General features: G+C 66.4%; 55 protein-coding genes and 2 pseudogenes (1 of these 57 cut by a window edge). 8 read left to right on the forward strand and 49 right to left on the reverse strand.

The window, feature by feature from the left end; translation table 11 throughout:
• Positions 1–23: 23 nt before the first annotated feature.
• The 7 genes from ABFX54_RS09820 to ABFX54_RS09850 form a co-directional block, all read right to left on the reverse strand.
• Positions 24–980: a hypothetical protein gene (locus tag ABFX54_RS09820; protein WP_346103381.1), complete on the reverse strand. Its 957-nt coding sequence runs from the start codon at positions 978–980 to the stop codon at positions 24–26.
• A gap of 122 nt (positions 981–1,102) precedes the next feature.
• Positions 1,103–1,291 (reverse strand): hypothetical protein, encoded by a 189-nt coding sequence (locus ABFX54_RS09825; protein ID WP_346103383.1) that lies wholly within the window; start codon positions 1,289–1,291, stop codon positions 1,103–1,105.
• 192 nt (positions 1,292–1,483) lie between these two features.
• Positions 1,484–2,053, reverse strand: a complete 570-nt coding sequence (locus ABFX54_RS09830) for a hypothetical protein (protein ID WP_346103385.1) — start codon at positions 2,051–2,053, stop codon at positions 1,484–1,486.
• A 72-nt stretch (positions 2,054–2,125) separates the two neighbouring features.
• Positions 2,126–5,362: a Helicase associated domain protein gene (locus ABFX54_RS09835; protein WP_346103387.1), complete on the reverse strand. Its 3,237-nt coding sequence runs from the start codon at positions 5,360–5,362 to the stop codon at positions 2,126–2,128.
• A gap of 555 nt (positions 5,363–5,917) precedes the next feature.
• The gene (locus ABFX54_RS09840) at positions 5,918–6,682 is read right to left on the reverse strand and encodes a hypothetical protein (RefSeq protein WP_346103389.1); all 765 of its coding nucleotides are present in this window, start codon (positions 6,680–6,682) and stop codon (positions 5,918–5,920) included.
• Positions 6,683–6,986: 304 nt separating this feature from the next.
• Complete coding sequence (locus tag ABFX54_RS09845) at positions 6,987–9,500, reverse strand: relaxase/mobilization nuclease domain-containing protein (protein ID WP_346103391.1); 2,514 nt, start codon at positions 9,498–9,500, stop codon at positions 6,987–6,989.
• Positions 9,497–9,739 carry a hypothetical protein gene (locus ABFX54_RS09850; RefSeq protein WP_346103393.1) on the reverse strand — a complete coding sequence of 81 codons (243 nt, stop codon included), beginning with the start codon at positions 9,737–9,739 and terminating at the stop codon, positions 9,497–9,499. Before ABFX54_RS09850 ends, ABFX54_RS09845 begins: the two co-directional genes overlap by 4 nt.
• A gap of 425 nt (positions 9,740–10,164) precedes the next feature.
• Between ABFX54_RS09850 and ABFX54_RS09855 the strand changes: the two genes are divergently transcribed.
• The 4 genes from ABFX54_RS09855 to ABFX54_RS09870 are packed head-to-tail and all read left to right on the forward strand — an operon-like array spanning position 10,165 to position 15,672.
• Entirely contained in the window at positions 10,165–10,914 is a 750-nt protein-coding gene (locus tag ABFX54_RS09855; RefSeq protein WP_346103395.1) for a TnsA-like heteromeric transposase endonuclease subunit, read from the forward strand.
• 2 nt (positions 10,915–10,916) lie between these two features.
• Positions 10,917–12,941 carry an integrase gene (locus tag ABFX54_RS09860; RefSeq protein ID WP_346103397.1) on the forward strand — a complete coding sequence of 675 codons (2,025 nt, stop codon included), beginning with the start codon at positions 10,917–10,919 and terminating at the stop codon, positions 12,939–12,941.
• A complete protein-coding gene (locus tag ABFX54_RS09865) occupies positions 12,938–14,011 on the forward strand; it encodes a TniB family NTP-binding protein (RefSeq protein WP_346103399.1) in 1,074 nt (357 codons plus the stop codon). The genes ABFX54_RS09860 and ABFX54_RS09865 overlap by 4 nt, the downstream gene beginning before the upstream one ends.
• Positions 14,008–15,672, forward strand: coding sequence for a YrhB domain-containing protein (locus tag ABFX54_RS09870; protein ID WP_346103401.1), 1,665 nt, complete (start codon positions 14,008–14,010; stop codon positions 15,670–15,672). Before ABFX54_RS09865 ends, ABFX54_RS09870 begins: the two co-directional genes overlap by 4 nt.
• Before the next feature lie 606 nt (positions 15,673–16,278).
• On the opposite strand, the gene ABFX54_RS09875 is transcribed toward ABFX54_RS09870, so the two are convergent.
• The 26 genes from ABFX54_RS09875 to ABFX54_RS10000 all read right to left on the reverse strand — a co-directional run bounded on the left by ABFX54_RS09875 (position 16,279) and on the right by ABFX54_RS10000 (position 41,089).
• On the reverse strand, positions 16,279–16,725 hold the full coding sequence (locus ABFX54_RS09875) for a hypothetical protein (RefSeq protein ID WP_346103403.1): 447 nt from the start codon (positions 16,723–16,725) through the stop codon (positions 16,279–16,281).
• Positions 16,726–16,814: 89 nt separating this feature from the next.
• Positions 16,815–17,639, reverse strand: coding sequence for a hypothetical protein (locus ABFX54_RS09880; protein WP_346103404.1), 825 nt, complete (start codon positions 17,637–17,639; stop codon positions 16,815–16,817).
• A gap of 282 nt (positions 17,640–17,921) precedes the next feature.
• Positions 17,922–18,158: a DUF397 domain-containing protein gene (locus ABFX54_RS09885; RefSeq protein WP_346103406.1), complete on the reverse strand. Its 237-nt coding sequence runs from the start codon at positions 18,156–18,158 to the stop codon at positions 17,922–17,924.
• Positions 18,159–18,410: 252 nt separating this feature from the next.
• Entirely contained in the window at positions 18,411–19,268 is an 858-nt protein-coding gene (locus ABFX54_RS09890; protein WP_346103408.1) for a hypothetical protein, read from the reverse strand.
• 515 nt (positions 19,269–19,783) lie between these two features.
• Positions 19,784–20,452 (reverse strand): hypothetical protein, encoded by a 669-nt coding sequence (locus tag ABFX54_RS09895; protein ID WP_346103410.1) that lies wholly within the window; start codon positions 20,450–20,452, stop codon positions 19,784–19,786.
• 388 nt (positions 20,453–20,840) lie between these two features.
• A complete protein-coding gene (locus ABFX54_RS09900; RefSeq protein ID WP_346103412.1) occupies positions 20,841–21,668 on the reverse strand; it encodes a hypothetical protein in 828 nt (275 codons plus the stop codon).
• A 150-nt stretch (positions 21,669–21,818) separates the two neighbouring features.
• Positions 21,819–22,796 carry a hypothetical protein gene (locus ABFX54_RS09905; RefSeq protein WP_346103413.1) on the reverse strand — a complete coding sequence of 326 codons (978 nt, stop codon included), beginning with the start codon at positions 22,794–22,796 and terminating at the stop codon, positions 21,819–21,821.
• A 258-nt stretch (positions 22,797–23,054) separates the two neighbouring features.
• A complete protein-coding gene (locus tag ABFX54_RS09910) occupies positions 23,055–23,357 on the reverse strand; it encodes a hypothetical protein (protein WP_346103415.1) in 303 nt (100 codons plus the stop codon).
• Positions 23,354–23,671 (reverse strand): hypothetical protein, encoded by a 318-nt coding sequence (locus ABFX54_RS09915; protein WP_346103416.1) that lies wholly within the window; start codon positions 23,669–23,671, stop codon positions 23,354–23,356. The genes ABFX54_RS09910 and ABFX54_RS09915 overlap by 4 nt, the downstream gene beginning before the upstream one ends.
• A 249-nt stretch (positions 23,672–23,920) precedes the next feature.
• Positions 23,921–24,880 (reverse strand): hypothetical protein, encoded by a 960-nt coding sequence (locus ABFX54_RS09920; RefSeq protein ID WP_346103418.1) that lies wholly within the window; start codon positions 24,878–24,880, stop codon positions 23,921–23,923.
• Between the two features lie 211 nt (positions 24,881–25,091).
• Positions 25,092–26,327: a hypothetical protein gene (locus ABFX54_RS09925; RefSeq protein WP_346103419.1), complete on the reverse strand. Its 1,236-nt coding sequence runs from the start codon at positions 26,325–26,327 to the stop codon at positions 25,092–25,094.
• A gap of 659 nt (positions 26,328–26,986) precedes the next feature.
• On the reverse strand, positions 26,987–27,349 hold the full coding sequence (locus ABFX54_RS09930) for a hypothetical protein (protein WP_346103421.1): 363 nt from the start codon (positions 27,347–27,349) through the stop codon (positions 26,987–26,989).
• Between the two features lie 271 nt (positions 27,350–27,620).
• The gene (locus ABFX54_RS09935) at positions 27,621–28,391 is read right to left on the reverse strand and encodes a hypothetical protein (RefSeq protein ID WP_346103423.1); all 771 of its coding nucleotides are present in this window, start codon (positions 28,389–28,391) and stop codon (positions 27,621–27,623) included.
• Positions 28,392–29,209: 818 nt separating this feature from the next.
• Positions 29,210–30,052 carry a YgjP-like metallopeptidase domain-containing protein gene (locus ABFX54_RS09940; RefSeq protein ID WP_346103425.1) on the reverse strand — a complete coding sequence of 281 codons (843 nt, stop codon included), beginning with the start codon at positions 30,050–30,052 and terminating at the stop codon, positions 29,210–29,212.
• Between the two features lie 171 nt (positions 30,053–30,223).
• Complete coding sequence (locus ABFX54_RS09945) at positions 30,224–30,442, reverse strand: hypothetical protein (protein WP_346103427.1); 219 nt, start codon at positions 30,440–30,442, stop codon at positions 30,224–30,226.
• A gap of 532 nt (positions 30,443–30,974) precedes the next feature.
• Positions 30,975–33,092, reverse strand: coding sequence for a TerD family protein (locus tag ABFX54_RS09950; RefSeq protein ID WP_346103429.1), 2,118 nt, complete (start codon positions 33,090–33,092; stop codon positions 30,975–30,977).
• A 57-nt stretch (positions 33,093–33,149) separates the two neighbouring features.
• Positions 33,150–33,701, reverse strand: a complete 552-nt coding sequence (locus tag ABFX54_RS09955) for a hypothetical protein (RefSeq protein ID WP_346103431.1) — start codon at positions 33,699–33,701, stop codon at positions 33,150–33,152.
• A 111-nt stretch (positions 33,702–33,812) separates the two neighbouring features.
• On the reverse strand, positions 33,813–35,372 hold the full coding sequence (locus tag ABFX54_RS09960; RefSeq protein WP_346103433.1) for a DUF3560 domain-containing protein: 1,560 nt from the start codon (positions 35,370–35,372) through the stop codon (positions 33,813–33,815).
• 196 nt (positions 35,373–35,568) lie between these two features.
• A complete protein-coding gene (locus ABFX54_RS09965) occupies positions 35,569–36,294 on the reverse strand; it encodes a DUF6927 domain-containing protein (RefSeq protein ID WP_346103435.1) in 726 nt (241 codons plus the stop codon).
• Positions 36,295–36,614: 320 nt separating this feature from the next.
• Positions 36,615–36,749, reverse strand: coding sequence for a hypothetical protein (locus tag ABFX54_RS09970; protein ID WP_346103437.1), 135 nt, complete (start codon positions 36,747–36,749; stop codon positions 36,615–36,617).
• Positions 36,746–37,162, reverse strand: coding sequence for a hypothetical protein (locus ABFX54_RS09975; protein ID WP_346103439.1), 417 nt, complete (start codon positions 37,160–37,162; stop codon positions 36,746–36,748). Before ABFX54_RS09975 ends, ABFX54_RS09970 begins: the two co-directional genes overlap by 4 nt.
• 81 nt (positions 37,163–37,243) lie before the next feature.
• Positions 37,244–37,717, reverse strand: a complete 474-nt coding sequence (locus ABFX54_RS09980) for a C40 family peptidase (RefSeq protein WP_346103441.1) — start codon at positions 37,715–37,717, stop codon at positions 37,244–37,246.
• Between the two features lie 298 nt (positions 37,718–38,015).
• Positions 38,016–38,267, reverse strand: a complete 252-nt coding sequence (locus ABFX54_RS09985) for a hypothetical protein (RefSeq protein ID WP_346103442.1) — start codon at positions 38,265–38,267, stop codon at positions 38,016–38,018.
• 252 nt (positions 38,268–38,519) lie between these two features.
• Positions 38,520–38,780 (reverse strand): hypothetical protein, encoded by a 261-nt coding sequence (locus tag ABFX54_RS09990; RefSeq protein WP_346103444.1) that lies wholly within the window; start codon positions 38,778–38,780, stop codon positions 38,520–38,522.
• A 367-nt stretch (positions 38,781–39,147) separates the two neighbouring features.
• The gene (locus ABFX54_RS09995) at positions 39,148–39,510 is read right to left on the reverse strand and encodes a hypothetical protein (protein WP_346103446.1); all 363 of its coding nucleotides are present in this window, start codon (positions 39,508–39,510) and stop codon (positions 39,148–39,150) included.
• Between the two features lie 13 nt (positions 39,511–39,523).
• Positions 39,524–41,089 carry a YifB family Mg chelatase-like AAA ATPase gene (locus ABFX54_RS10000; RefSeq protein ID WP_346103448.1) on the reverse strand — a complete coding sequence of 522 codons (1,566 nt, stop codon included), beginning with the start codon at positions 41,087–41,089 and terminating at the stop codon, positions 39,524–39,526.
• A gap of 118 nt (positions 41,090–41,207) precedes the next feature.
• Here ABFX54_RS10000 and ABFX54_RS10005 point away from each other — a divergent pair, with 118 nt between their 5' ends.
• On the forward strand, positions 41,208–41,627 hold the full coding sequence (locus tag ABFX54_RS10005; RefSeq protein WP_346103450.1) for a hypothetical protein: 420 nt from the start codon (positions 41,208–41,210) through the stop codon (positions 41,625–41,627).
• A 217-nt stretch (positions 41,628–41,844) separates the two neighbouring features.
• Here the strand turns inward: ABFX54_RS10005 and ABFX54_RS10010 are convergent, their stop codons facing one another.
• The 5 genes from ABFX54_RS10010 to ABFX54_RS10030 all read right to left on the reverse strand — a co-directional run bounded on the left by ABFX54_RS10010 (position 41,845) and on the right by ABFX54_RS10030 (position 44,632).
• Positions 41,845–42,129, reverse strand: coding sequence for a hypothetical protein (locus ABFX54_RS10010; RefSeq protein ID WP_346103452.1), 285 nt, complete (start codon positions 42,127–42,129; stop codon positions 41,845–41,847).
• Positions 42,130–42,319: 190 nt separating this feature from the next.
• A complete protein-coding gene (locus tag ABFX54_RS10015) occupies positions 42,320–42,667 on the reverse strand; it encodes a DUF4326 domain-containing protein (RefSeq protein WP_346103454.1) in 348 nt (115 codons plus the stop codon).
• A gap of 148 nt (positions 42,668–42,815) precedes the next feature.
• Complete coding sequence (locus ABFX54_RS10020; RefSeq protein ID WP_346103456.1) at positions 42,816–43,202, reverse strand: hypothetical protein; 387 nt, start codon at positions 43,200–43,202, stop codon at positions 42,816–42,818.
• Between the two features lie 128 nt (positions 43,203–43,330).
• A complete protein-coding gene (locus tag ABFX54_RS10025) occupies positions 43,331–43,546 on the reverse strand; it encodes a hypothetical protein (protein WP_346103458.1) in 216 nt (71 codons plus the stop codon).
• A gap of 240 nt (positions 43,547–43,786) precedes the next feature.
• Positions 43,787–44,632, reverse strand: coding sequence for a class I SAM-dependent methyltransferase (locus ABFX54_RS10030; RefSeq protein WP_346103460.1), 846 nt, complete (start codon positions 44,630–44,632; stop codon positions 43,787–43,789).
• Between the two features lie 371 nt (positions 44,633–45,003).
• Between ABFX54_RS10030 and ABFX54_RS10035 the strand changes: the two genes are divergently transcribed.
• Positions 45,004–45,213, forward strand: a complete 210-nt coding sequence (locus ABFX54_RS10035) for a hypothetical protein (protein WP_346103462.1) — start codon at positions 45,004–45,006, stop codon at positions 45,211–45,213.
• 157 nt (positions 45,214–45,370) lie between these two features.
• Here the strand turns inward: ABFX54_RS10035 and ABFX54_RS10040 are convergent, their stop codons facing one another.
• On the reverse strand, positions 45,371–45,646 hold the full coding sequence (locus tag ABFX54_RS10040; RefSeq protein WP_346103464.1) for a hypothetical protein: 276 nt from the start codon (positions 45,644–45,646) through the stop codon (positions 45,371–45,373).
• A 440-nt stretch (positions 45,647–46,086) separates the two neighbouring features.
• Between ABFX54_RS10040 and ABFX54_RS10045 the strand changes: the two are divergent.
• A pseudogene (locus ABFX54_RS10045) lies at positions 46,087–46,671 on the forward strand (IS1634 family transposase); the annotation flags it as partial.
• 50 nt (positions 46,672–46,721) lie between these two features.
• Here ABFX54_RS10045 and ABFX54_RS10050 read toward each other — a convergent pair.
• Genes ABFX54_RS10050 through ABFX54_RS10060 form a run of 3 tightly spaced genes read right to left on the reverse strand, consistent with a single transcriptional unit; the run spans position 46,722 to position 49,955 of the window.
• Entirely contained in the window at positions 46,722–47,033 is a 312-nt protein-coding gene (locus ABFX54_RS10050) for a DUF6262 family protein (RefSeq protein WP_346103467.1), read from the reverse strand.
• Positions 47,030–48,913: a tyrosine-type recombinase/integrase gene (locus ABFX54_RS10055; protein ID WP_346103469.1), complete on the reverse strand. Its 1,884-nt coding sequence runs from the start codon at positions 48,911–48,913 to the stop codon at positions 47,030–47,032. The genes ABFX54_RS10050 and ABFX54_RS10055 overlap by 4 nt, the downstream gene beginning before the upstream one ends.
• Positions 48,861–49,955 (reverse strand): tyrosine-type recombinase/integrase, encoded by a 1,095-nt coding sequence (locus tag ABFX54_RS10060; RefSeq protein ID WP_346103471.1) that lies wholly within the window; start codon positions 49,953–49,955, stop codon positions 48,861–48,863. Before ABFX54_RS10060 ends, ABFX54_RS10055 begins: the two co-directional genes overlap by 53 nt.
• A gap of 99 nt (positions 49,956–50,054) precedes the next feature.
• On the opposite strand from ABFX54_RS10060, the pseudogene ABFX54_RS10065 reads away from it, so the two are divergent.
• Positions 50,055–51,197, forward strand: a pseudogene (locus ABFX54_RS10065) (IS1634 family transposase); the annotation flags it as partial.
• A 219-nt stretch (positions 51,198–51,416) separates the two neighbouring features.
• Here the strand turns inward: ABFX54_RS10065 and ABFX54_RS10070 are convergent.
• The 7 genes from ABFX54_RS10070 to ABFX54_RS10100 all read right to left on the reverse strand — a co-directional run.
• The gene (locus tag ABFX54_RS10070; protein WP_346103475.1) at positions 51,417–51,683 is read right to left on the reverse strand and encodes a hypothetical protein; all 267 of its coding nucleotides are present in this window, start codon (positions 51,681–51,683) and stop codon (positions 51,417–51,419) included.
• Positions 51,684–51,988: 305 nt separating this feature from the next.
• Entirely contained in the window at positions 51,989–52,732 is a 744-nt protein-coding gene (locus ABFX54_RS10075; RefSeq protein WP_346103477.1) for a hypothetical protein, read from the reverse strand.
• A 200-nt stretch (positions 52,733–52,932) separates the two neighbouring features.
• On the reverse strand, positions 52,933–53,385 hold the full coding sequence (locus tag ABFX54_RS10080; RefSeq protein ID WP_346103479.1) for an AAA family ATPase: 453 nt from the start codon (positions 53,383–53,385) through the stop codon (positions 52,933–52,935).
• A complete protein-coding gene (locus ABFX54_RS10085) occupies positions 53,382–54,563 on the reverse strand; it encodes an RNA ligase (RefSeq protein ID WP_346103480.1) in 1,182 nt (393 codons plus the stop codon). Before ABFX54_RS10085 ends, ABFX54_RS10080 begins: the two co-directional genes overlap by 4 nt.
• Before the next feature lie 314 nt (positions 54,564–54,877).
• Complete coding sequence (locus tag ABFX54_RS10090) at positions 54,878–55,396, reverse strand: hypothetical protein (RefSeq protein WP_346103482.1); 519 nt, start codon at positions 55,394–55,396, stop codon at positions 54,878–54,880.
• A gap of 30 nt (positions 55,397–55,426) precedes the next feature.
• The gene (locus tag ABFX54_RS10095) at positions 55,427–55,927 is read right to left on the reverse strand and encodes a hypothetical protein (RefSeq protein WP_346103484.1); all 501 of its coding nucleotides are present in this window, start codon (positions 55,925–55,927) and stop codon (positions 55,427–55,429) included.
• Between the two features lie 200 nt (positions 55,928–56,127).
• On the reverse strand, positions 56,128–56,335 hold the 3' portion of the coding sequence (locus ABFX54_RS10100; RefSeq protein WP_346103486.1) for a hypothetical protein. Its footprint extends 77 nt past the window's final position; only the last 208 of its 285 coding nucleotides appear in the window; its start codon lies beyond the right edge, outside the window; it ends in the stop codon at positions 56,128–56,130.

Here is a 56,335-nt window from a genome sequence, read left to right on the forward strand (position 1 = left end):
GCCCAGGACAGCGAACGCCCAGCTCAGCCAGTCACTGCAAACGAGCTACACCCATCGGCTTTAGCCTTGTTCAGCTCCGTCGCGATGAGTTCGACGGCGTCCTCGGTGCTGACCACGTCGCCGAGGACGACCTCCGGCCCGTCCTCGCCCGCGTCGCATCTCCAGAGGTGCCACCGCAGGTCCTCCAGGCCGGTGTCGGACCTGTTCCCGGCACCGATGACCCGGATGTAGGCCGGGGCCTTGAGGGAGATATGGATGACCGTGTTGCAGTAAGTGGGCTTCCCGACCGTGAAGTCGATACCCTCCAGGGCCAGGCGCAGCGTCATCGGCGCGAGGCCCTCGTCGAAAGCGTCGCGGAAGCACTCTTCGGTGGTCGGGATGGGCTCGATAATGTGCACCGTGGCAGCTTCCCGGCGCTCGGACGCTTCGATGGCGCCGCACAGCGCGCGGTAAATGATCGGCCGCACCTGGTCGAGCGTCAGGCCGTCGCCGAGGGGCACGTGCTCCTCGCCGGGGACAGCTTGTGCGCGTTCCACTTCGCAGTGGCCGCGCTGGTCGACGCTGATGGTCACGTACTCGTGCACGTCGGTAGTGATCGTCGCCACGCTGCCCTCGTCGTCGAATTCGACGTTGGGGCCAACCAGCATGCGCCGCAGCTCCGCCATGGTGGTCGCCTGGGCCGGAGTGGGAATACCGACGTCGTGCATGAAGTCCTCCAGTAGCTCGTCAGCGACGCGCTTGGCATCGTCCGCGTCGTTGGCGCCGTGGTGGGTCTGCAGCGCGTGGCCCTTGGTGGACGGCAGGTAGCAGATCACCTTGTACGGCTTGGCCGTAACCGGGGGCGCGGCGAGGCTGCCGTCCAGGTTGACGAGCTGGGCGACCGTTCCTCCGTCTGGGTGGATGCTGAACGGGTGACGGCCCCCGATGAGGCCGTACTCCCAGTTGCGCTCGCCGGGGCGCCAGGAGATGTGGAAGGGCATAGTCAGGTCCTCGGGTAGATACTTAGGCGGCAGGCGTCGATGGCGTCGACGCCGGCTGGCAGCAGGTCGTCGATGTCGGGGCGGTCGATGAACTCGCGCGGCCAGTTGAAGTCGCCGTGCGGTCAGGTGATCTGCTGCCGGTCGTAACCCTCGCCCAGGGTCGGCTCGTAGGCGGTCTTGATGGAACGCTCTGGCGAGCGCGCCAGCACCTGCTGGCCCTCCTCCTGGGCGAGCGTGCGCGGGTCGGTCACGCGCAGCCGCTCGACGTGGTCGATGACTGTGCGGTGGACCGCGTCGCGGAGGGCCTGCATGGCGGGGGCCTGCGCGGCGCCGGTGGTGGCGATCTCGACCTTGCTGATCAGGTCCTGCAGGTGCTAGCAGGTTCGTTGTCAGGGAGGAATACCGCCGTACGCGCAGGCCGATGGTGATCGTTGCGTCGGGAGTTTAGATGTCGGTGCCGGCGGCGGGTTTCTCGCGGGTTTCTGCACGCTGCCGCGCACCGTTCAGGCGATCACGGTGAGCTCAGCCGGGTTGACGTGCGCATCCAGCACAACGCCTGAGGCGGTCTGCCAGCAGGGCGCCCCTCCCGAGGTAGTGGAGCGGATCAGCTTCTGTCCATCGGTGGTGCGCACGACAACGCATCCCAGTGGGAATCGGCTGAACGCCTCGACGCGGGTGGCCCGCAGCCGCCTTGCCTCGCTCATATGCTCAGCAAACGCGGCCTCGACCTGCTGACGGTCCCAGCCCGTAGCGCTGACGTCCCATCCATACGGGGGATACTCAGATAGCTTGGTGACGACTTGGTCGATAGGGGCCAGGGCACCATCTCCGAGTCCGGGGAACTCAGTCCGTTCGTCCTCTTGCCTGCTGGGCTGACTGGCCGGGTCGTAGCGAAGCCGACCGGAGATCTCGTATAGGGTCCGCGGCTCGGGCAGGTCCACGATGACGGTGACCGTCTTGATCGAGTAGCCCTCGTCGGACCAGCGGCTGGCGATGTACTTCTGGGCGAGCTCTGGCGTCATGGCGATCACTTCTACCTGGTCATGCTTGTCCCATTGCATGACGGCGCTCATGTTGATCAGCTTCGCGAACCGGGGGTCGTGGTTGTCGCCGGTGTTCAGCAGTTTCTCCTTCTGTTGGCTGGATCAGGCCGGCTTGAAGCCGACGTCGTTGTGGCAGGGCTTGCACCACGGGCTCAAGCCGTCGTGGGTGGAGGGATTGCGGTAGAAGTCCGCCTTGGTGCGCGTCGTACGGCACCGCGGGCAGTAGCGCTCCGCGGTCGCTGGGCCGACGTCCGCAGAGCGGACATTGCCGCCAAAGTCGCGTCGCCCGGGGAAGGCCTGTCGGCGCTTGCGAGGTCTCCGCTTTGGCGTGCCTGCTCCGCAGGAGAGCTCGGCGAGCCGGGGAACGTGCTTGTTGTAGCCGGTCACGGGGGAGCGCAGCAAGCCGACCCGTGCGTGGAGATCAGCGATCGCCTCGGCCAGTCGCCGGCTGATGCGCGTCGGGTGCAACTGGAGCCCACCGGCGTAGCCGAGTTCGCGCGAGACCCACATGCGTCCAAAGCCCCGGGAGCGCAGATCCTCCAGGAGAGCCAGGGTGGGGCCGATGTCAACGCGTTCGTTGTCGGCGCTGGTGGTCCGTCCCCGGCTGCCGACCCGGGTGGCGCGAGACCGACACTCTTCCACGGTGACCGTGTGCAGTGCTTCGGCGTGGACGCGTTCGATCTCATCGCAGTCGCCCTTGAGAAGCGTGCGCACCACGCCGAGGGGGACGCCCGCGGTGACGGCGATGGCGGTTCGCTTGGCACCGGCTGCCTCGATCGTCTGGAGCCGCCGCGCGATCGGACCGGCGGGCACGGGGTCCTTCATCTGACGCTTTTGTGCCAGGTAGTCGCGGTCTTTGGCTCGCCGCGCGTCCAGGCACTGGGGACAGGGGCAGTGTGCGGCGATACCCTTGGCAGTACCGTGAGCGTGCCCGCCGAGGTCGATCGGCTCGCCGTACTCCACGCGCGTCAACGGCACTGTCCAGCGCCAGCCGGGCAGGGCCTGCAGCCACTTCTGCAGCCGCGGATCAAGGCGGTCTCGGTGGTAACGGTGGCGCTGCAGGGAAGCCCACTGGCCCAGATGGATCGTGCCGTCGGGCAGTTCCTCTACGTGGCTTGTCGGGGGCACGGCGTGTCCTTCGCGCCGCGTGTAGGCCACCAGCGCCGAATACGCGAGCCGCCACTGGGTTTCGAGCACCTCCCATCGGAAAGTCGGCTCGCCCTTGCGGCCCCGTGGCGTGGCGGCCACGATTTCTTCGGCAAGGGTGGGGTGCAGGCGGCCGGTCAGTTTCCGGCGCCGGATCGCCCACACCCAGCGGCCCAGCGGAAGGTCGCCTTCCTGATGGTCCTCGGGAACATCAGCGTGGTGCTCGAACTCGCAGAACAGGCGCAGCGCCTGGATCATCGCCACGTCGTCGGCCGGCAGATCGGCTTCCCACGACCAGCCCGGCAGCGCGGCGAGCTGGTGGGCGCGCTCTTGGCCGAGCATGTCGTCGCGGTACAGCTGACGCTGCAGAGCGACCCACGGTCCCAGATGATGCCGTTGGCTTGTTCTCCAGCCGGTGTAGATGGACGGCTCGGCGGGATCCTGGCGAAGCGATCCTCGTTCGTCGGCCAGATTGGCCAAAATCTTGAACGTCTCTTGCCAGTAGCCGTCGGTGCGCTCCCAGGTCCAGCCGGGGACCTGTTCGAGCAGCTGCGCTCGTTCGATTGGCAGCCGCCCGGCGCGGTGAGCGGCGCGCTGTTGCTCACACCAGGGCCCGAGCGGGGCGCCCATCCACTTGCCGTTCCACGGCAGCAGGCAGCTGTGGTGCTCGTCGGCGAAGTTCTGCAGTAGTCCGTAGAAGTGGGCCCAGCGTGAGCCCACCTCCTGCACCAGCCGCAGGTGGATGGGCCGCTCGTCCACGCCGTCGGGCAGGACGAAGTTGATACGGCTTAGGGACAGTTTGCCGCCGAGGCCGGAGCGAGCTTGCCGGCTTCGAGCCTGGTCCAGTTCCTGCGCCAGTCGTTCATCATGCGCGCGCAGTGCTCGCACGACGGTCCAGACGTGTGCGAAGGAGGAAGCCATCAGGGCGCTGTCGTCATCGCCGTCGGCTGGCAGCGCGACCGGGATGACGATTGTGCCGACCTGCTTGCCGGGCGCCGGCCGCAGCACCCGGCCAACGGCCTGGATGATGCCGGAGCTGCGGCTGCGGGGATCGGCGGAGGCGAAGACCACCGCGTCGATGGCGGGGACGTCAATGCCTTCGGCCAGGCAGCGAGCGTTGGAGACCACGCGGACGTCGTCGCCACCGTCTCCAAGCCAGGCGAGGGTTCGCGCGCGCTCGTCGCTGGGCATTGAACTGTCCAGGTGCCGAGCGCCCACCCGACGGTCGTCAGAGGTTCGCTGCCCCTCCAGCGCTTTGGCGAACGCTGAGGACTTGGCCACCCGCCCGTGAAAGGTGACCAGGCGGCGCAAGCTGTGTTGCTGAACAGCCGCCAGGACCGTGGCGGGCAATCGACCAGCGCTGATTTCGCCCTGGCTGTGGACACCGGCTCGTTCGCCCAGGACCACGACCTGGTAGTCGCATAGAAGGCGGCGCTCGATGGCCTCAGCGAAGGTGAGCCGGTGCGCCACAGGCCCGAACAGCCGCCGGTCGCTCATGGACAGCACCTGCTCCTGCGAGGTGATGTACGGGGTGGCGGTCATGCTCAGCCGCTGACGGGCGTGGATGGCGTGCGGGTTGAGCGCCAGACGAAAAGATTCCCGGGGGTTGCCAGCCAGATGATGGGCTTCGTCCGCGACAAGCAGGTCAAAACCGGCATCGCGCTCCTGGATTTCGGCGATGCGCTGCGCTTCTGCGATCACGGGCAATGAGTGATAGGTGCAGAAAACCACGACGGGTTGCTCGGTGTCCGTACGGGTCAAGAAGTGGGCGACATGTTTCGCCGACGTCGTCACCGGCGTCCGGAAGGTTGGCCAGGTGTCGAGCTCGACCTGGTCGACGTGTCCGCGCTCTTCGGCACCCTCCGCAGTTGATGGATCGGAACAGACGATCAGTGACTGGAAGGAGGTGGTGGCCACGCGTCGCCATTCACGAAGCGTCTGCGCGATCAGGGCCAGGGACGGCACGAGGACGAGGGTGCTGCGCGCTCGGGTAAGCTCGGCGGCCCACCGGCCAACGAAGGTTTTGCCGGTGCCGCACGCCATCACCAGTTGGGCACGATCATGCTCGGCGAACGCGTGGCTGAGGGCCGCGAGTGCCTGCTGCTGGTGCGGCCGAGGGATGAGCGGCTGCTGCTGGCGGTTAGCCCGGGAAGGAGGTGTCGTGCCTGTGTCGAGAACAAGGAGATCGCTCAAGGAAGGTGTCCTTCATGTGCGCGGCCGAAGCCCGGCGTTGGGTGATCGGTTCTGTCGGCACCGGGGTCAGGTTGGCGGGCGGTGCTCGGGGTGCCCCCGGTCTGTGGGCGTCGGAGGTTGGTGCTCTGTGCCGAAGACGTCATGGGGTTCAGGCGGTAGGTACGACGGCAGCACCGCGCTACGGCTCATCGGGTAGAGGAGCAGCCCCGCGTTGTGAGGCCGCGTGGGCCGGAGCATCAGGGCGTGCCGCATCGCCGCCCCGACGTTGGCTATCCATCGAGCACGCGGCGTGGCCGTTCAAAGTTCCGTAAAGCAGAAGGTCAAGGGGCGCGCTCACGGACGTGGCTGCTGGCCCGAAACCGTGCAAGGCGTGGAGTGACGGTGAACGCCCAGATGCCCTATTGGGCGCGACCGGTTCGTGGTGATGAGCGGGTCGCACATCGCGTCAAGCTGCGCTCTCGCGCGCGACAGGGCAAACCACGAAATCGCGGACGGACGGAGATCGTCGGGCGCGCGGCTCTTCAGCGGCCGCGCAGAGCTTGCGCGGCCGCCACGTCAACGAGAGGTTTCCGGCGAGCCGAGCCGACTGCCGGCGATGGTCCGCACCGCCACCGTGGCGTGCCGGTGGCACCCCAATTCCTCGCTTCCCAAGCCCTCACCCCCGGGATCGGGCAGATACACCCACACATCCCCCGACCGGTGCGGATCGCACGGCAGATCGTCGTCTACCACAGCCAACTGTGCCAAATCGCACACGTTTCCGTAGCGGACGGCGTCAGCAATCTCCAGCCGAGCCGCGGCCACCGCGTCGATGGACCGCTCGACTCTGCGCCTTGCCGCCGGCCCGATTGGCTGATGCCGCGCTCTGAGGGCGTCCTCGAGTTCGGCCCGCAGCGCGTCCATGCTCGCCTGGACCTCGAGCAGGTAATAGGTCATATCGTCGTCCGGCCGGTCGAATGCCTCGGCCCGACGCACCGCAGCGTCGGCGGGAACTGCGTGCGGACCCAGTTGCCCGGGCTGCAGCGTCCACCTTTCCCGCATTTGCAGGACCCGCACGCCGGCCACACGGCGTGTCACCCCTTCCGGCAGCACGTCGGCGACGAAGACCACGGGCTCTCCGCGCGCGGCAACGGCACCATCGGCGTTGGCAGGCAGAACGGTGAGCCCGGCGACGAGTACCTTCGACTTTTCGCGGTCCAGGTCGGCGCCGGGCTCGATCTCGGCAGCGCTTAGCACGACCGGTGTCGTCGCATCGACGACGTTCGCCAACTCCGCCAGTTCGCCGGCGGTGGTGATGATGCGATGGCCCTCCATGCCCATTGTTTGTACCAGGTAGGTCGGTCATCGCCCGGCTCGCCCGCAGGGATCACCGGTGTGCTCGCCCCTTGCTGCCGCGCCTGTCCATGCCGGACCCGAGTGGGGCTAGCAGAGCCTGTGTCCTGCTCCGCTGTCGCTCTGGCAGCGTTGGGCACCTGTGGTGAAACGCGAACTTATAGCCAAACTCAAGGCACGTACCGGGAGGGAACAGCAACAAGATCGTGACATTGTCGCGTGGCGGTTTATCGACCGACCATCCACACGCGGGATCGCGATCTGGTCTCATCGGCGCGCCGGCTGACGAATATCACCGTCGGTGCGGCTGTCGGGCGTCCGGACGACTCGAACCGGGGTGAGCGGCCGAGGTGCGTGGCGTCACTGCTGTAGCAGCAGGCGCCGGTTGCCCGGGCTGTGCCCTCGGCCGGTGCGTCGTGTCATGGAGTTCCGCAAGTGCGTCAGCGGGGATGGCGACGCGATGCTGCGCCTGTCCAGCACTTCGTCCTGGCATGGGTGTGATCACCCCCCGGCTCTGCAACTTCGCCACAAGTTCCGCAGCGACGTCGGGGCGCACCCAGAGCATGCGTTCGAGCAGCGCGGGTGAGCACTCTTGAGCTTCGACAACAGCCAGAACCGCTCGTCGAAAGACCGGATCGTCTGCTGGTCGGAACACGCCGGAGTCGCTTGCCGGGCGTGAGGCGGGGGGATGCACGCGGCTGCTGGCTGTTGGAGAAGTCTGCGTTCCCGATCGTGCCCGCGCTTGTGCGGAGCGTTGCTCGATGGCGGCGGTCGCGGACGCTTTCTCGAACCACTTCTGCAGCCTCCAGGCGAGTACCTGCGCTTCGCTACGCGCCGGGCTGGAGGCATCCTCACGTAGCGGGCGCACCCCCGCGACTGTCTCCAGGACCTTTTCGACGTCGAATCCGGCGCTGCTGATCTGTGCCAGAGCAGCCGCGACTCCCGGCCAGGCCGGGTCGTGTACGACGGCGTCCGGATCGGCGCTTCGTCTTGCCAATGCGACTCGTGCCAGGGCACGCAGTTTGCTGTCCTCCGCCACCGTGCTGGCAGATGGAGTCCCTGTTGGCCGATCGAGCGTCGTGGACGTGTGCCCGCGATAGGCCACCGTTCGGCGGTCACTCTGGTCTGTCTGACGCTCGGCGATCCAGCGCTGCAGCCTCCAGGTCAGGACTTGCGCGTCGCTGCGGGACGGGCTGACGCGATCACGACGAAGCGGGCGTGCACCGGCCACTGCGGCCAGCACGGTTGGCGCGTCATGGCCGAGGCGTTGCAGTAGTTGAAGGGTGCCCGCCAGGGCTGGCCAGGCGGGATCGCGCAAGATCTGCTCCGGGTCGGTACGACCGCTCAGCACGCGCCGGACGACGGTGTGCAGGTCCGTGCGGTTTGCTGCGGCAAGGTCTCGCTGGCTGGACGGTACGGCGGTCAGCAGTTGAGCGGCGTGCTGCAGATGTTCGCTGGCAAGGCGGGCCACGCGGGCGTGGGCTTCGCGCCTTGCGGTCCGGTGGTGCGCGGCGATCGCGCTTACCGCCATCACGGTGGCGACGAGCAGCGCCATCACAGCCGCCGCTTCTTCATCGGCCTGGCCGAGCATGCGGCCGGCGGTCATGACCGCGCGCATGGCCAGGTGGGTGCGTTGCGCGGCTTCGTTGCGTTCCTTCCACGGTTCGCGGCCCAGCCGTTGCAGGTGCCGAGCTGCGATCGTCACTTGGCGGCGCACACGAGCTGGCGCGCGTCCAGCCGAGACGGTCACCAAGTCGGCGAGGGCGGCTGCAGTGGCCGCCGTCCCCGGGCCTCCTTGCTGCAAGACCGTGGTGCCCTCTCGAACTGCCGCCGTCGCCTGCTGCCAGGCCGCGATCTTGCTTTGCTGCGCCTGCGCAGTGCGAGGAAAGGATTGGCCGCGCGCTGCGGCGCCGGTCTCTGGCTGAACGGTCGGGCGCGTGAGCGCGGAGTTCGGGCCGCCCGGGTGGGTCCAGCGTTGACGCACCCGCGGAAGCGACAAGTCGGGAGCGAGCTTCCATCCGCCGTACCAAATTTGCGTGCCGTCGGCGCTCACGTTGCCGGCCAGGGTCACTGCGTAGCCGACCACTTCGCCCGAAGGTGACTTGCGCAGCGTCACCGACATCTGCGGGTCCCGGCCGAGGCCGGCGAAAAAGTCGCTCTCACTGCTGGCCGCGAGCGCTACGTTGCGCACCTTGGTTTCCAGCACTTCTCGACTGGTGACCTGGGATCGTCGTACTCGATGGGCGATGGCCCGCTCAGCACGCGTAGGCGAGCAGGCGGCTGTGCGATCGGCCTCCGCAGTGACCCGCAGACCTAGTTCGAGTTCCAGTGCGCGACACTCGTCCCGCAGCCGGTAGTAATCCCCCCGCAGGTTTGGCCGACGGCCATCTTGACGAACCAACGTGGCGACGAGGTGGACATGGTCATCGGCGTGTCGTATCGCCACCCAACGGCATCCCTTTCGATCTCCCTCGGGAGCTACGCCACTGGCAGAGACCAGCCGCCGGGCGACTTGCGCCCATTGCCCATCGTCGAGGGTCGGATCGCCAGGGGCCACTCTGACGGAGGTGTGCCACACGTGGTGAGGAAGTCTGCCGGCATAGGCGTCGACTGGCCGATCCAGGTGCCGGGCGAGCGCGTGCAGGGCTTTGGCCCGCTGCTCCTCCGGCACGATGGCGGGATCGGCCTCGTGCGTGTCCCAGGCGGCAACGAGGTGAGGAGTCTGATGTTCCTCGTATCGGCCTGGCCCGTACAGATAGCGCAGGAGCCCGTAGGTCTTGCTGCCTTTCACTACCTTGACGATCACTCGACGGGATTCCTGTTAAGCACGCTGTCGGCAGCCGTTTCCACCCGCTGCACCGCTCTGGTGATCTGTTCCAGCACCGCCCGCAACTCAGGCGTTGGCTGTCCGCTGTTGAGCGCCTCAATCAGCTGATCGAGGTTGTCGCTGATCCGGTCGAGCGCCACACGGGCGGTCACGAACTCCGCCAGTTGCCGCCTGCGATCCAGGGGAACCAGCGTCAGCTTCTGCTGGGCAACGGCCACGGCCGCAGTGGCAACGAAGGCGCCAACGTCGACTCCTTCTCGGTCAGCGGCAAGTTGCAACGCAGCGAGTTCAGCATCGGAGAACCGTAAGTTCCCCGCTCGATGAGCACGCGGACCTTCCTCACTACGCTCCCGCCGTCCTGCCACCTGCCACCTCCCCCTAGCGGTCAGAACCAGCGATCGAACTCGATGTAAGTGAGTGAGTCAGATCCAGATCGTAACGGCAAATCTCCCAGCCCGCCCGTTTTGACTGTCTTTTCTACTATCTTGCTCTGCCGTTTAAAGCGACCCATCGGGGATGAGCGCCGAAGAGGGTTGTCTGTTCCGCGCGAACTTTGCGACGTCCGGACCAACCCTGCGATCGCCGCTGCGACATCCGCACTAACCCTGCGACAGGAGAGACCTAACAGAGGAAGATGACAGCCATGACCGTCCTGTTGTCCGATGATGAGCCCGTCTTAGCGAGTGACTTCGAGGTCGCGTACGCGGCGCCGAACGGCGCAGAGGTACGGCTGAGTCTGGCCGATGCATGGTCGCTGGCGCTCGAAGATGCGCTGCCGGTACGCCGGTTCGTCTCGCACAAAGGCCAGAAGCATCTGCCCGGCGACTGGTGGTCGGCGACCACACGGAGCCTGGTCGGGTACGAATCATGGCTGGAGCGCGACCACGTCATGCTGCTCGACTTCGACCAGACGGTGACCGGCATCTCCTCCCAACCGTTCTGGCTGTTCTGGACGACGCAGGACGGCAAGTCGCGCTCCCACGCGCCGGACTACTTCGCCCGGCGGCGAGACGGCACGGGAGTGGTCGTTGATTGCCGTCCTGTGAACCGGCGCCGGCCGCGCGATCTGGTGGCCTTCGCGGCGGCGCGTCAGGCATGCGAGATCGTCGGGTGGGAGTACCGCCTTGAGGGCGCTGCGGACCCGGTGTTGATGCGGAACGTGCGCTGGTTGTCGGGCTATCGGCACCCTCGCTACCGCCGCGAGCAGGTCCTGGCCGCGTTGCTCGAGGTGTTCGTCGAGCCGGTTCGGTTGATCGACGGCGTGGAGCAGGTCGGTGATCCGATCGCGGTCTTGCCCACGCTGTTTCACCTGCTCTGGCAGCAGGAGCTCGCGGTGGATCTGTCGCTGCCGCTCCATCACGCGGTTCCGGTCTCGCCGCCGGAGGTGGTGTGACGGTGAGCGAGCGAGCGGTCAGGCCGGTCTTGCGACTCGGGGATTGGGTGCACTTCGACGGCGGCGAGCACCAGGTGGTGGCGCTGTCCGGAGCATCAGTGCGGCTCCGATCCGCCGCCAGCGCGGAGTCGATCGTGCTGCTGCCCTATCTGCTGGGATCGGCAGGCTTTGCCGTGATCGACGGACAGGCACTGCCGGAGCTGGAGCCGGTTGGGCTGCTTGATGGTGTGCCCGATGAGGTGCTGGAGGCGGCGAAGGAGTGGGAGCGGCACGTCGTGGAGGTGCTGACCGGCTTGCCGCACGGCGCCGAGCCGGGCACGGCGATGCGCCCCGAGTTCGACCCGGCCGCACGCTCGCTGAAGCAGCGTGACCAGGCCAAGGCTGATGAACTGGGGGTGAGTGTCCGCACGGTCCAGGCCCGGCGCGCCCGTTACGCCGCGCAGGGCTTGTGGGGACTGATCGACCAGCGCGCAGTGCGCGAATGGCAGGTCACCGGCCAGGCCGACGCCCGCGTCGTCCAGGCGATCGTGGCGGCACTGGACGCGGAGACGAACACCTCGACCGGGACACGCTCCCGCCTGATCCGGCGGGTCACCAAGGCGGTTGAGGAAGCCTATGGCGCGGGCGTGGTGCCTCTGCCAAGCAGGACCACCTTCTACAAGCTCATCGATGTGCTGTCGACGGGGCGTCATACGTTCGGCTCGGCCGTCACCCGCCGGCAGATGGCGAACCGGCCCGCCGGCCCGTTCACGCCGACCTGGGCGGACCGGCCCGGCGAACAAGTGCAGATCGACTCCACACCGCTGGATGTGATGGTGCTGCTGGACTCGGGCCTGCCGGTGCGCGCCGACCTGACCATCGCGGTCGACGTCGCGACGCGGACGATCTGCGCCGCGGTGCTGCGCCCGGTCGGCACCAAGGCGGTCGACGCCGCGCTGCTGCTGGCCAAGATGCTGGTGCCGGAGCCAATGCGGCCCGGCTGGGCGGACTCGTTACGCATGTCCGCTTCACGGCTACCGCATCTGCGGTTGGTCGACATCGACGCCCGGATGGAGGCGGCGGCCGCCAAGCCGGTCATCGTCCCGGACGGCGTGGTCATCGACGGCGGACGCGTGTTCATCTCCGACACCTTCATGCGGGCCTGCACCCGCTTGGGCATCTCGGTGCAGCGCGCACGTCCCAGAACACCAACCGACAAAGGGGTGGTCGAAGCCACGTTCTCCTCGATCAACACCCTGTTCACGCAGCACCTGGCCGGCTACACCGGCGCCAACGTCAGCCGCCGCGGTGAGCGCGTCGAGCAGCAGGCCGCGTGGACGGTTCCTGAGCTCCAGGAGCTAATGGACGAGTGGCTGATCACCTGGCAGCACCGCCCGCACGACAGTCTGCGCGACCCCTTCATGCCACGCCGGATGCTGTCGCCGAACGAGAAGTACGCCGCGCTGGTCGCGGCCGCGGGCTATCTGCCGCTGGTGCTGTCGAGCGAGGACTACCTGGAGCTGTTGCCGGTCGAGTGGCGCGCGATCAACGACTACGGCATCCGCATCGACTACCGCACCTACGACATCGACGAGCTGGGGCCCTACCGGCGTCAGCCTTCCGGCGTCGAAAAGCAGAAGGGTCTGTGGGAGGTCCACTGCGACCCCTACGACCTGTCCCAGGTGTTTCTCCGCACGCCTGACGGGTGGGTGACCGTCCCCTGGACGCACCGGCCGATGATGAGCGGTCCATTCGCCGACTTCACCTGGCAGCACGCGCGTCAGCTGGCGGCTGCCCAGGGCTTGGACGACCGCAACGAGACCGATGTCGCACGCGTGCTGGACGAGCTGCTGACCCGCGCCGAGAACGGGCCCGCCGACCGGCGCAGCCGGCGCGTCGCAGCGCGCACCAAAGTCGCCGCTGCCAGCCGCCCTCGTCCGCCCCAGCCTGAGGCAGAACCCGTCCCGGACAGCCCTGATGAGGACCTCGCGACGGTGATTCCGTTCGGCCTTTTCGACGCCGACGCCGAAGCTGAGAGGTGGCCGTGAAGACACACCAGCCCGTCCACCAGCAGCACCTGCGTGAGTCTTCCTGGACGTTGGAGGAAGCGGAGGAGCAGCTCGACAATCCGCTGACAACCAAGGAGGGGTGGGCTCGTTTCGTTCACCACCGGCCCCGCCCTCCGCAGTCGGGCCAGGACGGCATTGACGACGAAGCGCGCATCGACTACCTGTCGGAACTCGTCATGGTCAACACGCCCATCATCGCGGAGGTCACCGCCTGCGCTCGGCGGCTGGTCATGCTCAACCGCCGCCAGGTCTCCGCCCGCCGCGGTCTGATCGTCACCGGAATTCCGGGCACGGGCAAGACCACCGCGATCACCGCTCTGGGCCGCATCCACGAACTGGCGGTGCGTCGCCGTCAACCTGCCGGCTCGCCGGAACGGCTGCCCGTCATCTACATCACCGTCCCGCCGGCGGCCACCCCGCGCATGGTGGCCGTCGAGTTCGCCCGCTTCGTGGGGCTGCCTGTCACCCGTTCGGCCAACCTCACCGACGTGGTCAACGCGGTCTGCGTCACCGCCGTCCGCCTGCACGTCGAGCTGGTCCTGGTCGATGAAATCCACAACATCTCCCTGGCCACCCGGGCCGGCGCCGAAGTCTCCGACCAGCTGAAGTACTTCGCCGAGCGCCTGCCCGCCACGTTCGTCTACGCCGGCGTGGACGTCGAACGCGCAGGCCTTTTCTCCGGGCCCCGGGGCCGGCAGATCGCCAGCCGGTTCACCACCATCCCCACCACAGCGTTCGCCTACGGCACTGCGGAACAGCGCGCCGAGTGGCGCGCGCTGATCGCCAGCTTGGAGTCCACGCTGCCCCTTGCGCAGCACGTGACCGGCACGCTGACCGCGCTGCCCGACTATCTGCACCAGCGCACCAATGGAATGATCGGCAGCCTGTCCCACCTCATCCGCGGCGCGGCGATCGACGCCATCCTCGACGGCAGCGAGAAGATCACCAAAGCCCACCTGGGCGCCATCCGCCTCGATCACGCCGCCGAAACGCGCCCCACCAGCACGGGCAACACGAAGCGAGCACGCGTGAGGGGAGCCAGCGCATGAGGCCGCTCTTGCGACGACTGCCCATCGCGGTCCGCCCCGCTCACCAGGAGACGCTTTCCTCCTACGTTGCGCGCCTGGCCGACGTCCACGGCATGCCTTACAAAGAGCTGTGGCGCTGCCTGAGTAAACGCATCCGGCCCACCTTGCCCCGTCGCCTGCTCGTGGCCGAACGGCTCACGGCCCTCACTGGCTATCCGCTTCCGGCTCTCCAGCGGGCACTGCCCGAACTGCGCGATCCGCCGCCGGACTGGTCGCAACTGCGTCACCTGGCCCAATGGGCATGTCCACTCTGCACCGCCCGACACCCAGGAGGCCGCGTCCAATGCCTGTTCGCCCACCACGAGTTCCTCTGCACCGACCACGGCTACTGGTTCGGGCCAGCGGAGAAGGTCGGCAAGGGCACCGTCGAACCCCTCGGCGCCGTGCCTCACCCGCGACGGCTGACCAACCACATCCCGGAACTACCTGACGCCCAACGCCGTCACCAGCGGCTGGTGCACCGCCACGGCTGGCTCCGCTGCTTCAACGGCTTCGAAGCCTCACTCAACCTCTGCGCCCACATACGGCCCCATGGACCGCCAGACCCAGACAACCCCTGGACAGCGCGCCTCGAACGGCTCATCCGCATCGAACGGCTCGGCATCCGGTTCAAGGCCTTCGACGGCTGGCTGTTCATCGCGGCAATCTATCCCGAGGCTGTCCACCTGACCGAGCTGTTCTTCTCTCCCGCTGGGCGCCAGCTCGCAGAGAAGACACTCAGTTCAGGCGATGGCCACGCCATGGCACTCGCCCCTCTCAGCCGCGCGCTCGGACACGCCGGCCAGGGCAGCTTCGATTCCATCAGCATCAACGCGTGGCTGCGAGGAGCACTCGGCACCGAACGTCTCAGGCCCCGCCTCACCTTCCCCGAAACCCGAGACCGCACGGTCGACGGCACACCTACCGAGCGGCTGGACAGCCATCAGCTCGACCGTCAACGAGAAGCGCGCCGCGACTTCAGGAAGCACCAGCACCCCGGATCCTGGCGCCTACCCAACAACTTCACAAGGGAGAATGGGTCGATGATCGACAGAGAGCACGCCGTGCGCCTGATCGAAGAACTGCTCCGTGCTGACCGCGAGACCGTGGATCGTCACGGCCAAGTGATTCCCCTTGCGATCACCAGGGTCACGGAGCACCGCCTCGGCTGGATCGTCAGCTATCAGTCCCAGGCATACCTCCGCAGCGGCAGCACCAGCGATCTGCTTGCCGGCAACGGCCCCTATCTCGTCGACCGCCATGACGGCAGCATCCATCTCATCCCAGTCACCGACTACGTCGCCGGGCTCTGGGAAGAGGACTACGAGCAGCGCATCAAACTCATCGGCTCTGTTGAGAACGACCCTCATAGCGACATCCCGTTCGCGACCGAAGTTCGTGAGGCGCTGGCGGACGGTCGGATCGCCGCCATCCGCCTCCTCCGCCGATGCGCTCCCGGCTTGAACATGGTCCAGGCCAGTGACTACGTCGCCGCGGTCGGATCCGGCAAACGCCCAGCAGCCGAGTTGATCGAACTGGCCAGGCCACCCGAACCGTTCACGGGCCGGCTAGGGATCATGACTATCACGGGTCCCCTCCTGTCGGCCACCGACCTCCCAGGACCCGGCTCGGTCACCCAGTGACCCGGGGCGGCGCCGAAAGTGAAGAGTTAGTCCGAACAACCAGAGTGATCGCTGTTCAACTTGACCTTGCAACCAGCAGCTCAGCTCTTCGGTGAATGTAATCCTCAAGCGGAACGGACAAGGGTTGTCCTGTCCGGGTGAACCTTGCATAGTCCGGACTTTCCTAGAGCCGGCCGCGCGATGTCCGGAGCAAACCCCAAGTTACGAGGAATGAGGAGGGATGCCGCTGGACGAACTGTCACATGGCCAACCACCGCAACCTTCGTGCGCATGTCGCCGGCCGCCGGATATGCAGCGTCAATCCCGACAACCGTGGGCAACGCATCCGGACCTAGCTTGCGAGCCGGGCGGCAATCTCCTCCCCAAGGTCAACACCTCAGGGAGGAGGGCGAAGCGTTGTCGGGACGCTGCGCGTAGGACGGGCATCGGAAGGACCTCAGGGAGAGGTAGTTCGGCAGACACCCGGAGCGTCAGGCCGGGCGAAGCGTCCGTCGCCACCCTTTGCCAAGTGGGTTTCGAGCGCGGCTTACCCAGTGGCCTCGTCTTACATGACGATGTCAGCAGGCTCCCAACCCTGAGCAGCAGCTGTTCGGCTGGGCTGGGCAGTCAGTCACGGACGCGAAAGGGCCACAACCAGGTGAGCAGGCTTCGTTTGTGTGAGGGAGCAGAGCGGATGCCGAAGGCGTCCGTGCCAGCGGAGTCATCGTTGCGCTCTGGAGTGATGCAGCCCGAATAGCTGCGGTCAGCCTCATATTGGGCGCGAGCCCAAGCGAGAATGCCTACTGCGTCGTAGGTGACGGGCCCAAAACTGATCGATGTGCCATAGTGCCCGGCTTTGAGGTCCTGGCGACGGATAGAAGTGCCCAGCGCGCTCGCGATGCGATCGATGTCCGTACGCATCTGTTCGTCAGTGCCCTGTGCGAAGTAGAACAGTGTCACCCGTGGCACCGTTCGCTTGTAGGGGGAGATGGGGATGTCCGGGTGGGTCTCGAGGAAGTCGGCGAGGTCTCGCAGGCCGTTGATCACTTTTGCGCGGTCAGTTGAAGCGGACACGTCAATCCTCCGGGAGTTGAATCGCGTTCGTGTGGCATCGCGTATGTTCGCCCTCGGCGGCCCGAGCGGCGAAACATACGCGGTTGTCGCTATGCGTGATCCGGTGCCACTGCATCTGCTCCTCGAGTGAGCGAGGCCAGCCTTCCCGCGCTCGCGAGCGCGGCGACGACCTTGGCCGACGCCCTCGCAGCGTCCAGGCGTAGGTCGCCATATGGACGCGTCTGGTACTCCCGCAGCGCCTGGGTGCCTATCTGGTAGGCGTTGTCCAGCAGTGCCTGGTCGGTGATGTCGGGTTCGGCAGCGTGCAGCGGTCGAACGGGCGAAGGTTCACGACGCTCGATGTGTTCGATAAACCAACCGGGCTTCCAGCCCCCGCCCTCGTATTCCTGAATGCTCTCCCTGATGCCGACGCGGGCGATCCGGGGATCCGAGGTGACCATCGTGCGGGCGACTTCGCGGGCCTCTTGAAGTGTGGGCCGATCTGCTGTGATGGCCCAGTCCGGGTAGAGGCGTTCGTGCACGTCGGTGTTGCGTGCATTGAGGGCGTACACGTGATACGCGATCTTGCCGGTGATGTCGACCAAAGCTCGACGAACGATGGCGTCGGGTTCACCTTCGCGCCGCCAAATCCAGCCCGGCGCGGCAATGCGTACCGTGTTGCCCCGGCCCGGTGTGCCCGCTGTCATGGAGTGGAGGTCGGGGTTGAACAGTACTTCCTGGCCGCGCTTGCCGAACGATTCGAGGCCCTGCGCGGCGACGAACCGACGGACGGAGTCGTGCGCCTGACTAGCGTAGAGGTCCGGGTCGCTGGCCTTCCCGGCAGCCTTGTCTTGAGCGAGGTGCACCTCGAAGTCCCGGACGAAGCTCAGCAGCGATTCCAGGGCTTTGGTGCCGCCGGCGGTGATGTCCCTCATGGCAGTCTCCCTTGACGCGTGAACGGCCATCCCTCTCAGTGGGATTCGGCGCCTGGATCTCTGGCCCGGTGCAGCCGCGGAGTGGGTCAAGGTCCGCCGAAGGCGTGGCCTTGACGCGCGGAGCGGGTGTGCCGGATAACCAGGCGGGCGCCGAACTCCGCAGTACAGGGCGTTCGATATGTCGGGCGCTGCGGAGGTTGGCTCTGAATGTAGGGCCGTCTCCTCTACGACGGGGCTGGCCCGTTCTCCTGTGTGGCGTGACGGGAGAACGGGCCACCTTCGTCAGGCGTACAGATCGTCGAATTCGCCGTCCTTGGCGCTCTGGACGAAGGCCGCGATCTCGCCCTTGGTGTAGAGCAGGGCCGGCCCCTGGGGGTCGCGTGAGTTGCGGACCGCGATGCCCCCGTCGGGAGTCGCGGCGAGCTCGACGCACTGGCCCTGCGAGTTGCTGTAGCGGCTCTTGCGCCAGATGACCTGGGTGAGGTCGGCTGCGGGCATGCCGTTGTAGGTCTGGCTCATTACTGTGGTTCCCTTCATCGATTCTTTTTTGGAACAGCGGAGGATGCCTGGCTTGGGTGAGGACAAGAACGGACTCACGGGTGTCGTGCGGCCAGGCATCAGAGCGTGCGGCCGGATGAGGGCCAAAGCGGCTCATCTCACAAGTGATGGAGATGGGCATGATGGAGGTCGGCACCCCGTACATGGCAATAGGGCGCTCGCTATTCGAGTCCCGCTGGTGACTACAGGGCGAACGGCGCTAATGATTCTGCGTCACTCCGCCCACCGCCTGGCTCGCTGCTGCGAGCTCCACTCGTGCCAACCAAGGGGGCCGTCGTAGCGCTCGTACGCGTGTTGCAATTCGAGCTCCTCGACGGCGCTTTCGTGGTCCTGCTGTGCGGCTTGTTGGTAGTCGTCATCAGTGGTCTTCGTTCTCTGCCCTCCTGTTGTCTTGGGCCGCGTCTCGTACGCCGCTTGCAGGAGCTGGTAAGCAGCCGTGTTGAGCGCCTCGACGTGTGTCTGTGCCAGTTTCACCAGCGCCTCGTCCCCGGTTTCCGGGTCGGCGAGAGTGAGGACCGTCCTGGGCTCGTCCGTGGCCGGCGGCGTGTTTTCGGCCAGCTCGATCAGAGTGGTGATGAACGATTGGGTGGGGGTGTAGTCGCTGGGGTCCAGCGGAGGACGGCCGAACAGGGCGTCCAGTTCGCGGACGAATGCGGCGGCCGGGACGGGCAGGTCTGCCACGTCCGCACGACCGAACGACCGCTCGGCGCCTCTGCCTGCTCTGATATAGGGCCGGTACTTCTCGGCCAGGTCCTCATCCACGTCGAACTCGTCGCAGAACTGCTCCACCGTCGCTGAGCGGACGCGGTACCCGGACTGGTCCGGGCAGGTCCCCGGGTGGGGGTCCCCGGCCGTTAGAACCCGACGCTCGGGCAGTTCCTGCACGAACAGCTCGGCTAGATCGAAGCGGCCGTGAATCTTGTTGATGAAGGCAGCCAGGCCGGGCAAGTGACGATGTGTGAGTTTCGTGTGCGCGGTCCATTCCGCCATGAGGTGCGCCGGTATGATCTTGACGGACGTGTAGTCGTCGCTGTTCTCTGCGCTCATCGTCGTCCTTTCGGCGAGCGTCATGAGGGGGTGAACTCCGCCCCGCTCGTGGATGCGGACGGCGGTTGGACCGGCCAGGGTTTGATGGAGACGCATGTCGGTATCTGTCTGCGGTCTTCCGCGGCGGGGGGCTTGCTCGCAGTGTCTGTCCGACCAGGCCGAGACGATGAAGTGCGGGAGAAGCCCGAGTGGCAAGGCTCGCCGAAGGCGACCGCGAAGCGGCTTGGCCTTGCCGTGAGGGCCGGGGAAATAAGGCTCGCCCGAAGGGCGACCGCGCGGAGCGCGGCCTGGCCTTGTTTTGCCGGCACCCCTGCGTGTCAAGGCTCGCCTGGAGGGCGACCGCGCGGAGCGCGGCTTGGCCTTGACACGCAGGGGTATGGGTTGACGTCAACCGAGAGCAGAGGGATCTTGCCCTGGCTGCCGCGATGCGCCCACACCTGGGTGGGCTTCATCACGCGTTCTGTGCGGACCCGGACGGCGGTGTTGGCGGTGGATGCTCACCACGACCGTCGGCTACGTGGGCTCGGCTCCAGGTTTTCTCACCACTTCTCGTCGTCTCTTGTGGAGAGTGCCCACAGGCTCTCGGCCAGAGGCCATAGGTCGCGCCGGTAGGCAGCCGGCCACTTGTCGAGGCGGTCGGCGTGCTCCCATGCGACGCTCCCGCGGGGGAGGATCGGCGCACCGAATGACAGGTCGTGGCCGAAGTCGCAAGGCCGATCTTCGATCCATACGACGATGCGGCGTTGCTGGTGCACGACGATGATCTCACGGTTGCCGAGAGTGTAGAAGGGGTCGCGCAGATGCTCGACGTTGGGCCGCTTCTTGATGTCGCCGATGTAGGGCGGGTAGAGGACCTCGGACATCGCGCGTCGGTCGGTGAGGGTGGCGTAGGCGTCCGCTTCGACACTGCCGGGAGTGAGCGTTCGGCCGTCGTGGGCGGTGGTGCGATCCAGGTAGATGTGGCCTTCCTGGTTGGCGTGCGAAGCGAGCATGCGCCGGTTGTCGCCAACGAGGATCACCCGGGCGGTTTCGCCTACGCGGTCCAGGGCGCTCTTGCGGTCAGGGAGCCAGAACGCCTGCTCGCCGGACGGGGCGATGACCAGCATGTGGCCGTACATGGGGTCGTCGCCGTAGCTATCGTTAATGAGATGAGTGGGGTGGGCTTCTTGCGCGTGTCCGTGCTCGCCAGAGGGGTACGTGGGATGCATCGTCTACTCCCATGCGCTGAGTCGCTGGCGCCGGGATCGGCCCCGGCGCCTGGGCTCTCAGCCCGGTGCAGCCGCGGAGTGGGTCAAGGTCCGCCGAAGGCGTGGCCTTGACGCGCGGAGCGGCTGTGCCGGATAACCAGGCGGGCGTCGGGGCAGCGGCTCGGCCAAATCGCCGTTCTGACACCCGTCCGTCAGGCGTACGCGTCGTTGTCCAGGCGCAGGTCGGTTTCCTGAGTGAGCTGGTGCCTGGCGTTGCTGCTCGGCCGCAACATGCATACCTTCTCCAAGGTGTGGTTGCCGTCTCGGCGGAGTCAGGCGGTTCTCCGGTGCGGCGCGCTGACACCTTGTGAAGCGATCTTCTGGCCGGTCCGGCGCTCCTTCGTCATGATCATGCCAGGTCCCTGGTGGTGTTGAACTGGCATGAGAACGCGCGCGGCTTGAGTGGGCTGGGGTCGCTGTGCAGGGACGGGTCGTGGAGGATGTCGTGGGCCCGGTCCCAGGAGATCGGCTTCGGCAGCACGCCGTACTGGAAGGTCCGCACCTCGCGCGTGCCGTCGCAGTAGAACCTGAAGGCGAGGGTCAAGCCTCGACGGCGATACGGGTCTTCGCGACTGGCGGGGTGCACGGTCAATGCCATGAAGGGGCGCTTCCCATGACTCCCGAAGCTATCGAGGCCGCCGAAGGTCTCCCAGCCGAGCTCGACCGCGTGCTTGTGGTATCGCTCGGCCTCGGCGGTGACCTCCTCCAGGCTCAGCTCACGCGGGGCGGGGGCGGGGACCTCGTGAAGCATTACCTTGTCGAGATACATGACGTACTGGCCGTGAAAGTCACGCGGGTTGGCCAGCCATCGCCAGTTGTTCCTTGCCGTGAAGCCGTCGGCGAGCAAGTAATGCCGTAGGTCGCAAAGGGTCTGGTACCACTTCACGATCAGCTCGTAGATGTCGAGCACCACCTCCTCGGCCGTATGCTCTCGGTGCGTGCACTGGCGGGCCTTGATCCAGCCGGGGTGGCGGTGGCTGCCCTGGTTGGTCCACAGGTTCTCCGCTAGGTACTGGAGGTGCTGCTCGAGGTCGGCCACGCTGGTCGGAACGCGCAGGTTCGGCAGCGGCAAGCAGTCGGGCTGCGGGTGGGCGACCTGGATCGCGGTCGTCATCTGCTCGACTGCGAGCGTCAGCACCGGCTGGGCCTGGTCGATGGTGTAGGCGTTGCGGGGCATGCTGGCGGTTCTCCGTTCAGCGGGCGTTGACGATCACAGATGTGCCAGCCGGTGTCGGGCTTTTGGGAGCGGCCGTGGACGTCGGCGAGGGGCGTGCGGTTGCAAGGCGGCCTCCGTTTGGGTGGCGTACCGCTAATGACCCTCGGCTGCTCAGCGTTCGGCTTCTTCGACGGCTTCGCACAGGGCGCGGTAGAGGACGGGGCCCAGCGCGTCGAGCATCAGCCCGTCCCCGTGAGACACGTTTGCCTCGTCGGGCGTGTCACGGGTAACACCGCAGCGGCCCTGATCATCCACGACGATTGTCAGGTGCCCGTAGTCGTAGATGATCGTCGCTGCGTTGTGCTCGTCGTCGAACTCGACGGTGTGGCCGGCGAGCCTGCGGCGCAGCGCGTCCATCACACTCTCACGGTTCGTCGCTTTGACCGACGGGTCGTCAGTACGTGGGCGATCGGATGGCGCGCTTACGGCCTCGCCGAGATACTTCGCTGCCTTCGGGAAGGTGCTGAGCTTCTCGGTGGAGGGAATCACCGGCGGGAGGGTGCGCCTGCCGGTGATCCTCTCCAGAAACATGCAGACGCGATCCAGATCAGACAGGTGCGGCGAGCGGCGAATCTGGTTAGCGACATCCAGCGGAGTCCAACCAGGTGGAAGATCGTCGTTGCCGGGCAGAGCTTCTACCTCGCCCGGGGCGAGGCCGAGGTGCTTGGCGTACTCAGCCATGGTGTAGCGCGCCGCGAAGGCTGCGACCGCGTCAACGAGCGAGTTGTAGCGTGCGAGGATGTCGCTCAGGACGGCCCAGACGACGACCTTGCCTGGGCGGTCGTTCCACCGTTGCTCTGCGGCGAGGGAGATCCGAAAGGTGTGGGCGTTGAACAACCACCCCACCGCAGAGGCGCGGACAGTGAACGTTTGGTCGTTCTCAACGCTTGTGTCATACACCTCGACGTCTAACAGGTCCGGCAGGTAGCAAGGATCATCGCGCGGCAGGTCGGAGAGCGTGCACCGGGCGAATTTCAGCACAGCCCGAACGTCGTCGATCCGGTTGATACGGAAGCCGGCAACGCTCTCCTGGGCCAGAAGCCGCTGCCATTGGGCGTCAGTGACCGTGAGAGGTCCGGCACCAAGCATTGTCATCTCCACGGTTTCGGTCGGGCGCGTGCTTGACCCGCCGTGGCGGTCTCGTCTGGCGCCTGGGCGGTTGGGGGTGCGGCGCGCTGGCTAGTGTTGTGGCTGGCGCAGCAGCTACCGTTGTCCTGGGGCGTGGGGGGACGGTACCGGCGTAGTGAAAGCTCGAGAACGTCGTGTTGTTCTGCAACGCAGTCACGTCATGGTCCGGTCCGTGGGGCAAGCTGAGCAGCGTCTGCATGCTGGCGCTGCTTAGCAGGCTCAGCTAGCGGGGTCGCCCTCCCATGCCAGCCGCTCGTGGAGCGCGTCGTCGGGGTAGTAGAACCAGCGGCCGTGGTCGTTATAGAAGGCGACCGCTTCCATCGAAAGGTCGGTGCGCGGGTACCTTGGATCCCAGGGCTTCTGCAGCGCCGGGTAGAGGTGACCCCGTCCGTCGATCCTCACCTCAACGGTGATGCGCCGACCGGCGTACTGCAGCGCGATGCCGGCCTGAGTTGACTTGCCGAGAACTTCGACCGTCTCCCCGGCCCGCACGTACCTCCGCTGCGGGAGTTGCCGCCTCATCGTGCGTAGCCCTCGCAGGTGGGGTGGGAACAGATCTCGATCGGTCCTTCGAGCTCGTGCGGCAGGTGGTCGGTGCCGACCACCTGCAGCCGCCAGGCCCGGGTATCTTCGTCCAGCCAGTGCTTGACGGTCCTGGGCAGGTCCTGGAAAACAATGCCGGTCCCGGCGACGATCTCCGGCCGGAGGATCGTGACGGCGCAGTCGTGCTCGCGCACCTCGGCCAGGGCTCGCAGGCCATCCAGCAGTTCGTGGACGTCGGCCAGGTCGACCAGGACGCTGGCGTGGCTTTTGGTGTGAACGTTGCGGGTGCTCATGCGGCAGCCTCCAGTCGGGGGACGTACGGGTCGCCGGTCCGAGTCGTCAAGCACCTCGATCTCCTAGCTGTCAGATGCTTCGAGCACTTCTTGGCTTCGGCCTACGGTGCGCTGCTCTGGTTGACTTGCAGCTTTGAGCGATCGTGATGGTGCTGACCATGTGGCCAAGCAGACGGGGGCGTGATTGGCGTCAGGGACCGTTGTGCGGCCGGCGAGGAGCCAGATCGGCTCTTCTCCGGCATGAGGGGGTCAGAATGGGATGGCGGCGGCCTGGTTCATGGCTTGCTGGTGCCCCACGCGCCCAAGGCGGCTGTACGCGTACAGGGGCAGATAGCAAATCGCCGAGGCTTCCACGATCTCCTCCGGAGTAGCAGCCTGGCACGCACGCCCGAAGGTGGCGAGCGGGACGTCGGCCGCGACATCCAGGTAGGCCGTCGCTTGCGCGATGGTCAGATCATGGGACCGCGCCAGGACGAATCGGTAGGGGGACTTGCGGATTCGCGTGCGCTGCTCCGGGGTGACTCCGTGCCATCGGTCGATGTGCTCGAAGATGACAGCGATGAGAGAGAGGTAGAAGTCATGCGTTTCGCCTCTCTTGAGCGCGTCACCGTAGTCCCGCAGATCGGCGTTCTTGCCGAAGACCTCGCCGACTTGGTCGTAGGTGGCGCCGTACATCAGCGCCATGCCCATGTCGGGGATCCCCTCCGCCAGCTTCAGACCACGGAGGTCTGCTCCGGCGCCATGCGTTTGGAGCAACACCATGACATCGATGTCGGCGACGACGTACAGCCGCCGGACGCGGACGGCGGCTCCGTCCGCGTCGCCGTCGCTGTCGTCTCCCACAAGGTCTTCTTCGGCGTAGGCGACGAGCACCGGACGGTCGCAGGTCACGCCTTCGGCGCTGAGCGCCGACCACAGTGCGCCGTCGGTGTCCACCTCTGTCGTGGCCACTCTGAGGCCGTCTCCCGAGTAGGAGGGCCATGCGGACGGGTTGTCCTCGTTCAGCGGGCCCGTCGCGGTGGCCCAGCCGACCGCTGGGCAAGGCTGCCCGGTGGTGAACGTACGCGCCGCGGTGGTGCTGTCGCGGTGCACGGCGGCCAGGCCCCAGCTAGTGGTGCCCTTCGGCAGCCGATGGTCACCAGTCTTGACGATCTTCCACAGCAGGTTGTCGTACTGCTTGCTCAGGAGCGCAACGGACGGCCTCAGCATGGGGACCTCTTTCCTCCGGTGACGGCGGACACCCCTGTCCGACGGAGCAGGGGCGCAGACGTTTGGGGAAGAAGAAGTGTCCCCGGCGCCTGGATCTCTGGCCCGGTGCAGCCGCGGAGTGGGTCAAGGTCCGCCGAAGGCGTGGCCTTGACGCGCGGAGCGGGTGTGCCGGATAACCAGGCGGGCGCCGGGGGCTGTTGGGTCACGAGTTTCAGAACGGCGGTTCGTCACTGGCGGCGGGTGCGCTCAGGTACCACAGGTTCTCGCCCGCGCGGTGCGCCGCATGAATCGTCTCGTCGCTGACACCGTTGCAGCGGTTGTAGACGTAGGGCTTGATCGGAATGTTGGCATCCAGCGCGGTGAAGATCTGGCGGTGAGTCGTCTTGGCACGGAGGAGTCGGGCGTAGGTATACAAATCGATGCCCGCCTTGTGCGCGGCCCGGACGCGCCGATCGCTGGCCCCGGCCTGACGGACTGCGTTGTAGAGGCGCGCGTGGATCCGGATCGTGGCGGCCCTACATGATCGGCTGTGGTTGACGGCGTGTATACGCCCGAGAATGTAGATGTACTTTTGTTGGTCATCCCACCGGTAACCAGCGCGCTTGTGCGCGTCGAGAATGTCAGCGTGGTCGATGTTGGCATCGAGCGCTTCTTCGTACCAGTCTGGATCGACGTTGGCGGCGAGCGCCGCTTGTCCCTGTTCGATGCTGGCGCCGGCCTCGATCAAGGACAAGAGGAACAACAACTGGCTGGGCTGCAGGGCTCGGATCTCGTGGTCCGTCAGTCCTGCTGCGCGGGCGGACGCGTACGCTGACAGCTCGATACGGTCGCGATGGGCTGCGGTGTATTCGGCGAGTGTGGCGCCGGCCATCAACGCCTGGTCTAAGTATCCGCCCGACCAGGTGGGTTCGATCTGCAGGTTGAGCCCCGCGACCTCAGCTCCGGTCCCGTGGTCGGTGATCAGCGCAAGGCCGTCTATATCAGCCACGATGAACATGCGTCGGACGCGGAGTTTGCCGCGCGTGTAATCACCACCGAGGATGTCGGATCTCGAGTAGGCGACCAGGAGCAGATGGTTGGCTGGGATTCCGCTGCTGGAGATAGCCTTCCAGATCGGCGCGCTGCTCCAGAGCAACGCTTCGCCATCGCTGTCTACCTGAGCGAGGTCGATGTCGTTCGTGGCCAGGCACAAGCCATCCCCCTCCGCCCGTGGGCACGCGCTGCGGTTGCCCGGAGCGATGGGGCCAGGAGCGGTCACCCAGTGGCCCGGCTCGGGATACGGGAATCCGAGGCGGGAGTAGCGCGCGCCCGTTTCCGGGTCGCGATGCACCGATCGCAAGCCCCAGTGGGTGGTGCCCTCGGGAAGCTGGTAGGCGCCGGAGCTGACGATGACCGGCAGCAGGTTGGTGTAGGTGCGTCCCTCGTTGCTGATGGTGCTCTGCAGCATGGTGCGTTGCTTCGCTCGGTGCGGGCGTTGGCCGGAAGGCGGCTGGATCAGTGGCCTGGGAGATCACGCGCTTCGTCGGAGGGCGGGAAGCTCCGGCGCCTGCATCCCCAGGACGGCACACCCGTGGAGTGGGTCAAGGTCTGCCGTAGGCGTGGCCTTGACGCGCGAAACGGGTGCGCTGTGGAACCGGGCTGGTGCCGGAGGACCCTGCGTACGGGCTTCTTCTGTGCAGGCGAAGAGCCCGGGGTATGGGACACCCGGAGACGGCGGGCCTGGTACTCCGCGCCGCCTCCAGGTGGGTCTGTGGGTTGCGCCGGGTTTGCGCCGTGCACGCCCTGCTCGGGCGCGGTCGAACTGGCGGTAGCTGGCGAACTTCCGCGCGGCGTCAGCGTGGTGGGGTTCGCTCGTCGATTGGGCGTGGATCAGGCGTCGGTTCTGGCCAGAAGGAGACAGAGGACGGGTGCGCAACCGATGACTATCCCGGTGAGCAAGCACACAAAGTTGCGCAGCGGGGGGTAGAAGTGTGGGGCATCCTGATGCGCCTCATGGAGCATGGCTGCAGGCATGGGACGAGCGTCGTGCATGGGAATCCCTTCGCTGTACCGCTACCGCGGCAAGGGGGTGGAGAGGCAATGTCAGGTCGGCGGATTGTCCGGCTGTCAGGTGGTGGCGGGACTTTCCTCAGCGAACGCGATGGTCAGTGGGCCATGTGGGGACTGCGAAGGCCAGAGGGCCACCGTCGCTTCCAGAAGCTGCGCGTTCGCGCGCTCGCGTACAACGCTCATGGGGGTCGATGCGGCGCTGGTTTCGCCCATCTGGGCGGCGACGTGGGCGGTCTCCCACAGCAGGTCGTGGCAGCGGACGTGATGGGCTCGCTCGTCGGCGAGGTCGTCGTTCTCGATGAGGGCGTTCCACACCTTGCGGGTGAGGTGAATGGAGTGGGCGAATCCGCTGCTGCGGTGGGCGAAATGGCGAGGGATGACGAACACCAAGCCGAAGTGGGTCACCATGGTGGTGATCACGAGTTGCTCCAGATCAGACGAAGCAAATAAGAGAGGGCCGCTCAGGATGATGTGGGCGGCTCCGTGGTGGCGTGTCGCGACGCCAAGACGTCGGCGGTACGCGCATGCAGGCGATTCCGGCGCCCGCCGGCCTCGTGCCGGCTCCGTCATTCGCCGCGTTCTGCCCGGCCTGTCGCCGGGCAGTGCGGAGATGAGCGGCCTCGGACAAGGGGGGTCTCACCACGCACGGCGGGGAGACGGCAAGGTGGGCAGGGCAGGACGGTCCGAGCGCTCAGCCGTCCGCTTCGGCCGGGTACTGTTTCATGTACCGCAAGACGCTGCTGTGGGAGATCTGTAGGCTCTCAGCGATCTCTTTGACGTTCTTGCCGTCGGCGTCCATCTGGTGTGCTCTCGCGGCCAGCCGTCGGCGTTCCTGGTCGCGGTGCCGTTCTCTGGCGAGCTGCTGCTGGGTTCGCGCCGGATCCAGATACCGGCGAATGGTCTTGCGGTCCATCTGCAGGCGCGTGGCGATGTCTTGGATGCGTATGTCTGCAGCCTTCATCTGCCGGACCTGTTCGGCCAAGTTATGAGTCTCCTCGGCGCGCTGCCGTTGGCTCATCGTAGGCGTCGTGGAGGAGCGCGAGCGGGGTGCCGGATTGTCAGGTGGCAGTGTGAAATCGGGATCCGGTGTGGGTGTCAGAGGCATGCCTACGGCTGCGCTGTACTTGAGCACTGTGCGGATGTGGCCACCCCCACCGGACATCAGCTTGCGTTCGAGCCGGCGTACGCTCCCAACACCGATCCCCATCGCCTCGGCAACCCGATGAGGCGATGGATCAGTTGCAACCCGGTGCCGCACCAGCTGCTCAACGGTGGGACGGAGGGGATAGCCGATCGCCGCCGCGTAATCGAACACGGTCAGGGCGTGGGCTCCCTCGCCGGAGAGGAATGTCCTCTCCAGCCGTTTGAGGTTGCTGACTGTCATCACCATTCGCGAGGCGACCTGTTCGTGGGTGAGCCCACGGCCCTTACGGAGTGCGACCAGGTCCTCCAGCTTGAACACGCGCGGTCCCCTTTGGTGCCAGCCGGGCTGGTCCCGGCACCTGAGGATCGGGGATCACCCACGTCCGGAGTGCAGGAAGGCTCGCCCGGAGGGCGACCGCGCGCAGCGCGGCGTGGCCTTCCGGAGCGCAGGACGTGGGTGATTTCATCAACTAAGTGCCGGGATAACCTTCCGCCCGAGCTGCCTTTGTGCGTCTTCTGGTGAGGCTCGCGCCGTCAGGGCCGTGTGATCTCAGCCGCTGCTTCGGATGTCAGTTCGACGGTCCGGCCGATCGCCTGGTGCGGTGGACGGCATAATGTCAGGATGGGATTGTTTGATCACGTACCGGCGGCGGGTTCTGAGCCGGCCGTGCCGGCCGTGTCGCGGCGAGCGCGGTATGGTCCGCGCGTTGTCCGCCTTGCTGATCAGGTGCTGGCTCATCTGAAGGCGCGGGGGTTCGTACTCGATGCTATTGGGGTGGAGTCCCTACGGCGTGGGGTCCAAGAACAAGGCCAGCAGCTCGCCTCGGCGATGAAGATCACGTATCCCTACGCGCTTCGCTACTTCGACGCCGAGAAATACGCTCTGCAAATCATCCAGCGGGCGCAGCAGTTGAGGCATGAGCGGGGACGGTTGAGGACCGATTGCGAGGCAACGCGTCACCATGCTTCCGGCCACGATGACGCGTTCTCATGCTCCGCCAATGCTGCGCTGCGGCGAGCTGGGCGGCGGAATGATCGTTGGCGACGCCCGCCGCGGACGTAACTGGGCGGTTTTGCGCAAGGAGGGCCTATGTGTGGGCGCTGCGACCGATGTCTTGTAGATGATGCTTCGTCCGTTCAGGCCTGGTGCACCCAGCACATAGGACAGCACCAGGGATTCGTGCCAGGTTCAACGGCGGCAACTTGTCGTTCCGCGCCCGGCGCGATTTCGCCCTGGCAAACCCGGCAGTACAACGCTGTGTCCGGGCGCGTCTGCGGTCGGGGGAGGGAGACGGCCCCGATCCATGTTCGCCGCCAGTCCTGTGCCATCAGGCGGAGGTGGTCGGCCCATCCCGGCATGCACGCGTTCAGACGGCTCTGGTGCTCTCGTTGTCCGAGTCGCCGACCGGCAGCAACGTGGCACAGTTCGCGCGCCAGGAGGTAACTCACCTGGGTGAGTTGCAGCTGGGCTGCGGCCCAATGCAGGGTCAGGGTCGGGGTTGAGCCAAGCCTTACGGCGGACTGATTTTCGCCAAGGTCGGCCGCGCGGTAGGTGACCGGGTTCCGGATCCCCAGGCGGGAGTGCCACTGACGGCTGGTCTCGGCCAGATGTTCCTGCAGGCCGGCGCTGTACCAGTCGATAAGGGCTTGGCCGTCATGGGCGTATCTGCGCTGAAGGCGGAGCCAGCCGGACGGGCCAGGCTCCAGCCGGACGGCCGGTTCGTCGTCGCTGTCGTCGACCAGGCGCAGTCGATGTGATCGCCCGAACCACGGAAACCCCTCGCCGCCGACGAGCTCCTTGACCGGGTGGTCCGGAGCCGTCTCGCGGGCAAGGCGCACCCGGTGGGCGATCCAGTCGACCTTGCCCGCGACGGCCTGGGCGACCTCTTGAGCAGATACCCCCGGCGGGATGGTCACGGTGACCGATGCGTCGCGTTCGACGGTCAAGCCGATGTGGCGGCGGCGCAGGTCGATGCGCACCTGCCAACGCCATGTGGTGGTGATGGTGTGTAGGGCGCTTTCTACCAATGTGGCAGTGGGGTCGGTCGTATCGGTGATGGCGATGGGTGTGCTCCTTCCTTGGCAGGCGGCGGCGATGAGAGGTGGAGGGTGCGCGGCTGAAGGCTGCGGTTCAATGTCGGCAGAGGTGTGTCACCACGTTGGGCGGGTACGACGGGCTCCGTTCGGGAGCGGGGGGAGCCTGTGGCGTTCCACGATCGCCCAGAACTCCTCGTCCGGAATGCCGGCGAAGGTCGTGAGGTCGTAACCGTAGGTGAACCCGATGTCCTCAACGATCTCGTAGACGTCGAAGTCTGGTGCATCTTGGATCAACCGCCACAGCACCTCATTCGAGATGGCCTCACGGTTCATGGACCCTCTTCAGGGCCTGGAACTGCCGATGTGAAGGACGCGGGACGGCACGCCAAGGTGTCAACTCCGTGTGAGACTCCCGTCCGCCTAGCGGTATCGGTTGGAGCCGCTGCTGCGGGGTCCTGGCGATTGCGGCGACCTCACACCGCGCCTTGACGAGCGGCGGCGGTGTGGCCGTCGGGCTGCGCGCGTCGAGCATCGTGGTGGCCACCGTGGTGTGCGCCGCGCGCGTGGTGACGATCCTGCTGCGGCGCGGGTGTGAAGGTGTGCCCGCCTGGCGTGCTGGGTGGCGGGGAGGGCAGCGGTCCTGAGCACGCGTGCGCGGAACCGGGCAGGCTGGCTGTTGTGAGGGAAGCCCGGGAGCTAGATGCCGGAAGGCCCAAAGGGCCTACCTGAATTTGAACCAGATGAGAAGGAAGCTCATCGAATGGCCTCACAGCCAGTAAACGAGGAAAGCGGGAAGACTAGAGATTCTTTTCCAAAGATGAGAAGGAAGCCTTCCCATGGCCTCATGATCTTTACTGTACCAGCTTCAGGCGGGGATCAGCTCATGCAGCGCCGACGGCGTGTACACCTTCACACCGTCCGGCAGATCGGCCGGCGCCTGAAGAGCGATATGCGTGGTGTGGTCACCGGCCGGATTCTTCCGCTCCAGCAGCCCGACGAGGTAACGCACCCGCAGGTAATCACGCTCGACGATCGCGCGCACCTGGGAGGCGGTCGTGACGCGGTTACCCTCCACGCGGTTGAAGCTGACATGTCCCTGCAGGTAGAGGTGCAGCCACTTCGCCTGCCAGCCGCCGTCGCCGCCGCGCAGGAACACCAGCGGCAACGCGACGCGCCCCGACCCGCGCAGGTCGGACTTCATCCGCACCGTGCGCGGCTCGAACGGCCTGCCCTCCTGCTCGGCGCCCCTGAGCATGAACCCGAAGAACGCCTCCGCGGCCTCGTCGAACGGCTCTCCGGAGAAGATGTTGACCTGCGGGATGATGATCGGCTTGGTCGCCTGGGCGAGGCGGATGTTGATGAACTCGCTCGCGCCGTTGGTGGCGTCGGTGAGGTCGCCAGAGTATTCCGCGAAGGCGTTGCGGTAGCTGGTCCACGAGACGTGCTCGGGATCGCCGTAGGAGGCGTCCAGCATCAGGGCCGACAGGTCGTAGTCAGTGCGCCGGCTGGCCTGGCGCCAGTAGACGAAGAACCGCAGCAGCTCACCGTCCACCGCCGACAGAGAGCCGCGCGGCAGCATGCCGAGCCCGGGCGCGACGGCCTTGCCGGACAGCGGCAGCGCGACGTCGAGCACCTCGGGATCGACGATCAGCTTGCCAAGGTCGGGCAGGCGCCGGGTGATCTCCTCGTCGAGGACGGCCACCGCCCGCGACAGGGTGTCCTCGTTGATCGGAGCGCGGGTGTCGGGCGTCGTCCACGCCCGGCCGCGCCGGTTGGCGAAAACGCGACCGGCAACGGGAGTGAGCCGGTTCTGCAGGTGCTCGCGCAATGACAGCAGGACTCGCCCGGAGGCGCTGGTCGCGGCCTTCTCCGCGGCGTCGAGCACGGCCGAAGGGGACGTCGCGGTGCGCAGCAGGTGATCGAAGCGGCGCAGCAGCGCGCCCGGCGCATTGCCCAGCAGCTCTACGGCGTCATCGGTACGGCCGTCCGACAGGGCCGCCTCGACGCGGCTGTCGAAGCTGCGCGCCTTGCGTTCGCCTCTGGCGACCTCGAAGACGTGCGCGGCGCGCCAAAGGTGCGGGTAGTCGTGCGGGTGCAGCCGCTCGCCAAGTCGCTTCCACTGCTCGCTGTGGCGCGGCACGTCGCCAAGCTTGGCTGGCGTGACCACCGTGTCCAGAGCCCGCATGAGGGCGCGGCGCTCGGCCCGGCGGAACGACCGGAAACGGGTGGGCGTGTCCAGCGTGACGTCGCCGCCGGAGATGCCGCAGGCGAGCCGGAGCACGTCCGTCACCGTGTCCACAAGCAGCGGCCGGTGGGAGGCCAGCCGCATCTCATTGATGACCGCTCGGTTCTCGCGCACCGGAATACGCTCCGGCTCGTCGGCGCAGAACGCGGCCAGCGTGCGCAGCGCCGCCAGGTCCTCGGCGGACAACGGCACCTCCGAGCCCGCCAGCGAGACGAACAGTTCGCGCGCCTCCGACTTCAGGCTGCCGCCGAGCTCCAGCATGGTGATCCGGTCGCCGGCGAGCGGGATCAGCTCGGCGTGCGCGGCCAGCAGGTCGGCGTAGGTGTGCTGGTAGCGGCCGTACTCGGGCAGCGCGAGCAGGTTGAGCGGCCCGGGCTGGGCGACGCGTGCAGCGGCGACCGGGTCGAGCAGTGCCTTGCTGAGCAGGTCGACCCAGAACTCGATGGTGTCGGGCACGTTGCGGGGGAAGTTGATGAAGTACGCGTTGTGCTGCACGTGGTCGCCCACGAGTTCGCGGATGGCGGCCAGGACGCGCACGCCGAGGTCGATCACGGTCTCGACGCGCAACTTCGAAAGCCGCTCCAGCAGAGCCGCCGAGCACTTGAAGCCAACGCTCAGCAGCGCGGCGTCGAGCTGGCGGGCGGCCACTTCTCCCCGGCCCGGGTTCGAGCCGACGAGGGTGTCGCCGATGGGGACGCGCAGCCGGCGGGCGATAACGAGATTCTCGAGGTCAGCCATGTGGAGGCCCTTCCACTGGTAGGGATCAACGTCAGGGACGAACCGTGAGCAGTGCGCTCAGCCGGTGGCGGCAAGCCACGCTTCAGCGGGGTGTCGAAGCGCGCTCTGCGGCATTCGGGCGATCAAGCATTCAAGCGCTCCTCCGGTGCGCTTGCCGTCTCCTGCGGGACATAGGCGCCGGATCGGATTCCCGCGGTCGTCGAAGCCGAGAACGCGGCTTTCCATGATCCCGTAGGCGGAGGCGATGATGACGCCTACAGACGTGCCGTGATGGAGGAGATGCGGACAGGCGCGGAGACTGAAGACCGCGCATTCGACGTGAAGCGCAGGCTCCTGCGAATAGGGCATGTCACGCTCGCCGATGAAGACCATGGGCGAGGTGAGTGGCCGCCCGCACGTGCCGCACAGTCGCTGGCGCATGGCGCGCCGCTGGCGATCGGCGCACGGGGTGCCGATGAGCGCCCGCCCCTGGCCGGGAGTGCAGCCGCAGCGGCGCACGAGCCCGGAGTGCGGTGTGTTGCGGACAATGAACTGGCCGTTTGCCCAGCAAGACACCCAGGGAACCGGGTAGCCCCGATCGCGGGGCAGCGCGGCTATCGCCTCCGGCATGGGCGGAAGAGTGCGTACAGGGGGCATCAGCAGGTTCCTCGGCGATCAAACGGCGGGCTTGATGTGAGTATTGCGTGGATGGGCGACGGTGATGTCGTGGTGTCTGCCGTCTCACTGAGGGGCGCCGGGGGCAGCCGCTTCGGCGGTGTGCGCACGAGCGTGCTGTTCGACCCAGACGCGCAACACGTTGACGATTTCTTCGCGCCAGCGCACATCGGCCGGCACGGACAGCTCGGTGATGAGTTCGGCCGGCCGGCTGGTCTGGCCGAACGTCTCGGAGATCCGGATCGGTGCCGGAGCCTTGATCGGGTTGGGCGGGCCGTACCAGGATTCGGGCTGCTGCCACGATGCTCGGTAGGTCTGGCCACCGATGATGAAGTGCCACGCCTCGTGCTGTGGGCCGTTCTGCTGGCTGAGGCGCACCTTGCCTCGGCGGGCAGCGGGTCTCGGCGGCAGGGGCGGCAAATCTTCGTACGCGAAGGCTTCGGGGAAGCGTTCGCGCGCCTGCTGCGCCGTCATCTGGTCGTGCACCTGGTCGTAGGGCATCGTGCTGGTCGTCGGATGACGCATGTGGTGCGCCAGCTCGGCCATGGACTGCAGCTTCACGGTGGGGGATGTGAGCCGGTCGGGCACGGTCAGCGACTTGAGGCTGACGCCGACGACTTCGCGCCAACGTCCACCCGTGAACGCGTAGTCGCCCACGGTGAAGTCGGTGTTACGCCATACCTTCTTCCCGGAGGCTTCGATCAGATCTTCCCAGTAGGCGATCTCTTCCACCGTCTCAACCGTTTCGGCGAGAAGGACCTTCTTGCTGTGTTCGCCCAGCCCCAGCCACACCTGGACCGCGCTGTCGTCGGCGCTGATCACCGCAAAGGGCACGCCGCGTTCGGTCAGCTCTCGGCTGCGGCGGACCTTCTCCGGCTCAGAGCCTTCAACGACCGCCTGAACGGCCCACCGCTCGGTGCGCCCGGCCATCGTCCGTTCGATGTCGCGAAGGTGCTTTTCGAGCTCGGCGATGCGCCGCCGTGTGACACCGACGCCTTCGCGGTGGTTGCGGAAGTTGCGCGCCGCTTGGGCCCTGCCGAGAAGTGCATCTGCTTCGCGGAGTAGTTCGAAGGCTTTGCTGTCACGTTTCCACAGCCGTTCCAGCAGTCGTTTGTGTCGCTGGTAGCTGTAATGGTCGACGAGTAGGGGTGTTCCGTTGAGCGCGCCGTAGGTGGCGTCGTTGGCGGCCAGGATGGCCTGGCCGGTGCCGCGTGCTGTCTGGCTGCGCTGTTCCAGCCGTTCGGCGCGGGTCTGGGCGCGGGCGGCGCGTTCGGCTTCCAGAGCCCAGAAGCCGGTGGCGGGCGTGGTGTTGTCGATGGTGACGGTGACGTGCCAGCCGGCGTCGCGCAGCGCGGCGGCGGCCTGGTCGATCTTCCATCGGTCGGCGTGACGACGTCGTGAGTGCGGCACGTACCAGTAGGCGTCGCCGAGTTCGTCGTTGATGGGCACGTCGAGGGCGTCGGAACCACGGAAGCCGGCCGCGTGCAGGATCGGTCCTGCGCTGTCGCGTCGGGTCGTGCCGTAGACGATGGTGCCATGCTGGCGATCGTGAACGATGGTGAGGGTGGGTTCCGGCTGTTCGGGTGCTCCGAGGGCGGTGTGAGCGTGGTGAGTGCCTTCGGTCACGGTGACCTTTCAGTGCGGTGCGGGCCAGCAGGCAGGGAGCTCCGCGGCTGGCGCGCACAGGTGCCGATGATGTCCCGTACACTGCGCACGATGCGATGCCGACGCGGTTCGAGGCACAGTTGCCGAACCTCATGCCGCCGGCACGCCGGGCGTCGGCGTGCGAGGCCCGGCGCGGCTGGTCAGAGGTACGGCGGGATCAAGCGAGGGGTGGGGAGATGATTTTGAATTCGTGGTCGATGCGCCAGCGCGGAATGCTGTAGCGATCGTTGCTGTCGGGTGCGCGAAATGTTGACCGTGTCACGAAGATGAAGGTGTCGCGCTGTTCACCGTTGCTGAACTGCAAGGGCCTGCCAAACCGGACGCGGGTTCCCGGCCGTACAGCCTTGGCGCGCCGTCTGGCTTGACGTTCCCTTTCGTCGTTCGCGCGACACCGTTCACGCCAGTTCCGGGCCCAGCACGTGCTGCACGACGCGGTCCCGCCCGGCTCGTGGAGCGGCGCGCTTCCGTCTGGGGCGGCAGCGCCGATGGGGTAGCCCCGGATGCAACGTGGGCCAGCAACGTCTGGGCGTTGCCCCGGTAGCGCCCGGCTGTTCCACTGGCCACCCTCAAGTGCTATTTCGGCGTTGCACAGTCGGCAGTACTCCTCGTCGTGGCTACATGCCGGCAGAGGGCTCAGGAGCTCGAGGATGCGGACGGGGCAATGGTCTTCAACCGGACCGTCTCGCTCCTCCATCTCTTTGTAGGTGCAGTTGTAGTAGCCGCGGCCGCGCTTGATGAGGACCACCAGCGCCCAGACCTTGCTTGAGCGCCTTTCTTGCACGGCCGCGTAGAAGACGCCACGGACGGTTGCGCAGGCTAGGATGCAACCCTGTGCAGTTAGCGTGTTCGGAAGTTCGCCTTCCATGAACTCGCGATCGCTCATTCCTGGCTCGCGGTGTGTCGAGGTTGATCCCATGCGGGGCCTTCCCTCCGAACTGCTGATGTTGTCGAGGCGTGAGGCCTCGATGTCTGACAATCGGCGTTGTCGGATGAGTCGAGTTCGGCCATTGGCGACTGCCCTGGCCTGAAGACGTCGCGATGTCCCTGCCAGCTCGGCGAGTGCGGGGGACCCGCGTGATAGCACGCGAACGGACTAGTCGCGGCGACGAACGGTCGCTCGCCGAGCCGGGCAAGGCTGGTCCGCGATTCGTTGATGGTCGCCTCCGCCAGGCGGCCGCGCGGGGGTGAGCCTGTGCAGACTGCTCACCGCGGGCATCCCTCCTCGCAGTGCCAGCCGTGTACGGGGCAGAAGGCAGGATCGTCGTCGGCGAACGGCATGCCGCCGGCGGCGAGAGCTTCGACGAACTCCTCAGGAGTTGTCGGTAGCGGCCAGTTCATCCCTGGTTGCTGCTTTCCGGCGTGAACACGTAGTGGTCCAGGCCTCCAGGAGCTTGTACGGAAGCGGTGAAGGTCTCCCCGTCGAAGGCGATTCGTGTCCGGTCCTGGTCATCCAGGTCACGGGCGTGGTGCTGGTCACGGGGGCCGGCGTCGAACATGTGAGACCAGCCGCACGAGAAGGTCAGCGCCGTTCGTCGGCCATCGTCATAGGTCAGGACGATGATTGGCTCGGTCAGGCGACAGCCGGTATTGACCTGGGGTATGCCGTTGTTGCGATCCGGGGACGCTCGGACGGTCACCAGTGGGCGGTTGCCGAATGTCTTGCGCAGCCGGGCTGCGACGGCCTCGACGTTCTCTTGTGTGAGGTACCCGTAGTAGCTATTACGGGTCAGATGGGTCAGATCTCTGCTCATCGAGAGCGTCCTTCCGGGCGGTCCCGTCGTGCTCGTATTCGCACCTGGGGATGGGGGACGAGAGAAGGGCGTGTCGAGGCGTCAGGCCGCACCAGGGCGGGCCGCTCCTGAGAAGGTTGCCTTCAACCATGACCGGTTGAGCTTTTCGAGGCGGACGCGCTCGCCTGTGCGGGGGGCGTGGATGATGCGGCCGCCGCCGACGTACATGGCCACGTGGCCAAAGCTTCGAAAGAACATCAGGTCGCCGGGCCTGACCTCGGCCCATGAGACCTTGAAACGCAGAGTGCTGTACTGCCGGCCGGTGACCCGCGGTAACGTCACCCCGGCCTTCCGCCAGGCGTACTGGACAAGCCCGGAACAGTCGAACGCGGCCGGGCCGGTAGCACCGTACTGGTACGGGTCGCCGAGCTGGGCCTCGGCGATCGCGACCGCCTTGGCGGCTCGTCGCTGCTGAACGCCGGCGGCGGCCTGAGCGGCCGACGGGTAGAAGGTCATGGCGGAGATTACGGCAACGACGGTCAGGGCAGTGCCGCGTCTAGTACGCGATGCGAACATGTTGATCTGCTCTCTGCTGCTCGGATGAGGGTGCTGCTCGTGTGGTGGCGCGAGGACGGTCAGACAGGGTGGCGCCGGAAACTGCTCAGGTGGCAGCCGTCGAATGGCCGGCGAGACGGGCCAGGGCATATGCGCGCGTTAGCCGATGCGGGGGCGGCATCGGTGAATCAACTCGTCCTGGTGCGATCACCGAAGGCGGGCCTTCACGAGAGAGGTAAGTCGACCGGGCCCGCATCGGCGTGATGGGCCAGGGGTCTGGCGCGGCGCGCCGGATTCCTCCTGTGGAGGATCCAACACATCAGCGCAGCACCGCGGCCAATCTCGCCTCTGACGTTCTCGCGCAGATGGGTCCTTGGCCGGTCGGCTTCTGGCCGTATGGTGTGACCAGGACGTGGATATCCAGGGCGCTGCCAAAGGCGCCGTGCCCAGCCATCCAGCCGAGCACCTTGTCGGGAAGGTCACCTGCCACGATCGGGCAATCCGCGTCGCCGAATCTCACTCGGCCGATCGGCTTCTCGCCGTGGACAATCTCCAGACTGAACAGCTGCATACTCCGGGTGAGAAAGCGCTTCAAGGGGAGAGCGGCGCGCGCGGGCCCGACGGGACAAGACCGAGTTCCTCACGCACGGCGCCGCGGCCGAGCCACTCGAGATACCAACGGCCGACAATGCGTCCGAGAGGCCCGCCCTGCGGTCATGGAAAACGGTGCTACCGCCCCTGCCGCAGACGGCGAACTCGGTTCCCCAGAGCGGGGTCAGGAACGCTGCTTCGTCCTCATCGGTGTCGACCTCGAAGGCGCAGCTCATCCACCAGGCCCGATTCGCCTGCGGGGCAACCACGCGACGACGTGGACCTGCCGGTTGACCGGGTCCATATCCATGGCGGCGAAGGTGCGGCTGTCCCGCCCGGCGCGCACGCTGCGCACTCCCGCGCGCGGCCTCCGCGCGACACCGCCAGCCCGCTCAGCGAGCAGTTCGACAAGCTCATACAAGCCGATGTCGAACCGGTCATCACCGAGCCGGCGCCACACATTGCCAAGGTTGACGGTGCCGACGTCGGGCACGTCGTGGACCATCGGCCACGCCGCACGACGCGCCCTCCCGCGTGACGGTTTCAGCCGCACGCCGGGCGGCCTCGGCCATGTCCTGGTGCGGCGGGTCGCGTTCGGCCGGGATAACGGGCTCGCCGATCAGATCGCGCTCCTCCGCCTTCACAGGCTCGGAACTGCCGTCATGCTGACTGATCGGGACCTCCTGGATGTTCTGCTGGTGCGCACGGCAGAGAGCCGGAAGGTGAATTGCCGGTGTTCGTGCTGTGGGGATGGCATCGGACGACAGGTTCGCCAGCTTCCGCGAGAGCTTGTGTTACGGCTGCGCCAGGCTGATCAGACGCTCTTGCCTCAAGCCAGGCGATGACGCGTGTGTGGCGGGTCACGATCCGGTGTGGGGCGCCACACTCCTGATGCGCGCGATCCGGTCAACCGTTCTGGCCGCGCATCCCCACGTGGGGAGAGGCATTTCCCACGCCTCTGCAGTGCAGATCATGATCCATTGGTTGGGAGCGGGCCGGCCCGGTGGGTCGGCGCTGGACTTCCCGCCGAGGTAAAGGGCGATGACGCGGGTGTGCTCCACCTTGCTGGCAGCGAGCTCGGCCCGTGCTTGGTCGTCGTACGGATTGCCTACCGGTGTGAGCTCCAATGCATCGCCGGCCGGGCCGTACGGGCGCATGATCGCTACACGATACTTGCTGATCACCGGCTCACGAGCTGCTGGTGTACGGCTGTTTCCGGCCACCGAACTCTTCCTCCTACCCGCTGCGCGTGAACGTGGCGGTGTCCAGGCCCTTGGCCAAGGCCAGAGCCAGCCGTGTCTCCTTCGCCGTCGGCTCCGGGATGTCCGCCATGTCCGCCAGCGTCCAGGCCATGCGTTGGACCGAGGCCAGGCTGGCAGCTGACAGCGCCCCCGTGTCCGAGGCCCTCAGCAGCGGCGTGATCGCCGTTGGTGACAGTTGCAGGTCTCCCACCAACGCGGTGGCCGGAATCTGGGCGTTCGTCCGCCAGGGCGTCAGCTCGAGCCGCTTGGCGCTGCGTCTCCGGGCTGTCGCGACACGTGCGGCGACATCGGCGCTGGACTCTGGGGCGGCCGAGGCGGCGCGCAGGTCCATCCCGCTGGTCGGATTGAGGTACACCGTGATGTCGATGTTCGATAGCAGCGGGTTCAGGCGCTGCCGGTAGCGGTGCCGGATCTGAGCGGAGCAACCGCAGGCGTTCCTCGCTGGGGTGGCGCACGAGCAGGGAGTGGCGGTGAGCACGCTGATGCCACCGGCCGGCATGCTCACCGTCACGTCAGCACGGGCGAGGGTCACCTGCTCTTCGCGCAAGGGATAGCGCAAGGCCTGCAGGGCGGAGGACAAGAACTCGGGAGCGTCGAGGAGTGCGAGGACACCGTGATGGGCAAGGCTCACGGCGCCGGGCCTGAGGTTAGTGCCGCCTCCCAGGAGCGCGGCCGTGGCCGACGTGTGGTGGGGCGCCACATAGGGTGGCCGCTGATACCCACGACTCGGCGGGAACGCCAGTCCTGCGGCAGAGTGGATCGCGGCGACTTCGAGCGCCTGTTCATCGCTCAGGTCCGGCAGAAGGGTCACGAGTCGCTCGGCGAGCATCGTTTTGGCGGAGCCTGCCGGTCCGACCAGTAGCAGGGAGTGGCCGCCGACGGCGCTCAGCTCCAGCGCGAACCGGCCGAGTGGCTGACCAACGATGTCTCGCAGGTCCGGCTGGACAACTTTGTCTGAGAGCTGTCCTTCTGATGGGCTTGTGCCCAACCTGTATGGCGCGGTGTCCGGCGCTTTGACGGGCCGAAGGTGGCCGCCCTTGAGCATCTGCGCCACTTGGCTGAGCGAGCGGGCCGCGAGCACGGCAACGTCTGGGGCCAGCGCGGCCTCATCGGCATTGGCCTCGGGCACGACAGCACCGGTCACATGCGGAGCACCGCTGATCACCATAGGCAAGACGCCGCGAACAGGTCGGATGCTGCCGTCCAGACCGAGTTCACCCAGCAGCATCGTTGTCGGCTGTGCCTGGTCGACCCGGGTGTCTGCGGCGGCCAAAACGGCGATGGCAATGGCCAAGTCCCAGCTGGATTCGGGCCTCACGGCATCGGGCGCAGAGATGTTGATGGTGACGCGCATGGAGGGCCAGTCGAGCCCTGCATTCGCCACGGCAGCGCGCACTCTGTCCAGCGTGGGATTGGAGCAGGTGTCGGGGAGGCCGAGCAGCCGGGTGGTGGGGAGGCCCGGGCTGACGTCGGCTTCGACGTTCACTAGACGGCCGGTGGATCCGACCAGGGCAGCGGTGGGGATGAGGGAATAGCCCATGACGAGGTCCTTTGGCGGGGGTAGATGAGGGACGGCGTCCAGCCTTGACTTCGCACCGGTGCACCAGGCATCAAACAAGGGTTTCCTTCGGCCATAACACCCCTTACGGTGATTTGTCATGGAAGTTAATGACAATGTCAAGGCCGTGGAGAAGCGCGCCCGAGCGCTCGCGAACGATCGAGTCACCGCGGTGGTGAACCTCGCGCTGCTGGACGAGGAGATTGAGAAGGCTCAACTCCAGCTTGCCGACAGGCTCAAGGCACGAGAAGAGCTGTACACCAGGATCAGCAGCTTGTGGAGCACACCAGAACTGCGCGAGTTGGGCATCAAGCCCGACGGTCCTGCTTCCCGAACGACAAAACGGCCGCGCGGCCGCCCGCGCACAGGAACGTCTTCGTCCGTCAAAGACGGGTCCGCGCCGCCGTCAGACGACAGCAGCAGCGCGCAGAACGATGCCGGCAGGGGCAACAGCAGCTCGCCCGATTCACGTCAGCCACGTGCGACCGAGGGCACGTGGTCTGCAGCACCGCAGACGTGACGTGCTCGTCCTCCAGAATCTAGGTGTCACTGGGTCGTAGCCGCTCCAAGGCGGCCATCGGCCGGCCACCAGCGCGATAAGAAGCCACGCCGTCACCGAACTTCAGACCGCTGGATTGCATTGCCAAGCTCGGGTCCGCCATGTGCCCTCCTCCCGACGAGGCGTGCACATGGTGAGACTGGCGATACGTGAAAGGCGGCCTTTCGGCGGGAGCGGATCAGTCGTAGGCGCAATCCGAGAGCCGCACTGTAGAGTATCCGTAGAAATACAAGCCGTATTCCTTGTCCATCGGTGTATCTGCGACAGCCGATTGACGCTCCAGCAGATCGACGGCGTAGTCAACGAACTCGTGAAAGGTCATCTTCATGCCCTTGCCGCGAATGCTGACAGCGGATTCTCCGTCGACGATGATCCGGTACCTTCTTTCCATCGCCCAGGTGGCAGCATGGGGGTTTTCGGCGCGGTTCCACTGAAGGTAGTCGACTAGTTCGCCGAACGTCATAAGGCTTCCTCCTTGCCGGCCGGTTCACAGTTCGAGATTACTCCCAAGCGCTGGCACAGCATCCTACATCTGCGGCTGGGCAGCTTGGGAGTTGCTGCGGGCATTTGATCGGCCAGGATGTCAGCGGAGCAGGTGATTTCCTCTGTACGTGGCGTCTCGCCTACCAACTCTCCGGTGTTCTGCGGAAGATTCAGAAGAGAGGCCAGTAATCGATCACCCTGGGAGCCTCGCGATGAGGCCGCCTGCCCTGCTCCGCCTGCAAGTTGTCTTCGAACGGACTGTTCTGGTTGGCCATTCGCGCAAGGACGTCGCCGTGACATAGGTGCGGAGCACACCAGCACCCAAGTACTTTGCCGGCCAATTCGGGAAGCGCGGCTATAAGCTGCGGCTGAGCAACGAGCCAGCGCTCATAACTCGCGATCACCTGTTTGCGAGTGCCATCTCGACCCAGGACAAAGGGGTTGCCCCATTTCGAAGGACGGCCGATATAGATGTCGTATGGGTTCCGCTTGCAATGAACAACTAGCGCATGCGACATCTTCGGCCCTTCATCTTACGGAGGTGACGGGGAACATGTGCACGTGAACGGACTGAACGTGCACGTAAAGGGTGACCGCATGCTCGACGTGTAGCGATGCTTCGGTCTTCGAGGTTCGTTCTGCGGCAATGCGTCCGTGTTAGACGCCTTAAGACGTGCCCGGGAAAGGAATGAGAATGCCCAAGGTGTCCGAGGAGGCCGGGACGGTGCGAACGCCGCTTAGCGAGGTTGCGGGGGCGGTGCGCTGACTGGGGCGAGGTCCGATGCATGCAGCGGCACGCTCAGTGAGAGCTTGCACGAGCGGGGTGTTGATGAGCCACGTACGCGGGTCGTCCATCATGGCGCCCACTTCGACGTCGGACTCGAAACGCTCCTCGAGAGCCTTGACTGCGGCCATGACGACGCCTTGATCGTGCCGACTGAGCCACGCGAGGGCGTTGCGGGCTTCCTTTGGAGTCAGATCCCCTATCGGGGTTTTCGCGCCAGTGCTGTGATCGATCCAGGTCGCTGTGGTAAGTCGGTCGTACCACTTCATGGTCAGATCCTGACGTCTCGGAGGGAAGGCGCTAGTGATGGTGCGGAAGCCGAACATTTAGGGGTGAAAGCTCGATATTTGGGTAAAAGCTCACGCTAAGCGCAAGTCGATGAGCTGGGGACGCGTGCTTACGCCCCGACCCTGATTTCCTCCAGTGAGTCGACGTAGTCGGCGTAGTCGGCGCGAGTCATCAACGCCGCCACTCCCCACTCGAACGGGCCATTGCCTGCGTAGAAGTTCCGCCGCTCGCGGCCCCAAGTGCCCTTCGCTTCCATCCGCCGCGCGTGGATCGTCCATGGAGCCCAGTAGCCCGAGGAATCCGGCTCGTCGTACCCATCCCACATGTTGTCGCTCCTCAGGTCAGATAGAGACCCAGCCGAGTCGAGCCTGGCGCCTGGGTCCCCTCGCCAGCGGGTTCTCGGAGCGTGTCAAGGTCCGCCGCAGGCGTGGCCTTGACACGCGGAGAGGTTCCGCTGGAGACCCATGGAAGGCGCCGGGCCCAACCCCGGTTTGAGGAGGTTACTTAGCTGTACGACGAAATGGGACTTCGCGTGCAGCTGCATCTGGAAATCGAGCTTGGCGATCTAGAAGAGAGCCTCGGGCATGAACCACTCACGCTCCGCTGAAGCGGCTGCGGACACGGCAGAGGCCAGCTGCGCAGAAAGACGGCGGGTCGGCGGGGCCGTGAAGTCCGCTCGTACAATCTCCACGCACGGCCGCACTCCATGCCAGCTGGCGGTGTATTGCGTGGTGTCCACCCCGATGCCGCACCCAAGCTCGATACCGGCCTGCACCTCGAATCTGCGATAGGCCGCCGGGCGGTCCCATACCGGCTTCTTTGCGCCGCTGTAGCTGAACGGCGCCGACACCTGAGGGATAATGAAGGCCCCCTGACGAGCCAGATGCGCGGCCACGTCGATGACATGAAACTCCATCAGCGGACCGCGGTAGCGAGGGGCACGCCGGCGGGAACGGGCGGCCCGGCCAAACGGCGGATTGGACAATGCGGCGTCGAATTGGCCCAGGCCCATGGTAAGCACGTCGAAAACATCGCCCAGGATCCAGGTGGCGTCCGGAAGGAGACGCTGGCCGACGGCGACGTAGTCGGGGTTCTTCTCCACGCACACCAACTCGAGGGGCGGCTTGTCGAGTTCCCAGTCGTTGACATAGCGGCAGCGGTAACCCCAGGCCAAAGAGCCGATCCCGGCGCACAGGTCGATGACGCGCGCCCCCTGGACATGCAACCCAAGCTCCTTGGCCAAGGGGAGTGGGGTGAAGAACGCGCTGTCGAGTGGATTGGTGATGTTTGAAGCCTCCTGCCAGTGGGTGAGCACGAACTCGACTTCCGCAGACGACAGGGGCGTCGAGGAAGTCACCAGCTCATCCGCTTTGCGGTGTTGATTGGCCTGCTCCTTGGTGAGCTTGAGCATGCGGCAGGAACCCCCTACGAGCGATGAGCCGTAATGAAACCGTGTGGTGAGTGTGGCTGCCCACGAGCGGTGGCAGGCTTGAGTCGTCGAATGACCGCTTCTGGTGGGCGCGAGGAGCGCTGGTCAGAGCAACGCGCTTGCGAAAGGGATGGGGAGCCTGAGCTCTTCGCTCAGCCCGATCCCTGACGGTGTGATTTTCGTGATCTGCCGCCGTGACTCAGATCGTTGCTGGCCAAGGTCTCGATGTAGCTGCAGACGGTGCAGGCATCGTTGCGGCTGGACACCGCCCCCTACGAGGCGGTCGCCTACCTCGACGCCACCGATCGCAACCGCGTCGCCGTGGTCATCTACCTGCCGGGATCATGTAGGAGATGCACCTCGAGCCCCCGACACGGCGTGTGCGGCCCAGCCAGCGGGCCGAGGGCGGCCCAGCCAGCGAGGACCGCGCCCCGCGCGGCAGCGACGACCTGCTGCGCCAGGCGCTCGCCTACATCCGGGCCCTGTCTCGCATCGAGCCCACACCCGCCGAATGGGAGGCCGCCGCCCGGCGCAGCTACCCCGCCACGCTGGGCGCTCAGTGATGCTCATATGGCGCGCCATTCTGGGGTCCTTTTGCGCGAGGTGACCGGCCACTGGCCGTCATTCCATGCGGTTCGGCCCAGTGCCGCAAATCAGGGGGTCGCTCCCACAGGGGTGCAGGCGCCTGGCCAGTGCAGCCGGACCGGCCAGGCGAGAGGGCTAGTTCATGTCTCGGGTGATCAGACGGCCCGTGATCGTGTTTCTGAGCGTCATGGTGAAGATGTGGCCCGGATTGGCGCGCACGAGCCTGGCCAGTTCAGCCGCGATGTCCTCCGGTCCTGGGGGTTGCCCCTCGCCAGGACCAATGAGAGTGCTGTCGCTGCCGGTGTCCAGGGTAAAGTGCGCCGAGGTGACGTCGGGGGGCAGTGCCGGAACCACCATGACGATGATCTCGTGCGGATCGTCAGCATCTGCGGGGACGAGGGGCCCGGTCATGCCAGCTCGTCGTCCGTCGTGGGCCTCCGGGCTGCGCGAGTGGACTCACTCACCTTGCAATTGTCGGTCATCTCATGCCTTTCGCGAGAGGGGAGCGTGTCGGACAGGCGCCATCCCGCCTGGCCACGCCGAACGTGAGTGATTGCACTAACTAATCAGTTGAACAAAAGAGTGGCCGTCAGAACATCGGCGCTCTTGGCGCACCTGGTGCTGGGGATGATGCCCCGGTCCCCGGTGCGCGTGCTGATCTTTAGGAAGGCGAGCTCGACGCGCCCCTACCCGCCCGCGTTCCGCAGCTAATTCATGATCCAGGGCATGTTCGACACTGAACCCGCAGGTCAGCGCGGTCTGGCCTGGTGGAAACGACGAAAAGCCCTAGTGACACGACTTCGGCAATAATTCCGTCACGAAGTGCACGCGCGCTGCTACGGTCTGGTGACATGTTCGTCAGGACAGCGAGCCGGAAGAACAAAGACGGCACCACGGTGCGATACCTCCAACTTGCCCATAACGAGTGGGATCCCGTCGCCAAAGCCGCCAAGATGAAGGTCCTGCACAACTTCGGCCGCGAAGATCTGATCGATCGCGCCGCGGTCGAACGCCTGGTCGGCTCACTGTGCCGGCTGCTGGATCCGGGCCGCGCCGCCGCCCTCACCTCGGGCGCGGACCTGACCTTCATCGGCTCGGCCGCATACGGCGGCGTTTACCTGCTCGACCAGCTGTGGCGACAGCTGAAGATCGATACCATCATGACCCGCATGCTGGCCTCCACCCGGCGCAGCCCGTTCACCGAACGGGTGCTGTTCTCGCTGGTCGCCAACCGCGCCCTGGACGCCTCTTCCAAGCTGGCCGCCTCCCACTGGGCCGGCCGCACCGCCCACATCGAGGGCCTGCCCGCCTGCAGTGATGATGCCTGCTACCGGGCGATGGACTGGCTGCACCAGGTCCAAGACTCCGTCGAACGCAAGGTGTTCGACCAGGTCGCCACCCTGCTCAATCTGGAAGTCGACCTGCTGTTCTTCGATTATCCGGCTAATCGATCTTCAGACTTCGTGTTGGCGGCGTAGCGCTGTCGTCAGCTGGCGCGATCGGCTCTTTCGAGCTTGCGCAGGTGTTCTTCGTGGCGGCGGACGTTGGCTGCGACGGCTTCCAGACTCTGGCGGAGTTGGTCGATCTGGGTGGCCAGGCCGGTGAGGGTGATCCGGTCACCATGAAGATCGCGGTGTTGCTCGATGAGCTGGCGCAGGTCGCGATGCCGGTAGAGGGTGGTGCGGCTGAGCCCGGTGCGGGTGGCGACGGCGGCGAAGGTCACGTGTTCACCGGCGCGGATGAGGCTGGTGCAGGCGTCGCGGACGGTGGTGGGCAGGTCGTCGGGCTGATCGGTCATGACACCTCAGTGTGGGCCATGTGCTGGTCGAGCCGCTCCAGCAAGCGCTGGTGGCGGGCGGCTTCCTCGCCCCAGCCGCGGGCTTCGGCGTCGGCCAGGAGCGCGGCGGTATCGGCGCGCTGCGCGGCGAGGACGGGCAGGAACGTGGCGTCGGTGCGGAAGTTGGGGCAATGCTCGCAGATGTGGGCGTAGGCGCAGCTGCCCTGCGCGGCGGTTCGCAGGCAGTAGCCGCCGGCCAGCCGGGACTTCAGCAGCGGGGCGTCGGTCCAGCTACTGCTGGTGCTGGTGATGTCGGTGATCGGCAGCATGGTCGGCGGCTTGCCGGGGTTGGCAGGGCTGCCGAGCTGGGCCTTGACCTGGGTCAGAGCGCGTTCGTAGTCGGCGCGGACGGTGGCGTCGAACAGCCGGGCATAGCGCAGGCTCATCGCCGCCGAGGTGTGGCCGAGCATGACCATCAATGCCTGCAGGGAGCAACCAGAGTTGATCAAGGCGGTGGCCCAGGTGTGCCTGAGCTGGTGCGGGGTGGTCTTCGGCAGGCCTGCCGTTTCGGCGGCGCGGGCCAGTTCCTCGCGCAGCGCGGCGGCCGAGACGCGCTTGCCGAGGTGGGTGAGCAGGAACTCGGTCGGCCGTGCCGTCTTGGGATGTGGCAGCGGCCGTGTCGGGGAGCGGGTCTGGGCGATGCGGTCGATGAGGGCGAGGGTGTCGTCGTCCAGGGGCACCATGCGTTCGGTGGCCAGTTTGCCGAGCGGCACCTTCAGCCATGCCCCGGTGTCGGGGATCTCGTGGACGCAGTCCAGTTCCAGATCGCGCAACTCGCCGACGCGCAGCCCGGTGGCCCGGGCCAGCGGCCGGGGCAGCTTGGGGATGTCGCGGGAGAAGATCAGCCGCCTCGGTGGCGCGTCGGGCCAGCCCCACTCGGTGATGTCGGCCAGGAAGCGGCCGAGGGTGATGATGCGGCTGCGTTGTTCCCCGGCGGAGATGGGCTGACCGCCGCGCAGTGTCCGGGCGGTGGCGACCGCGGCGAGGTAGGTCTCGATATGCCGTTGCCGCTCAATGCCGGCCAGGCAGTCCAGATCGGGATCGATGACGGCCAGGTGCCGGCCGAAGTGCGCCAGGCGGATCGCGATCCCGTCCACCGTGGAGGGGGCGTGGGTGCCGGTCAGCGCGGTGGCGTAGTCCTGCAACCGACCGGCCAGCCAGGCCGGGACGCCGCCGAAGTGGTGGGCGTGATCGGTGTGGTCGGCACGGCGCCGGTTGGGCGGCGTCACGGGCACGACGCCCAGGTGGAACAGCACCGTCCAGGCGGCGTGCAGGAAGCCGCGATCATTGCTCCAGTCCCGGCCGCGGCGTTCGGCTCGGGCGCGGAACGCCGCCTCCAGCTCCTGCAGGTCGCTCACGGTCAGCTCGTGCAGGCGGTGGCCGGTCTGGATCAGCAGCCGGGCCAGCACGCGTTCGGCTGCCCGGGAACGCACGTGCGCGGAGAACCCCAGTTCGGTGGCGGCCTGGATGAACCCGTGCAGGTCCTCTTCCAGCCGGGTTCGGCGCGCCAGATCCACCAGCGCGGCGAATTTGCGCTCGGCCAGGTAGTCATAGCCGGGCCGCAGCAGGTCGTGCAGCAGCAGGAAGGTGATGAACGGCCGGGTGTGCTGGTCGGCGGCGAGCATCACGTCGAGCTGTTTGGCGGCGAAGGACTGCACGTCGGGCCAGCGGCGCAGGAAGGCGGCAGCGGCTGTGGCAAAGCATCGGTTCCCGCGGCCTCGCTCCGCCAGCCAGGCCGCGTACTCGCCGAGCAGATCGGCGGGCGCGGGCGTGAGCCGGTGGCCGGGCTCAGCCCTGGCGGCGTTGGCGGGCGCGGGCATCGTCATAGGCGGCGCGGACATGAACGGGAGCCAGATGCACATACCGGGCCGAGGAGTCGACGTGATCGTGGCCCATCAACGCCTGGATCACCGCCAGATCGACACCCGCCTCGGCCAGCGCGGTGCCGAACGAGTGCCGCAGGGCATGGGGATGGCCCGCGGCGACGCCGGAGCGTGCCCGGTGATAGCGGAAGATCGCCCGCAGGCCCTCGGGTGTCAGCGGCCGTCCCCGGTGCGGGCCCTTGGCCACCACGAACAGCCGGTCCGTGACGGTTCCGTCGACGGCGGCCTCGGGCCGCTCGGCCAGTAGATAGGTCTGGATCAGCCCGGCGACCTCGCCGTCGGCGGGGACGCGGCGTTCCTTGTCGCCCTTGCCGATCACGCGGACCCAGCCGCGGGGAATGTCGACGTCGCCGACCTTCAGGGCGAGGATTTCGGCCGAGCGCAGCCCCGACAGCAACATCAGGCCAGCCATCGCCCGATCCCGCCAGGAGCGGAAGCTGTTCAGCAGCGCGTTCGCCTCGATCGCGTCCAGCCCTCGCGGCAGCCGACGTGGTTGGCGCACCCGCAGCCTGGACGTCGGCTTGGCGGTGGCCAGGTGTCCCAGCAGCCCGCCGCGTTCGACGCGGACCGTCCGGCGGCGTTCGGCTCCCTTGGGCACCGGGTTGACCGTGTCCGGATCGCGCATCGACCGGAACTCGAACATCCCCGAGATCGCCACCATTCGCCGGTTGACTGTCGCGGCCGCGTACCCGGTGTTGCGGCCGTCTCGGATCGAGTACACGTTCCCGCCGGGACGCCCGCGGAACGTGGCCGTCCGGCAGTGCGCCAGATAGCGCAGCAGCACCTCGGTCGTCACCACGCCGAGCGTGGTGTTCTCGGCCTGCAGCCAGCGGCAGAACGCCAGCAGGTCGAACGCATAGGCACGCACCGTCCGGGGCGAGTACCGCCGGTCGGCCAGATAGCCGAGATAGTCGTTCACCAGCGCGAGCTCGGTGGCGGCCGGTCCGGACAACGCCCAGCCGCCGTTGCGCTCCTCAACGCGAAGATCGCTGTCGGTCATAGGGACATGTAACCCCGCCAGCCACAACCTTCGGCAAGTATCCCCAGGTCAACGGCGTGTCGCCGATGATCACCAGCCAAGGATTAGCCGGTTAAAGGAGACACCACCTCCACCTACTTCGAGATCGACGAAGGCGACGAGCCGATCGCCCGCAACGGCCGCGGCGCCCCACTTGCCGACCCGGGCTCCCAAGACGGCAACGGCGCGGGGGACGAGCCGGTGATGAAAGGCTTCCGTTCCCGCGGCAAGTCCAAGGATCACCGCGACGACCTGCCGCAGATCGTCATCGGCATGGCCGTCACCCGCGATGGCATCCCGGTCCGCGTCTGGTCCTGGCCCGGCAACACCACCGACACCGCCCTAATCCGCCAGGTCAAGGACGACATGCGGGACTGGACCCTGTCCAAGATCGTGTGGGTCGGTGACCGCGGCTTCGCCTCCGCCGACAACCGCCGCTACCTGCGCCAGGGCGACCACCACTACATCATCGGTGAACGGCTGCGCTCAGGCTCGGCCGAGGCCAAGGCCGCCCTGTCCCGCCAAGGCCGCTACCAGGACGTGGCCGAGAACCTGAAGGTCAAAGCGGTGCGGATCGGCGAGGCCGACCGGTTCGTGATCTGCTTCAACCCCGACGACGCCGAACGCGACGCCGCCATCCGCGAGCGCCTCATCGCCCAATTGGAGGAGGTGATCGCCGACTCGGACCGGCTGAGCGCCACCAAACGTGCCGAACTCCGCGGGGTCATCTCCACCAAGCCCGGCCTGAACCGGTATCTCCGCACCACGCCGAACGGGCTGCTACGCATCAACGCCGCGAAGATCAAGGCCGAGGCGAACCTGGACGGCAAGTACCTGCTGCGCTGTTCGGACCCCAAGCTGCCGGCCGAAGACATCGCCATCGGCTACAAGCAACTGCTGGAGGTCGAGCGAGGCTGGCGCGACATGAAGCAGGTCATCGACCTGCGCCCGGTCTATCACCGGCTGGAGGAACGCATCCGCGCCCATGTCATCTTGTGCTGGCTGGCGCTACTGCTGATCCGCATCATCGAGACCACCACCGGCTCCACCTGGAGGCGCATCCGCGACGAGTTCGACCCGCTCACCGTGGCTACCTTCACCGGCCCGACCGGCACCTTCCGCCAGCGCGCCGAACTGACCAAGCCTCAGCGCGACATCATGGCCAAACTCGACATCTCGATTCCGAAGAAGATCGTCGAAGCCACACCCGCCGCCGACGCCTGACCAGGCACAAGACGCACGCCTAGTGACACGCCGTATCAGCGTGCCCGCAAGCGTTTTCGCAGCTCAGACCGCAGATCTGTGTGCTTTTCTCGCTACACATCTGCGGAACGCGGGACCCGCTGGTGACACCCAGGGCGAGTCCTTCCCCGGGGTCGATGTCGACTCGGTCACCCGATGCGCCGCCACGCTCGGTCCTGCCGGAATAGAGGCCGGTGGTCATCAGACATCGTCTCTGAGAGGTCCTTCGACTTTGTTCTCCGCGATGGGCACAATGACGCAGTTACCGAGGTTGTCACCCTGGAGCCGGTGGAGATGCCCGCCGGAAAGGTCGTGTTTGAGGTCCACCCACACCGTGGTGAGGCCGTGATGCTGGGCGTAGGCGTGAATCTCGCGAGCCAGGTCCTCGTTACCGGCTGCGGTGATGGTGAGAGGCTCTATGCCGCGGCTGGTGCCGATGCGTTCGAACGCGATGAGGTAGCGGGCCATCCGGTGTCATCTCCGTTTATTGCAGACATCGAGTTCGAAGGAATCATTCAGTACGGCCAGCACCTGATCCTGTACGTCGGCCAGATGCGGTGGGGTGAGCCCTCGATGGCCTCAATTGCGTCGTAGGCCGTACGGTTGTCCTTGCGGGGCCAGGTCCTCATGCCACCCATTGACCAGCAGGGTGACGTGGCCGTCCGGCGCGATGGGCGTGGTGAGGATTACGGCAGTGGGAAATGGGAGTCGCCGCCCCGTGCTCGCTCGACACGGATGGTCGCCGTTTCCGTCGCGAGTCGTGCTCCTTGGGGTCAGCCCAGGAGAATCCGGATGACGACACTGGGATTCCGTATGTCCGGTTTCTGGGCGGGTGGAATCACATGTTCTGAGCGTGGCGGTGGGCGGCGGCGAGCGCGGCGTCCCGGTCGAAGCCGACCGCCGTGGGGTCGAGGTCCTCGATGACGAGCGGGATCCAGGTGTCGTCTCGGGTAAGGACCTCGCCGGCCTTTCGCACGAACCACCAGGTGCGGGCAGGGTCGCCGGACCAGACGTCCAGTTGGCGGCTGAGATCGCTGGGGGTTGCCAGCGTTGCTGGCGTACGGGAAGCCGAAGATGAGGGCGTGGTCGAGAGGGTCGAACGGCTGAGGAAAGCCCCTGCGGCGTCCGTGGATGCGGATGGCGGCAACGATGAGCGCGGCGGCGGTTTCGGCGTCGCGGGCACGGCCAGCGGGGAGCTCGAAGTCGAGGAGCGTGGTGCTGGGCAAGGGGATGTCCTCGTCGGAGGCGTCCAGGTAGGTGGCGGTGACGTGTCCGGGGAGCTGATGCTCGTACCGGTGGGAATGGTAGGCGATGCTGGAGCCGACCCAGTAGCCGCTGGTGCCGTCGCCTTCCCAAGCGAGCCAGGCGAGGGTGTGGCTGTGCTCGAAGTCGGCGGTCAGGCCGGGGATATCGGCGACTTCCTGGATAAGAGCGGCACGAAACGCGGTGCGGTGTTCGGCCCAGATCTCGTCCATGCGTTCGCGGCTGGTGCCAGTGGCCGGGGTGGAGGGGATCATCGGGCGCGGTCCTTTCGGCGGGTCGGAGAATGTAGGTGCGACGCACACATACGGGCCGGTGATTCGGATCCCAAGGTGGTAGCACAGCCATCGGACGGTCTTGTCTTGGCAGATCTCGTCCCGGCAGGAGGGATAAGGCGATGCAACCTCGCGAGTACAAGGGCGGGCCGACGTGGAGGATCGGCTTGACCGGCGGGTCCTCACCGACGCGGGACAGGTCGTGGGGGTTGTGGCCGCTTGGCGAGGAGGGCACGGTGCATGTCGCGGATGACGTGCTCACCCACGGACCGGGGCCGAGCGGCGTCTCGCTGGATACAGACACCCAACGGAACATGCGTGAAGTCCTTCACCTGCACACTCGCACCCACCTTGGCAGCGAGTTGGTGCAGGTGGTGGCCGGTGCGCTCGGGCAGGTTGGTGTCGTCGCAGACGACATCCACCCCCGACCTGAGCAGCTCGAGAATTATGCTGTCTCGGATGGCGTTGATGTGCTGCTCCGTGGCACCCTTGACGAACTCGCCGCCGTGGGCCATGTCGCGCAGGTCGTCCTTATTGACACGGACGCGGCCACCGACGTCCTGAGCGACCCATGCCTTGGCCCATGTGGACTTGCCGGAGGCGGGTAGGCCGCGCGTGTAGATGAGGGTGCTCATGCCATCGCCTCCTCCTGGACGAGCCAGGGGAGATCCGCGTCCGGGTAGAAGCGGACCCAGAGTTGGGCGGCGATGTCCTCGTCGCTGATGGCCTTGAAGACGAGGCCGTACTCGTGGTGGCCGGCGACTTCGGCGGCCATGGCCTTGCGGTCATCTCCGTACACGTAGCGAGCGAGTTCGGCGTACTCAGCCACCTCGCGGGCAAGCGCATCCACACTGCTGGTCAGGTCGGCGACAGTACGCTGCACCCAGGCGTGGAACTCATCCGGCACATTGTCGAGCAGCCGCTCCAGCCAGTTCGGGCCAACTGCGAGTCGCTGCTCAGCGCGGCGCGGGTCGAAGTGCAGCAGGCTGGCCCACTTCTTGGGCTGGTCAATGAGGTGCTGACAGGCGTTGACCGCCAGATACTCCCAGATCGTGCGGGCGCTCGTCCTGGTAAGGACGGAATGCAGGGCGAGGTAGTCGGCCTGCTTGAGCTTGAGGGTGAGACCCTGAACGGGCAGGTGAATCACGAACCCCTCCGCGTTCGGGCGGGGCCGAGCCGCGAGTGCCTCCCCGAGGGTTCGATACGGGAACTGCTCCGCCACGCGGCCGGGCCAGTCGATGAGGCCGGGCAGCATGAGCAGGCCCGTCTCGTTGTTGACCGCGCCGAGGAATACGAGGTCGTCGAGATCGCCGTAGTCCAGGACTATGCGGTTAGCCGGGTAGATGATCTCGAACAGGTAGGTGAATGTCGGATCGATCACCACCTTGTCGGCGAACCGCTCCCGCCACACGTTGGTAGCGTGGATGGCTTGAGGGCTGGCGAACGAACCGCGCGTGGCGATGGCGTGTTGGCCGTCGCCGGTCGGGTACAGGATGCCTAGCGAGCCGTCCCATTTTTCGCAGACGTACGCGGGGATGTCCATCGGCAGACCCTGGTTGAGCTGCTCGTAGTTGAAGAACTTCGGCAACGGCCGAGCAACGACGTCGCCAGTGCGGACGTTGATGATCAACCCCCGACACTGTCTGGTGACCTTGTCCCATGCGCCTTCGGCCTGTGTCTTGGCGGTGTAATTCAGGATGGCCAACGGCAGGGCGGGGTGGGCTTGTTCCAGGACATAACCGTGCTGTTTGGCCTCAGCCAGTTTCCTCATGTCCATGAGGTCGACCAGGCGGAGCACCGTGGGTGTGAGCATGGGGAATTTCTCCGCGGTAGGACGCCGCGGCCGCAGGACAGCGTGTGCGGAAGAGCCTCGAATGGCAGGCGTGGACGGGTCGGTGACTGCCGGGATCCCCACGAGGCTGCTCCTGCGCGCGACGAATGTCAGCGGCCGCGGCAAATTGCGTCAGAGGTTCGAAGAGTTCAGGTCAGACGTGCTTCGCGAGCAGGCTGACCATGTCGCGACCAACGTCGTGACCGTGCATCGAATGCGCAGGCTTCCGGCCACGCCACGCGGCTTCAGGCTAGAAGTGCTATCGGTTCAGCAGGGCTTCGGCGTACTGAGGCGAGCTAAGCAACGTTGGCGACAAGCGAGATCGGAGTATTGATCTTCATCGGTCGGTCGAACTGGAGATAGTCACCCGACCAGGTCACCAGCATGCCTTCGGGGGTGAAAAAGAAGATCCCCGGTTCGCGGTTTCCGTAGGTGGCGTCGTCGCCCGCTGCGTTCACGAGTTGCCAGCAGGCTGACGACCCGCATAGGTCGCGGTACTCGTAGTCGGGCAGGAGCTGGGAGTCGGCGGACGACACCTTGCCCTTGGCGACGAAGTGGGCAACGACCTTGCCGTCCATCGACAGCAAGTAGATGTAGGACAGACGCTTGGGGTCGCTGTCGCGAATGAGCTTCTCGCGGACGTTGATCCGCTCGGTGGGATTCTTGGCGACAACGTCTTCGGGGAACGGGACGGCAGCCTGCGCCGCCTCGAAATTCTCCCGCTTCTGCTTCTGGTCCTCGGTCGCTCCGGTACAGCCAGTGAGCAGAACGAGTGCCACTGCACCCGCTGTGATGGCCTTGAGGATCTTCTTCACGGATGTCTCCTTCAGTCGAGGGGTGAGGGGCTAGGCGTCGCAGTCGGGAGTGGCGTCGCCGATGCGGTACGGCAGGGACTTGCTCTTAAACAGGTCCTGCGTCCACTTGCGGGAGTCGGCGTTGTACTGCTCGGCGGCCTTCTGCCGCGTGTAGAGGAAGCCGTCCGCGACCTGGTGAAGACGGCTGGACTCATCGGCGTTGCGGCCGAGCGGGTCAGGCTTGCCCTGCATGCGCTTGTCGTGCGACTCAGCGGCGGTCTTCGCCGTCTGGTACTGCTTGTCCGAGGCGACGATCGCGGCGCACGCGTCGTGGAACTTCTCGTACTGGAACAGGGCATTGTCGGCATTGCCGACGCGCTCACGCACGCCTGCGGCGGTTCGGGCCGGCTGGGTGATCCAGCCGATGACGTAGGCGATCAGAACGATGATCAGGACGACGCCGATGGCGGCGATGAGCCATCGCCATGGCTTCCACCGGAAGCCGAACTCCTCCTCGAACTCCTCGCGGAAGGTGCTCGTGTGCTTGGACATGGCTGACTCCTGTCAGTTGCTGGATAGTTGGGTGGTGAGCCGCCTGGCGCGGCAGGGCCCAGGTCACGGCGACTCAATGAGCGCCAGGCAACGGCGTCTCAGGCGCGGCAGTGGATCTTGCGGAAGGGCCGACCAGCGGGTGTGCTGAATCAAAGGCGCAGTGACCCGGGTGGGATGTCAGAGGGTGCAGAGATGGCCGCTCAGTCGCCGTCGAAGATGTCATCGACGTCGTCGATGCCGTCGCCCTCCTGGCCGGGAACGGTGCAGCCGTGGGCGGAGCCGTAGCCGACGGGCCAGACACCGACGAGGTACCAGCCGGGGTAGCCGGCGTACTGGCGGTACTGCTTGCCGTCCTTACCGGTCCGGTGAGTGATGTGCGGCTGGACGTGGCGGACGGTGGACTTCGCC

Origin of the sequence: Nonomuraea maheshkhaliensis (assembly GCF_039529435.1) — a bacterium.
Lineage (GTDB): Bacteria > Actinomycetota > Actinomycetes > Streptosporangiales > Streptosporangiaceae > Nonomuraea > Nonomuraea maheshkhaliensis.

Bases quoted from the DNA above. Each gene is read 5' to 3' on its own strand.
- ABFX54_RS09820 (WP_346103381.1), bottom strand. From the start codon at position 980: ATGCCCTTCCACATCTCCTGGCGCCCCGGCGAGCGCAACTGGGAGTAC.
- ABFX54_RS09825 (WP_346103383.1), bottom strand. From the start codon at position 1,291: ATGCAGGCCCTCCGCGACGCGGTCCACCGCACAGTCATCGACCACGTC.
- ABFX54_RS09830 (WP_346103385.1), bottom strand. From the start codon at position 2,053: ATGAGCGCCGTCATGCAATGGGACAAGCATGACCAGGTAGAAGTGATC.
- ABFX54_RS09840 (WP_346103389.1), bottom strand. From the start codon at position 6,682: ATGGGCATGGAGGGCCATCGCATCATCACCACCGCCGGCGAACTGGCG.
- ABFX54_RS09855 (WP_346103395.1), top strand. From the start codon at position 10,165: ATGACCGTCCTGTTGTCCGATGATGAGCCCGTCTTAGCGAGTGACTTC.
- ABFX54_RS09870 (WP_346103401.1), top strand. From the start codon at position 14,008: ATGAGGCCGCTCTTGCGACGACTGCCCATCGCGGTCCGCCCCGCTCAC.
- ABFX54_RS09880 (WP_346103404.1), bottom strand. From the start codon at position 17,639: ATGAGGGACATCACCGCCGGCGGCACCAAAGCCCTGGAATCGCTGCTG.
- ABFX54_RS09885 (WP_346103406.1), bottom strand. From the start codon at position 18,158: ATGAGCCAGACCTACAACGGCATGCCCGCAGCCGACCTCACCCAGGTC.
- ABFX54_RS09890 (WP_346103408.1), bottom strand. From the start codon at position 19,268: ATGACGCTCGCCGAAAGGACGACGATGAGCGCAGAGAACAGCGACGAC.
- ABFX54_RS09895 (WP_346103410.1), bottom strand. From the start codon at position 20,452: ATGCATCCCACGTACCCCTCTGGCGAGCACGGACACGCGCAAGAAGCC.
- ABFX54_RS09900 (WP_346103412.1), bottom strand. From the start codon at position 21,668: ATGCCCCGCAACGCCTACACCATCGACCAGGCCCAGCCGGTGCTGACG.
- ABFX54_RS09905 (WP_346103413.1), bottom strand. From the start codon at position 22,796: ATGCTTGGTGCCGGACCTCTCACGGTCACTGACGCCCAATGGCAGCGG.
- ABFX54_RS09910 (WP_346103415.1), bottom strand. From the start codon at position 23,357: ATGAGGCGGCAACTCCCGCAGCGGAGGTACGTGCGGGCCGGGGAGACG.
- ABFX54_RS09915 (WP_346103416.1), bottom strand. From the start codon at position 23,671: ATGAGCACCCGCAACGTTCACACCAAAAGCCACGCCAGCGTCCTGGTC.
- ABFX54_RS09920 (WP_346103418.1), bottom strand. From the start codon at position 24,880: ATGCTGAGGCCGTCCGTTGCGCTCCTGAGCAAGCAGTACGACAACCTG.
- ABFX54_RS09925 (WP_346103419.1), bottom strand. From the start codon at position 26,327: ATGCTGCAGAGCACCATCAGCAACGAGGGACGCACCTACACCAACCTG.
- ABFX54_RS09945 (WP_346103427.1), bottom strand. From the start codon at position 30,442: ATGAACCGTGAGGCCATCTCGAATGAGGTGCTGTGGCGGTTGATCCAA.
- ABFX54_RS09950 (WP_346103429.1), bottom strand. From the start codon at position 33,092: ATGGCTGACCTCGAGAATCTCGTTATCGCCCGCCGGCTGCGCGTCCCC.
- ABFX54_RS09955 (WP_346103431.1), bottom strand. From the start codon at position 33,701: ATGCCGGAGGCGATAGCCGCGCTGCCCCGCGATCGGGGCTACCCGGTT.
- ABFX54_RS09965 (WP_346103435.1), bottom strand. From the start codon at position 36,294: ATGAGCGATCGCGAGTTCATGGAAGGCGAACTTCCGAACACGCTAACT.
- ABFX54_RS09970 (WP_346103437.1), bottom strand. From the start codon at position 36,749: ATGAACTGGCCGCTACCGACAACTCCTGAGGAGTTCGTCGAAGCTCTC.
- ABFX54_RS09975 (WP_346103439.1), bottom strand. From the start codon at position 37,162: ATGAGCAGAGATCTGACCCATCTGACCCGTAATAGCTACTACGGGTAC.
- ABFX54_RS09980 (WP_346103441.1), bottom strand. From the start codon at position 37,717: ATGTTCGCATCGCGTACTAGACGCGGCACTGCCCTGACCGTCGTTGCC.
- ABFX54_RS09985 (WP_346103442.1), bottom strand. From the start codon at position 38,267: ATGCAGCTGTTCAGTCTGGAGATTGTCCACGGCGAGAAGCCGATCGGC.
- ABFX54_RS10000 (WP_346103448.1), bottom strand. From the start codon at position 41,089: ATGGGCTATTCCCTCATCCCCACCGCTGCCCTGGTCGGATCCACCGGC.
- ABFX54_RS10005 (WP_346103450.1), top strand. From the start codon at position 41,208: ATGGAAGTTAATGACAATGTCAAGGCCGTGGAGAAGCGCGCCCGAGCG.
- ABFX54_RS10010 (WP_346103452.1), bottom strand. From the start codon at position 42,129: ATGACGTTCGGCGAACTAGTCGACTACCTTCAGTGGAACCGCGCCGAA.
- ABFX54_RS10015 (WP_346103454.1), bottom strand. From the start codon at position 42,667: ATGTCGCATGCGCTAGTTGTTCATTGCAAGCGGAACCCATACGACATC.
- ABFX54_RS10020 (WP_346103456.1), bottom strand. From the start codon at position 43,202: ATGAAGTGGTACGACCGACTTACCACAGCGACCTGGATCGATCACAGC.
- ABFX54_RS10025 (WP_346103458.1), bottom strand. From the start codon at position 43,546: ATGTGGGATGGGTACGACGAGCCGGATTCCTCGGGCTACTGGGCTCCA.
- ABFX54_RS10030 (WP_346103460.1), bottom strand. From the start codon at position 44,632: ATGCTCAAGCTCACCAAGGAGCAGGCCAATCAACACCGCAAAGCGGAT.
- ABFX54_RS10035 (WP_346103462.1), top strand. From the start codon at position 45,004: ATGCACCTCGAGCCCCCGACACGGCGTGTGCGGCCCAGCCAGCGGGCC.
- ABFX54_RS10040 (WP_346103464.1), bottom strand. From the start codon at position 45,646: ATGACCGGGCCCCTCGTCCCCGCAGATGCTGACGATCCGCACGAGATC.
- ABFX54_RS10050 (WP_346103467.1), bottom strand. From the start codon at position 47,033: ATGACCGATCAGCCCGACGACCTGCCCACCACCGTCCGCGACGCCTGC.
- ABFX54_RS10055 (WP_346103469.1), bottom strand. From the start codon at position 48,913: ATGTCCGCGCCGCCTATGACGATGCCCGCGCCCGCCAACGCCGCCAGG.
- ABFX54_RS10060 (WP_346103471.1), bottom strand. From the start codon at position 49,955: ATGACCGACAGCGATCTTCGCGTTGAGGAGCGCAACGGCGGCTGGGCG.
- ABFX54_RS10070 (WP_346103475.1), bottom strand. From the start codon at position 51,683: ATGGCCCGCTACCTCATCGCGTTCGAACGCATCGGCACCAGCCGCGGC.
- ABFX54_RS10075 (WP_346103477.1), bottom strand. From the start codon at position 52,732: ATGATCCCCTCCACCCCGGCCACTGGCACCAGCCGCGAACGCATGGAC.
- ABFX54_RS10080 (WP_346103479.1), bottom strand. From the start codon at position 53,385: ATGAGCACCCTCATCTACACGCGCGGCCTACCCGCCTCCGGCAAGTCC.
- ABFX54_RS10085 (WP_346103480.1), bottom strand. From the start codon at position 54,563: ATGCTCACACCCACGGTGCTCCGCCTGGTCGACCTCATGGACATGAGG.
- ABFX54_RS10095 (WP_346103484.1), bottom strand. From the start codon at position 55,927: ATGTCCAAGCACACGAGCACCTTCCGCGAGGAGTTCGAGGAGGAGTTC.